The organism is Actinomycetota bacterium, from assembly GCA_030774015.1.
GTDB lineage: Bacteria > Actinomycetota > UBA4738 > UBA4738 > JACQTL01 > JALYLZ01.
This window is the reverse complement of the sequence record JALYLZ010000003.1, coordinates 1-57,671: the sequence shown is the minus strand read 5'-3', so window position 1 is coordinate 57,671 and position 57,671 is coordinate 1. Positions and strand designations below refer to the sequence as shown.

The 57,671-nt window shown below is 67.4% G+C and carries 49 protein-coding genes and 2 pseudogenes (1 of these 51 running past the window's edge); 32 read left to right on the top strand and 19 right to left on the bottom strand.

Going from position 1 to position 57,671, the window contains the following annotated elements:
* From M3Q23_00335 to M3Q23_00290, 10 genes are all read left to right on the top strand, one after another.
* Window positions 1-432: the 3' portion of an NAD(P)-binding domain-containing protein gene (locus tag M3Q23_00335; protein MDP9340564.1), read on the top strand. It extends 225 nt beyond the left edge of the window; only the last 432 of its 657 coding nucleotides appear in the window; its start codon lies off the left edge, out of view; it ends in the stop codon at window positions 430-432.
* Window positions 433-519: 87 nt separating this feature from the next.
* Window positions 520-1,653, top strand: a complete 1,134-nt coding sequence (locus M3Q23_00330) for an ABC transporter ATP-binding protein (GenBank protein ID MDP9340563.1) — start codon at window positions 520-522, stop codon at window positions 1,651-1,653.
* Window positions 1,650-2,897, top strand: coding sequence for a spermidine/putrescine ABC transporter substrate-binding protein (locus tag M3Q23_00325; protein MDP9340562.1), 1,248 nt, complete (start codon window positions 1,650-1,652; stop codon window positions 2,895-2,897). The genes M3Q23_00330 and M3Q23_00325 overlap by 4 nt, the downstream gene beginning before the upstream one ends.
* A complete protein-coding gene (locus tag M3Q23_00320) occupies window positions 2,861-3,763 on the top strand; it encodes an ABC transporter permease (GenBank protein MDP9340561.1) in 903 nt (300 codons plus the stop codon). Before M3Q23_00325 ends, M3Q23_00320 begins: the two co-directional genes overlap by 37 nt.
* Complete coding sequence (locus M3Q23_00315; protein ID MDP9340560.1) at window positions 3,760-4,614, top strand: ABC transporter permease; 855 nt, start codon at window positions 3,760-3,762, stop codon at window positions 4,612-4,614. Before M3Q23_00320 ends, M3Q23_00315 begins: the two co-directional genes overlap by 4 nt.
* 14 nt (window positions 4,615-4,628) lie before the next feature.
* Window positions 4,629-6,029 carry an aspartate aminotransferase family protein gene (locus M3Q23_00310; GenBank protein MDP9340559.1) on the top strand — a complete coding sequence of 467 codons (1,401 nt, stop codon included), beginning with the start codon at window positions 4,629-4,631 and terminating at the stop codon, window positions 6,027-6,029.
* Window positions 6,026-7,339 (top strand): FAD-binding oxidoreductase, encoded by a 1,314-nt coding sequence (locus M3Q23_00305; protein MDP9340558.1) that lies wholly within the window; start codon window positions 6,026-6,028, stop codon window positions 7,337-7,339. The genes M3Q23_00310 and M3Q23_00305 overlap by 4 nt, the downstream gene beginning before the upstream one ends.
* A 37-nt stretch (window positions 7,340-7,376) precedes the next feature.
* Window positions 7,377-8,723: a 4-aminobutyrate--2-oxoglutarate transaminase gene (gene gabT, locus M3Q23_00300; protein MDP9340557.1), complete on the top strand. Its 1,347-nt coding sequence runs from the start codon at window positions 7,377-7,379 to the stop codon at window positions 8,721-8,723.
* A 97-nt stretch (window positions 8,724-8,820) separates the two neighbouring features.
* Complete coding sequence (locus tag M3Q23_00295) at window positions 8,821-9,120, top strand: ribbon-helix-helix domain-containing protein (protein MDP9340556.1); 300 nt, start codon at window positions 8,821-8,823, stop codon at window positions 9,118-9,120.
* Window positions 9,117-9,494, top strand: a complete 378-nt coding sequence (locus tag M3Q23_00290; protein MDP9340555.1) for a type II toxin-antitoxin system VapC family toxin — start codon at window positions 9,117-9,119, stop codon at window positions 9,492-9,494. The genes M3Q23_00295 and M3Q23_00290 overlap by 4 nt, the downstream gene beginning before the upstream one ends.
* A gap of 120 nt (window positions 9,495-9,614) precedes the next feature.
* Here the strand turns inward: M3Q23_00290 and M3Q23_00285 are convergent, their stop codons facing one another.
* Window positions 9,615-10,313 carry a winged helix-turn-helix transcriptional regulator gene (locus tag M3Q23_00285; GenBank protein MDP9340554.1) on the bottom strand — a complete coding sequence of 233 codons (699 nt, stop codon included), beginning with the start codon at window positions 10,311-10,313 and terminating at the stop codon, window positions 9,615-9,617.
* Window positions 10,314-10,502: 189 nt separating this feature from the next.
* Here M3Q23_00285 and M3Q23_00280 point away from each other — a divergent pair, with 189 nt between their 5' ends.
* A complete protein-coding gene (locus M3Q23_00280) occupies window positions 10,503-10,898 on the top strand; it encodes a cupin domain-containing protein (protein MDP9340553.1) in 396 nt (131 codons plus the stop codon).
* 5 nt (window positions 10,899-10,903) lie between these two features.
* Window positions 10,904-11,701, top strand: a complete 798-nt coding sequence (locus M3Q23_00275) for a PhzF family phenazine biosynthesis protein (protein ID MDP9340552.1) — start codon at window positions 10,904-10,906, stop codon at window positions 11,699-11,701.
* 1,090 nt (window positions 11,702-12,791) lie between these two features.
* Here M3Q23_00275 and M3Q23_00270 read toward each other — a convergent pair.
* On the bottom strand, window positions 12,792-13,613 hold the full coding sequence (locus M3Q23_00270; protein MDP9340551.1) for an abortive infection family protein: 822 nt from the start codon (window positions 13,611-13,613) through the stop codon (window positions 12,792-12,794).
* Window positions 13,614-13,766: 153 nt separating this feature from the next.
* Between M3Q23_00270 and M3Q23_00265 the strand changes: the two genes are divergently transcribed.
* Window positions 13,767-14,276 (top strand): hypothetical protein, encoded by a 510-nt coding sequence (locus M3Q23_00265; GenBank protein ID MDP9340550.1) that lies wholly within the window; start codon window positions 13,767-13,769, stop codon window positions 14,274-14,276.
* A gap of 89 nt (window positions 14,277-14,365) precedes the next feature.
* Here the strand turns inward: M3Q23_00265 and M3Q23_00260 are convergent, their stop codons facing one another.
* The 3 genes from M3Q23_00260 to M3Q23_00250 all read right to left on the bottom strand — a co-directional run bounded on the left by M3Q23_00260 (window position 14,366) and on the right by M3Q23_00250 (window position 17,208).
* Complete coding sequence (locus M3Q23_00260) at window positions 14,366-16,012, bottom strand: AAA family ATPase (protein MDP9340549.1); 1,647 nt, start codon at window positions 16,010-16,012, stop codon at window positions 14,366-14,368.
* 264 nt (window positions 16,013-16,276) lie between these two features.
* A complete protein-coding gene (locus M3Q23_00255; GenBank protein MDP9340548.1) occupies window positions 16,277-16,849 on the bottom strand; it encodes an ImmA/IrrE family metallo-endopeptidase in 573 nt (190 codons plus the stop codon).
* 2 nt (window positions 16,850-16,851) lie between these two features.
* A complete protein-coding gene (locus tag M3Q23_00250; protein ID MDP9340547.1) occupies window positions 16,852-17,208 on the bottom strand; it encodes a helix-turn-helix domain-containing protein in 357 nt (118 codons plus the stop codon).
* A 130-nt stretch (window positions 17,209-17,338) separates the two neighbouring features.
* On the opposite strand from M3Q23_00250, the gene M3Q23_00245 reads away from it, so the two are divergent.
* Genes M3Q23_00245 through M3Q23_00235 form a run of 3 tightly spaced genes read left to right on the top strand, consistent with a single transcriptional unit; the run spans window position 17,339 to window position 19,207 of the window.
* Entirely contained in the window at window positions 17,339-17,614 is a 276-nt protein-coding gene (locus M3Q23_00245; GenBank protein MDP9340546.1) for a multiubiquitin domain-containing protein, read from the top strand.
* Complete coding sequence (locus M3Q23_00240) at window positions 17,589-18,773, top strand: ThiF family adenylyltransferase (protein ID MDP9340545.1); 1,185 nt, start codon at window positions 17,589-17,591, stop codon at window positions 18,771-18,773. Before M3Q23_00245 ends, M3Q23_00240 begins: the two co-directional genes overlap by 26 nt.
* Window positions 18,770-19,207: a DUF6527 family protein gene (locus M3Q23_00235; protein ID MDP9340544.1), complete on the top strand. Its 438-nt coding sequence runs from the start codon at window positions 18,770-18,772 to the stop codon at window positions 19,205-19,207. Before M3Q23_00240 ends, M3Q23_00235 begins: the two co-directional genes overlap by 4 nt.
* A gap of 81 nt (window positions 19,208-19,288) precedes the next feature.
* Here the strand turns inward: M3Q23_00235 and M3Q23_00230 are convergent, their stop codons facing one another.
* From M3Q23_00230 to M3Q23_00215, 4 genes and pseudogenes are all read right to left on the bottom strand, one after another.
* Window positions 19,289-20,014 (bottom strand): M48 family metallopeptidase, encoded by a 726-nt coding sequence (locus tag M3Q23_00230; GenBank protein ID MDP9340543.1) that lies wholly within the window; start codon window positions 20,012-20,014, stop codon window positions 19,289-19,291.
* Window positions 20,001-23,084, bottom strand: a complete 3,084-nt coding sequence (locus M3Q23_00225) for an HsdR family type I site-specific deoxyribonuclease (GenBank protein MDP9340542.1) — start codon at window positions 23,082-23,084, stop codon at window positions 20,001-20,003. The genes M3Q23_00230 and M3Q23_00225 overlap by 14 nt, the downstream gene beginning before the upstream one ends.
* A gap of 671 nt (window positions 23,085-23,755) precedes the next feature.
* Window positions 23,756-26,128: pseudogene (locus M3Q23_00220) on the bottom strand (type I restriction-modification system subunit M).
* 1,446 nt (window positions 26,129-27,574) lie between these two features.
* Window positions 27,575-28,762 carry a hypothetical protein gene (locus tag M3Q23_00215; protein ID MDP9340541.1) on the bottom strand — a complete coding sequence of 396 codons (1,188 nt, stop codon included), beginning with the start codon at window positions 28,760-28,762 and terminating at the stop codon, window positions 27,575-27,577.
* A gap of 326 nt (window positions 28,763-29,088) precedes the next feature.
* Here M3Q23_00215 and M3Q23_00210 point away from each other — a divergent pair, with 326 nt between their 5' ends.
* The 10 genes from M3Q23_00210 (at window position 29,089) to M3Q23_00165 (ending at window position 37,530) form a co-directional block, all read left to right on the top strand.
* Window positions 29,089-29,370 (top strand): hypothetical protein, encoded by a 282-nt coding sequence (locus M3Q23_00210; protein ID MDP9340540.1) that lies wholly within the window; start codon window positions 29,089-29,091, stop codon window positions 29,368-29,370.
* Window positions 29,371-29,583 carry a hypothetical protein gene (locus M3Q23_00205; GenBank protein MDP9340539.1) on the top strand — a complete coding sequence of 71 codons (213 nt, stop codon included), beginning with the start codon at window positions 29,371-29,373 and terminating at the stop codon, window positions 29,581-29,583.
* A gap of 329 nt (window positions 29,584-29,912) precedes the next feature.
* Window positions 29,913-30,071 (top strand): hypothetical protein, encoded by a 159-nt coding sequence (locus tag M3Q23_00200; GenBank protein MDP9340538.1) that lies wholly within the window; start codon window positions 29,913-29,915, stop codon window positions 30,069-30,071.
* Complete coding sequence (locus M3Q23_00195) at window positions 30,068-32,308, top strand: type IV secretory system conjugative DNA transfer family protein (protein MDP9340537.1); 2,241 nt, start codon at window positions 30,068-30,070, stop codon at window positions 32,306-32,308. The genes M3Q23_00200 and M3Q23_00195 overlap by 4 nt, the downstream gene beginning before the upstream one ends.
* Before the next feature lie 127 nt (window positions 32,309-32,435).
* Complete coding sequence (locus M3Q23_00190; GenBank protein MDP9340536.1) at window positions 32,436-33,236, top strand: replication-relaxation family protein; 801 nt, start codon at window positions 32,436-32,438, stop codon at window positions 33,234-33,236.
* Window positions 33,233-34,321, top strand: a complete 1,089-nt coding sequence (locus M3Q23_00185; GenBank protein MDP9340535.1) for a site-specific DNA-methyltransferase — start codon at window positions 33,233-33,235, stop codon at window positions 34,319-34,321. The genes M3Q23_00190 and M3Q23_00185 overlap by 4 nt, the downstream gene beginning before the upstream one ends.
* Before the next feature lie 108 nt (window positions 34,322-34,429).
* Window positions 34,430-34,726 carry a DNA-binding protein gene (locus tag M3Q23_00180; protein ID MDP9340534.1) on the top strand — a complete coding sequence of 99 codons (297 nt, stop codon included), beginning with the start codon at window positions 34,430-34,432 and terminating at the stop codon, window positions 34,724-34,726.
* 171 nt (window positions 34,727-34,897) lie between these two features.
* Complete coding sequence (locus M3Q23_00175) at window positions 34,898-35,290, top strand: helix-turn-helix domain-containing protein (protein MDP9340533.1); 393 nt, start codon at window positions 34,898-34,900, stop codon at window positions 35,288-35,290.
* 52 nt (window positions 35,291-35,342) lie between these two features.
* Window positions 35,343-35,828 (top strand): ImmA/IrrE family metallo-endopeptidase, encoded by a 486-nt coding sequence (locus tag M3Q23_00170; GenBank protein MDP9340532.1) that lies wholly within the window; start codon window positions 35,343-35,345, stop codon window positions 35,826-35,828.
* 10 nt (window positions 35,829-35,838) lie between these two features.
* Entirely contained in the window at window positions 35,839-37,530 is a 1,692-nt protein-coding gene (locus M3Q23_00165) for a recombinase family protein (protein ID MDP9340531.1), read from the top strand.
* Here M3Q23_00165 and M3Q23_00160 read toward each other — a convergent pair.
* The 5 genes and pseudogenes from M3Q23_00160 to M3Q23_00140 all read right to left on the bottom strand — a co-directional run bounded on the left by M3Q23_00160 (window position 37,502) and on the right by M3Q23_00140 (window position 43,554).
* Window positions 37,502-37,621: pseudogene (locus M3Q23_00160) on the bottom strand (aldehyde dehydrogenase family protein). The gene M3Q23_00165 and the pseudogene M3Q23_00160 sit on opposite strands and share 29 nt — an antisense overlap.
* A gap of 51 nt (window positions 37,622-37,672) precedes the next feature.
* On the bottom strand, window positions 37,673-38,803 hold the full coding sequence (locus M3Q23_00155; GenBank protein ID MDP9340530.1) for an NAD(P)/FAD-dependent oxidoreductase: 1,131 nt from the start codon (window positions 38,801-38,803) through the stop codon (window positions 37,673-37,675).
* Between the two features lie 136 nt (window positions 38,804-38,939).
* Complete coding sequence (locus M3Q23_00150) at window positions 38,940-40,529, bottom strand: LuxR C-terminal-related transcriptional regulator (protein MDP9340529.1); 1,590 nt, start codon at window positions 40,527-40,529, stop codon at window positions 38,940-38,942.
* 100 nt (window positions 40,530-40,629) lie between these two features.
* A complete protein-coding gene (locus M3Q23_00145) occupies window positions 40,630-42,057 on the bottom strand; it encodes an aldehyde dehydrogenase family protein (GenBank protein MDP9340528.1) in 1,428 nt (475 codons plus the stop codon).
* Window positions 42,058-42,099: 42 nt separating this feature from the next.
* Window positions 42,100-43,554, bottom strand: coding sequence for a gamma-aminobutyraldehyde dehydrogenase (locus M3Q23_00140; protein ID MDP9340527.1), 1,455 nt, complete (start codon window positions 43,552-43,554; stop codon window positions 42,100-42,102).
* A gap of 170 nt (window positions 43,555-43,724) precedes the next feature.
* Between M3Q23_00140 and M3Q23_00135 the strand changes: the two genes are divergently transcribed.
* Genes M3Q23_00135 through M3Q23_00125 form a run of 3 tightly spaced genes read left to right on the top strand, consistent with a single transcriptional unit; the run spans window position 43,725 to window position 48,163 of the window.
* Window positions 43,725-45,020: an MFS transporter gene (locus M3Q23_00135; GenBank protein MDP9340526.1), complete on the top strand. Its 1,296-nt coding sequence runs from the start codon at window positions 43,725-43,727 to the stop codon at window positions 45,018-45,020.
* A 7-nt stretch (window positions 45,021-45,027) separates the two neighbouring features.
* Window positions 45,028-46,590 (top strand): FGGY-family carbohydrate kinase, encoded by a 1,563-nt coding sequence (locus tag M3Q23_00130; protein ID MDP9340525.1) that lies wholly within the window; start codon window positions 45,028-45,030, stop codon window positions 46,588-46,590.
* 40 nt (window positions 46,591-46,630) lie between these two features.
* Window positions 46,631-48,163, top strand: a complete 1,533-nt coding sequence (locus M3Q23_00125; GenBank protein MDP9340524.1) for an aminotransferase class V-fold PLP-dependent enzyme — start codon at window positions 46,631-46,633, stop codon at window positions 48,161-48,163.
* Window positions 48,164-48,179: 16 nt separating this feature from the next.
* Here M3Q23_00125 and M3Q23_00120 read toward each other — a convergent pair whose 3' ends face one another.
* Both M3Q23_00120 and M3Q23_00115 read right to left on the bottom strand, forming a co-directional pair.
* Entirely contained in the window at window positions 48,180-51,599 is a 3,420-nt protein-coding gene (locus M3Q23_00120) for an AAA family ATPase (GenBank protein ID MDP9340523.1), read from the bottom strand.
* A gap of 11 nt (window positions 51,600-51,610) precedes the next feature.
* Window positions 51,611-52,564, bottom strand: coding sequence for a PHP domain-containing protein (locus tag M3Q23_00115; protein ID MDP9340522.1), 954 nt, complete (start codon window positions 52,562-52,564; stop codon window positions 51,611-51,613).
* A 185-nt stretch (window positions 52,565-52,749) separates the two neighbouring features.
* Here M3Q23_00115 and M3Q23_00110 point away from each other — a divergent pair, with 185 nt between their 5' ends.
* Together M3Q23_00110 and M3Q23_00105 are read left to right on the top strand one after the other, a co-directional pair.
* Window positions 52,750-53,796, top strand: a complete 1,047-nt coding sequence (locus tag M3Q23_00110; GenBank protein MDP9340521.1) for a DNA topoisomerase IB — start codon at window positions 52,750-52,752, stop codon at window positions 53,794-53,796.
* A gap of 44 nt (window positions 53,797-53,840) precedes the next feature.
* Window positions 53,841-54,692 (top strand): SDR family NAD(P)-dependent oxidoreductase, encoded by an 852-nt coding sequence (locus M3Q23_00105; protein ID MDP9340520.1) that lies wholly within the window; start codon window positions 53,841-53,843, stop codon window positions 54,690-54,692.
* 11 nt (window positions 54,693-54,703) lie between these two features.
* Here M3Q23_00105 and M3Q23_00100 read toward each other — a convergent pair whose 3' ends face one another.
* Entirely contained in the window at window positions 54,704-55,786 is a 1,083-nt protein-coding gene (locus M3Q23_00100) for an alpha/beta hydrolase (GenBank protein ID MDP9340519.1), read from the bottom strand.
* A 68-nt stretch (window positions 55,787-55,854) separates the two neighbouring features.
* Here M3Q23_00100 and M3Q23_00095 point away from each other — a divergent pair, with 68 nt between their 5' ends.
* Window positions 55,855-56,601: a hypothetical protein gene (locus M3Q23_00095; GenBank protein MDP9340518.1), complete on the top strand. Its 747-nt coding sequence runs from the start codon at window positions 55,855-55,857 to the stop codon at window positions 56,599-56,601.
* A gap of 60 nt (window positions 56,602-56,661) precedes the next feature.
* Here the strand turns inward: M3Q23_00095 and M3Q23_00090 are convergent, their stop codons facing one another.
* Window positions 56,662-57,117 (bottom strand): SRPBCC family protein, encoded by a 456-nt coding sequence (locus M3Q23_00090; protein ID MDP9340517.1) that lies wholly within the window; start codon window positions 57,115-57,117, stop codon window positions 56,662-56,664.
* Between the two features lie 242 nt (window positions 57,118-57,359).
* On the bottom strand, window positions 57,360-57,671 hold a 312-nt coding region (locus tag M3Q23_00085), incomplete at its 5' end, for a LuxR C-terminal-related transcriptional regulator (GenBank protein ID MDP9340516.1).

Here is a 57,671-nt window from a genome sequence, read left to right as displayed (position 1 = left end):
GCGCTCCGGCAGGCCGGCGCGGACAACCTCAGCGGGAAGCTCCTCGTCGACATCGCCAACGCCCTGGACTTCTCGAGGGGGATGCCGCCGTCGCTCGCGGTGGTGAACACCGACAGCGTGGGCGAGCGGATCCAGCGCGAGTTCCCGGAGGCCAGGGTGGTGAAGACCCTCAACACGGTGACCGCGGCGGTGATGGTCGACCCCGGCCGGCTGGCCGGCTCCCACAGCATGTTCATGGCCGGGAACGACGGCGAGGCCAAGGCGCAAGCCCGAACCCTCCTCCGGGAGCTCGGCTGGCCGGACGAGGCGGTCATCGACCTCGGAGGGATCGAGTCGGCCCGCGGCATGGAGATGTACCTGCCCCTGTGGCTGTCGCTGATGGGCGCCCTTGGCACCCCGAACTTCAACATCCTGGTCCAGCGGGAGGGCTGACCCGGCGACCCCCGCCACGTGGGCCGAACGGCTCGGGTCGCGGCCGGTGCCATAATCAGCGATCCAACTGCCCCCGGAGGTTCCTGGTTGAGCGAGGTCGACGTCCGCCTCCAGCGCGTCACCAAGCGCTTCGGCGACGTCACGGCCGTGGACGATCTGTCGCTCGAGATCGATCGCGGAGAGTTCTTCAGCCTCCTGGGCCCGTCGGGATGCGGGAAGACCACGACGCTTCGGATCCTGGGCGGGTTCGAGGACGCCACCGCCGGCACCGTGGAGCTCGGCGGGCGTGACGTGACGGACCTGCCGCCGAACCGCCGGGACGTCAACACGGTGTTCCAGTCCTACGCGCTGTTCCCGCACCTGAACGTGGTCGACAACGTCGCGTTCGGCCTCCGCCGCAAGAAGGTGGGGGGCCGCGACGTGGAGGTCCGGGTCCGGGAGGTGCTGCGCCTGGTCGACCTCCCCGGATTCGAGCAGCGCAGGCCGAACCAGCTCTCCGGCGGCCAGCAGCAGCGGGTGGCCCTGGCCCGGGCCCTGGTGAACCAGCCCCGCCTGCTCCTGCTGGACGAGCCCCTCGGCGCCCTCGACCTCAAGCTCCGCAAGCAGATGCAGCTGGAGCTGAAGCGGATCCAGGAGGAGGTGCAGATCACGTTCCTGTACGTGACCCACGACCAGGAAGAGGCCATGACCATGTCCGACCGGCTGGCCGTGATGCGCCACGGCCGCATCGAGCAGATCGGCCGGCCGGAGGACGTCTACGAGCTCCCCGCCACGGAGTTCGTGGCCGGGTTCCTGGGAGCCTCGAACCTCCTGGATGGCACGCTCGGCGACCGGACCGACGGCCTCGGCACCGTGGTGGTGGAGGGCGGCCACGTGCTGCGGGTCCCGGCCCGGCGCCTGGAGGGGATCGGTCCGGCCCTCAAGGTGGGGGTGCGGCCCGAGAAGATCCACATCGAGGCCGTCCCGGAGGGAGCCGACGAGGAGCTCCCCGGATGGAACCACGTGACCGGGCTGCTGCGGATGGCCTCCTTCCTGGGGGTCAGCCACCAGTTCACGGTGGAGGGGCCCGGCGGCAGTGTCCTCACCGTCTACGTACAGAACGCCGGCGCCGAGTCCCTGCCTCGGGCCGGAGACCGGGTTCGCCTGGCGTGGCGGCCCGAGCAGACATTCGTGGTGCCCGCAACCGCCCACTCCACGCTGGAGAAGGAGGAGGAAGGATGAGCGAGCAACGGCAGCACCCCATCTTCGACCCGGCGCTGCTGCGCGGCGCGACGCAGTACCGGCTGTCCCGCCGGGGCTTCCTTCGACTGGCCGGCGCGGGCGCCGGAGCCGCCGGCCTGTCGGCGGTCCTCGCCGCGTGCGGCGTCTCCGGTTCCAGCAGCGCGAGCACGGGGACCGCCGAGGGCACTCCCGCGTGGTGGGCCAAGCAGAAGAAGGCAGGCGTCCTCAACTTCGCCAACTGGCCCTACTACATCGACCCGCCCTGGAAGCCCCACCCCACGCTGGAGACGTTCGCGCAGCAGACCGGCATCAAGGTCAACTACCGGCCGGTGATCAACGAGAACGCGACATTCCTGGCCACCATCCGACCCCAGCTCCAGGCGGGCCAGGACACGGGGTGGGACCTCATGGTCATCACGAACGGGATCTTCTTCGACCAGCTGAAGCGGAACGGCTGGATCATCCCCCTCGACCAGAGCCGCCTGACGAACTTCGACAAGTACGCGAGCCCCATCGTGAAGGACCCCACCTACGATCCGGGCAACAAGTACAGCGTGGCCTGGCAGTCCGGCTACACCGGCATCGGCTACGACCCGGACAAGACCGGCCACGACCTCACGAGCTTCATGGACATGTTCGACCCGGCCTTCGCGGGCAAGGTGGGCTACTTCGGCGACACCCTGGACATGCCCAACTTCACCATGGTGGGCCTGGGGATCGAGCCGGAGACCTCCACCGAGACCGACTGGAAGAAGGCCGCCGACTTCCTGACCAAGCAGAAGGACGATGGGCTCTTCCGCAAGTTCTACACGCAGGACTACATCGACGCCCTGGGCAACGGCGACATCTGGGTGAGCACGGCCTGGAACGGCGACATCGTGCAGAAGAACGCCGAGGAGGGAACCAACCTCAAGTTCGTGATCCCCGACCAGGGCGGGGTGGTGTGGACGGACAACCAGCTGATCCCGGCCCACGCCCAGCACCCCGTGGACGCCATGGTGTACATGGACTCCGTGTACGACCCCGAGGTCCAGGCCCGGATCACCGACTGGAACCAGTACCTCTCACCGGTGCCCGCCTGCAAAGACATCATCGCGAGCGAGCTGGGCGACCCCGCCGCGGCCCACGACATCCTGATCTTCCCGACCTCCGAGTTCCTGTCGAAGCTCACGCGGTACCGGGAGCTGACCCCGACGGAGCTGACCACGTGGAACGAGATCTTCCAGCCCGTCTACCAGGGCTAGGGAGGCGCCGGCGGCGGATCGGGCGGGCCCTCGCCCCCTACGGCCTGCTCGCGCCGGGGGGCGGCTGGCTCCTGCTGTTCTTCCTCGTCCCCACGCTGATCATGCTGTCGCTCTCCCTCCAGACCGGGAGCGTGGACACCGGCTACCGCCTGACGTGGCACTTCGGCGAGTACGCCACGGCCTGGTCGCTCTACCACCGCCACTTCTTCCGGTCCATCGAGTACGCCGGGCTGGCCACGGCCATCACGCTGGTGGTGGGGTATCCGCTGGCGTACTGGATCGCGTTCCGGGGCGGCCGCTACAAGACGACCTTCCTGTTCCTGCTGCTGCTGCCGTTCTTCGTCTCGTTCGTGATCCGGACCCTGGCCTGGCAGTTCATCCTGTCCGACGACGGCGTCGTCCTGGGCACGATGAAGAGCTGGCACCTGCTGCCGTCGGACTTCCACGTGCTGGCCTCCACCACCGCCGTCGTGGCCGGGATCGCCTACAACTACCTCCCGTTCATGGCGCTCCCGCTGTACGTGTCGCTGGAGCGGATCGACCGGAGGGTGGTCGAGGCCGCCCAGGACCTCTACGCGAACCGGCGGGACGTGTTCCTCCGGGTCATCCTGCCGCTGTCCGTCCCGGGGATCTTCGGCGGTGTCCTGCTCACGTTCGTGCCCGCGGTGGGCGACTACGTGAACGCGTCGATCCTGGGCGGGGTGAACAACACCATGATCGGCAACGTGATCCAGACGCAGTTCCTGGAGAACTTCGACTACCCGATGGCCGCGACGCTGTCGTCCATCCTCATGGGGGCCATGATCATCGGCATCTTCGCCTACGCCCGGGCGCTGGGCACGAGGGAAATCCAGGAGTACGTGTGAGTGTCGCCGTCCAGGACTCGCCGCAGGCCGTGGGCGCGGCTCCTCCGGCACGGTCCGGCCGGCGCCGGTGGACCCGGTTCCTCCTCCCCTCGTACGTGGCCCTGGTGATCCTGTACCTGATGACCCCGATCTTCATGATCGTGCTGTACGGGTTCAACCAGACCGGGAGCGCGAAGCGGATCACCGTCAGCTACGTCTGGCACGGGTTCACGCTGGACTGGTACCGCCGCCTGTTCCAGATCCCCGACCTGACCCAGGCCCTGCGGACATCGCTGGTGCTGGCGGCGTCCAGCACCGTGATCGCCACGGTCCTGGGCACGCTGGTGGCGCTGGCGCTGGTGCGCTACCGGTTCCGGGGCCGGGGCGCCGCCGACGTGGTGCTGTTCGCCAACATCGCCGCCCCCGAGATCGTGCTCGGCGCGTCGCTGCTGTCGCTGTTCGTCCTGGTGAGCATCAGCCGGGGGTTCATGACGCTGCTGATCGCGCACGTGATGTTCAGCATCGCCTACGTCACGGTGACGGTGCGGGCCCGCCTGGCCGGGTTCGACCGGTCGCTGGAGGAGGCCGCCCAGGACCTCGGTGCGGGCCCGTTCCAGACGTTCCGCCTGGTCACGCTCCCGCTCATCTTTCCGGGCATCCTGGCCGGCGCGCTGCTGGCGTTCGCGCTGTCGATCGACGACTTCGTGATCACCCAGTTCAACGCGGGCCAGCAGGTCACGTTCCCCTTGTGGGTGTTCGGCGCATCGCGCGTGGGGATCCCGCCGCAGGTGTTCGTGATGGGGACGCTGATCTTCGGGCTGGGGGTCGCGGCGGCCCTGGCCAACGTGGTGCTCCAACGACGGAGGGTCTGAGGGGAGGGCTGTTCATGGGTGACGTGGACCGGATCCTGGCGCGGGCCAGGGAGATCCAGAAGCAGGAGATGGAACGGCTGCTGGAGCGGACGCCGGGGTCGGCGGCGCTGCACCAACGGGCGTTGCGGAGCCTCCCGGACGGCGTGGCGTCGAACTTCCAGGCCGGCGACCCGTACCCGATCTACCTGGCGCGGGGTCAGGGCTCGTCGGTGTGGGACGTGGACGGCACGAAGTACGGGGACTTCCACGGCGGGTTCGGCGTCAACGTCGTCGGGCACGCCCATCCGAAGATCGTGGAAGCCATCTCGCGGGCGGCTCGATCCGGCACGCACTTCGCCGTGAGCACCGAGGCCACGGTGGCGCTGGCCGAGGAGATCTGCGCGCGGTTCGGGCTCGAGCAGGTCCGGCTGGTGAACTCGGGGACCGAGGCCACCATGGACGCCGTCCGCGTGGCGCGGGCCGCCACCGGGCGGGACCGCATCGTGAAGATCGAGGGGTCCTATCACGGCCACCACGACGCGGTGCTGTTCTCGGTGGTCCCGGAGGCCGCCACGCTCGGCATGCGCGAGCACGTGGGGGGCGAGGCGGCCGACGCGTCGGGCGCCGCCTACACCACCGAGCCGACGTCGCGCGGCGTCCCCCGGTCGATGTGGAAGGACACCATCATCGTGCCGTTCAACGACGCGGCGGCGTTCGAGGCGGTGCTGGCGGAGCGGGGCCAGGAGATCGCCGCGCTGATCCTGGAGCCCGTGATGATGAACATCGGGATCGTCCTGCCCGAGGACGGGTACCTGGACCGGCTGCGGGACGCATGCTCGCGCCACGGCGTGGTCCTGATCTTCGACGAGGTCAAGTCCGGCGCGACCATCGCGTACGGCGGCGCCATCGAACGCTACGGCGTCCAGCCCGACCTGGCCTGTTTCGCCAAGGCCATCGGCGGCGGCACCACCATCGGTGCCTTCGGCGGCCGCGCGGCGGTCATGGACGTAGTGTCGCACGGCGCGGCGCAGCAGGGGACCTTCAACGGGAACCCGCTGTCCTGCGCGGCCGGGCTGGCCGCGCTGACCTCGGTGCTGACTCCGGACGCGTACGAGCACTTCGGGAAGCTGGGGGCGCAGCTGGCTTCGGGGTGCCGGGCTGGGATCGAAGAGCACGGCGTGCCGGCGCATGCGGTCGACCTCGGCGCGAAGGGATGCGTGTCGTACCGGCCCTCGCCGCTTCGGAACTACCGCGACTTCCTGGAGGCGCACGCCGAGCTGTTCGAGGCGTCGTTCCCATGGATGCTGAACCGGGGCATCTTCATGACCCCGGGCGACGAGGAGCAGTGGACGCTGTCGGTCCAGCACACCGAGGGAGACGTCGCCCGGTACGTGGACGCCTTCGGGGAGTTCTGCGCCGAGCTGGCCCGTTCGTGACCTCGGGCGCGGCGCTCCTGGCGCCGTCGTACCGCGAGGCCTGCTACTGGCTGGAGGGCGTCCAGGTTCCAGGCCCGTTCGAGGACCGGCCCCTGCCGCCGTCCGCCGACGTCGTCGTGGTGGGCGGGGGATACACGGGAATCGCTGCGGCGCACGAGGTGGCGCGACGGGGAACCCACGCCGTGGTCCTGGAGCGGCACCGGCTGGGATGGGGTGCCAGCACCCGCAACGGCGGGATGGTGCTGCCGGACGTGAAGCACCACGGCGTGGCGGAGCTGCGGGCGCGCTTCGGGGAGGCCGGCCCCGCCCTGTACCGGGCCACCGTCGACGCCGTGCTGGAGGTGGAACGGTTCGCATCCGAGCCCGGGGTGGACTGCGGCTACGAGCGAACGGGCCACCTGTACCTGGCCCACTGTCCGTCGCGGCTGGGCGAGCTCCGGGCCAAGGAGCGGGTGTACCGGGAAGACCTGGGACTGGAGGCCCGGCTGCTGGGGCGCGACCAGCTCCGCGACGAGATCGGCTCGACGGTGCACGCCGGGGGGCTGCTGGTCGAGCTGTCGGGCGGGCTCCATCCCGCGAAGCACTTCGCGGCCCTGGCCGGCCGGGCGGTCGACGCCGGCGTCCAGGTGCACGAGCGCACGCCCGCCGTGCGGATCGAGCGGCGGCCCGGCGGGGGCGCCCTGGTGGTCACGCCGCGCGGCGACGTGGAGGCCCGCGACGTGCTGGTGGCGACCGACGGGTACACCGACGGGGTGGCGCCGCGGCTGCGACGGCGGCTGATTCCCGTGGGGAGCTTCATCATCGCCACCGAGCCGCTCGACCCCTCGCTCGCCCGCGAGCTGTCGCCCCGGGGGCGGATGTTCTTCGACACCAAGAACTTCCTGTTCTACTGGCGGCTGTCCCCGGACGGGACGAGGATGCTCTTCGGAGGCCGGGCCAGCTTCGCCCCGACCACCGTGGCCCGGGCCCGCGACTTCCTGTACCGGGGCATGCTCCGCGTGCATCCCCAGCTCGAAGGGGTGGGCGTCGAGTACGCCTGGGGAGGACTGGTCGGGCTGACCAGGGACCGGACACCGCGACTCGGCCGGATCGACGGCATCACGTACGCGCTCGGCTACTCCGGCACGGGCGTCGCCGCTTCGGCGTACCTGGGTCGGCGCGCGGCGGCGTGGCTGTGCGGCGACGATCCGCCGCCGTTCGCCGACCTCCCGTTCCCCCCGATTCCGCTGGCTCGGCTTCAGCCGGCCTGGCTGCCGGTGGCGGGCCTGTGGTTCAAGTGGCAGGATCGGTGCCCGGGTGCCCGCAACTGACGCGAACCCGCGGCCCGCACGTGACCAGGAGGCATGCATGGAGATCCCACAGGAACGAACGCTCGTCACCGAGATCCCGGGTCCGCGGTCGCGCAAGCTCCTGGCGCGCCGAGAGGCGGCCATTCCCGCCGCCGTGTTCAACACGGTGCCCGTGTTCGCCCGCGCGGCCTCCGGCGCCATCGTGGAGGACGTCGACGGGAACCGGCTGATCGACCTCGGCGCCGGGCTGGCCGTGCTGAACGCAGGGAACACGCCCGCGTCCGTGGTGGAGGCGGTTCGCGCCCAGGCCGAGCTGTTCACCCACACCTGCTTCCACGTGGTCATGCACGAGCCGTACGTGGAGCTGGCCGAGCGGCTCAATTCGCTGACCCCCGGATCGCACCCCAAGAAGACGATGCTGGCGAACTCCGGGGCCGAGGCCGTCGAGAACGCGGTCAAGATCGCCCGGTACGCGACCAGGCGGCCGGCGGTGGTGGTGTTCGACCATGCGTTCCACGGCCGCACCCTGATGGCCATGACGCTGACCGGGAAGGTCATGCCGTACAAGCAGGGGTTCGGGCCGTTCGCGCCGGAGGTCTACCGGCTGCCCTACTCGTACCCCTACCGGTGCCCGGCCGGCGCGCCGCCGGAGTCCTGCGGGGAGGCCTGCGCCGCGCACGCCATCGACGAGATGGACAAGGCCATCGGGGCGGCCAACATCGCGTGCATCGTGGTCGAGCCGGTGCTCGGCGAGGGCGGGTTCGTGGTCCCCGGTTCTGGGTTCCTCCCCGCGCTCCGCGAGTTCTGCACACGCGAGGGCGTGATGTTCGTGGCCGACGAGGTGCAGACGGGAATCGGCCGCACCGGGAAGTGGTTCGCCATCGAGCACGAGGACGTGGTGCCGGACATCGTGGTGACCGCCAAGGCGCTGGGCGGCGGGCTTCCCCTGTCCGGCGTGACCGCGGCGGCCGAGGTGATGGACCAGGTCCACGTGGGTGGCCTGGGCGGCACGTTCGGCGGGAACCCCATCGCGTGCGCGGCCGCGCTGGCCGTTCTGGACGAGATCGAGCGCGAGGGGTTGGTCCAGCGCGCAGCGACGCTCGGCGAGAGCGCGCTCGACCGGCTCCGCGAGCTCGCCGACCGCCACGAGCTGATCGGCGACGTGCGAGGCCGTGGCCTGATGGTCGCGATCGAACTCGTCGAAGATCGATCGACCAAGGCACCGGCAAAAGCCGCCGCGACCCGAGTGATCCAGGAGTGCTACCGCGAAGGCGTGATCGTCCTCAAGGCCGGCACGTACGACAACGTGATCCGCCTCCTGCCCCCGCTGCCCATCGACGAAGGCCTCCTCATGGAAGGCCTCGACGTCCTGGACAAGGCCCTGGGAGCGGCGGCAGCAGGCTGAGGCGAGCTCACCGCGCCACATCGGTCCCGTCGCACCGGAGGCAGCCCGTTTTCGCGGAAGAGCCCGAGCGAACCCGAACGGGGTCCCACATCATGCGATGTATGCTTCATACATCATCAAGAGGACGCAGATCTACCTCGACGAGTCCCAGCACGAGCGCCTGTCGAGGCGAGCCCGCACCGCCGGAACGACGAAGTCCGACCTCATTCGAGAGGCGGTGGACGCCTATCTGGCTGGATCGGAGGACGGCGAAACCAGGCTGCTGGCCTTCCGAACAGCGGTTCGGGCTGCCGCGGGGACGGCTCGGCGCCTGCCGAGAGGGCGCGACTACGTCGAGGAGTTTCGCCGCGCGGATGCCGAACGAGTGCGAGACCTCGACGATCAACGCCGGACATGAGCGCGGTCCTCGACACCACCGTTCTCATCGACGTCCTGCGAGGGCATCAAGCAGCAGTGGAGTACGTGGTGGCGCTCGAGGAGGTGCCGGCGTGCTCCGAAGTGACCCGCGTAGAGGTGCTCCGCGGGCTTCACAGCGGGGAACGAGCGTCCGCGGAGCCTCTCTTCCAGCGACTTCGATGGGTCCCCGTGGATGAAGCGATCGCCCGGGCAGCCGGCGAGCTCGGGCGGCGGCTTCGTCGGAGCCACAGCGGCGTCGGTGTCGCCGATCTCGTCATCGCTGCCACCGCAGACCAGATCGGCCTCCCACTTGCGACGACGAACGTTCGGCACTTCCCCATGGTCAAGGGCCTCCGGCCGCCCTATCCAGATTGAATCCAGACTGGTCCGGAAACCGAGCCGACGTCGGATAGCCGTGGTCCTGACCGGAGTGTTTTCGAACCGACTATTCGCACAGACGGTTCGACATCTACAGCGGTGGAAGGGAATGGGCGGTTAGGGCATCGCCATGACCCGGTCACGAGCAGGCGCCGGAGCGACGTGCGCGAAGGGGCTCGGTCGCATCCAGGACGGAAACGCCTTGACCAACCCGGACGGGCCTTCCAGGCGATACCGCCCCGTCCGGACCGCATCCTGGAAGGTCACCCGCCTCAGATTCCACTGCACGAGGGTCTCGGAATCCGTCGTGACGATCAGGTCCTCGACCTGTCCCGGGTACCCGGTGCACAGCTCCGCTCGGGGACGTTTCAGCAGCATCCAGAACCGCCGTTCGGGCTGGTCCCGGAGATCGAAGCGAACGACCACCCCCCTGGGCGGCACCTTGTCGAGATCGACCAGCCTGCACGTCGCCCAGAGCACGTACGCCGGGTCGAGATGTCGCGGCTCGATCTCGAGCCAACGAGAGCCCCACTCTCCCATCGCATCGCACACGCGCTTGAGCTCGCGACCACTCTCGGTCAACTCGTAGACGGACCCGCGGCCACTGGACTGGGGCACGCTGACCACGACGCCGTATCGCTCGAGCAGGGCAAGCCGCTCCGCAAGAAGGGCCTTCGGAATCCCGGGAGCGCCTTCCCGGAGTTGCGTGAACGTGTGGCACCCGGCGGCGAGATTGCGGACGATGATGGGGGTCCATCGCTCCGCAAACAACTCTGAGGTGCGGGCGATGGGGCAGTACTGCCCGTAGTTCTTCATTCGTCGAGTCTCTCCTGCCGGCATCGACCGAGGCAAGTTCATTTTTTGGGATTGACCGGGTGGGGGCCAGCCGCGGATGCTCACGAAGAGCCCACACAGGGCTCGCGCGAACAGAGAGGCAGGCCGCCGATGGATGGGTACTTCCTGGATCGGGCCCAAGGCGAGATGGCTGACCTCGGGGCCGTCAGCATGCGACTCATCGTCTCGAAGGCCCAGACGAACGGCGCCCTGGCCGTGGCAGAGTTCCGCGGGTCGGAAGGGCCCTGGACCGTTCTCCACGTGCACCGGCTGATGGAGGAGTCCTTCTACGTGCTCGGTGGCACCTTCACCTTCACCTGCGGGGACCGCAAGATGGAAGCGACGAAGGGCTCCTTCCTCATGGTGCCTCGAGGGACTCCGCATTTGATGCGCGCCGGACCCGGGGGTGGCGCGCTGCTCACCCTGTTTTCTCCCGGCGGGCTCGAGGAGATGTTCCTGGAGCTCGGCCGGCTCCCTGCGGACAGCATCACGGATCCCGGAGTACGTGCCGAAATCGCCCAGCACCACGATTCCATTCCGGTCCGGGGGCGCGGGGAGGGGGAGTGATCGACATGGGGTCTCCGCTGCGCTACCGCGTCGTCGACGTGTTCACCGAGCGGCCGTTGGAGGGCAACTCGCTGTGCGTGGTCCTTGATCCGTGCCCGCCCGAGCTGATGCCAAAGATCGCTCGAGAGGCCAATCTGAGCGAGACGACGTTCCCCGTGCAGACAGGCCCGAGCGCGTACGAGATGCGGATCTTCACGCCAATCGCCGAGTTGCCGTTCGCCGGTCATCCGTCACTTGGCACCGCCTGGCTCTTGGGGATGGGGCGGTGGACCCAGACGACAACAGGGGGAACCGTGATCGTCGAAGCCGACGAGCGAGGGGCGACGATGACGCAGCCTCGACCGGAGTTCGAACGAGTCGAGGAAGCATCTGATGAGGTGTTGTCAGCGCTGGGGCTGTCCTCGGCTGACGCGATCTGTCGCTCGACCGCAGGAGGGACAACGCACGTGCTCGTGGCAACATCAGAGCGGATCGACCAGCTCGATCCAGATCCTGGGCGCGTGGCCGAAGCGAGCCGCTCGTGCGGAGCGCTCTCGCTCGTGCCCTTTCGCGCGACCAACAAGTCGACCCTGCATGCTCGAGTATTCGCTCCCGCCGTTGGCGTGGTCGAGGACCCAGGATCAGGCTCGGCCGCGGGTCCGGTCGGACTCCTGGCACGCGAACTCTGGGGCACGCATCCCGACGTGACGATCACCATGGGAGCCGAGATCGGTCGTCCCTGCCGGCTGGAAGTCCAGACAGCAGGAGATCTCCGCGTCGGCGGCCGCGTCGTGCTCAGCGCTGAAGGCCACTTTCGCATCTAGGAGAAGGGCCAGCGCGAACCCAGTTCAATACGCCTGAGACCCCCACAGGACCCGAGTTCGTGGACCTGAGGAGAGTGTTTTCGAACCGACAATTCGGACAAATCATCCGAGAGTTGCACCGAGTGGTCAGACGGCCCAGGATCGCGAGGGTACGCGGATCACTCGATCCGTAACGAAGGCCTTTGCCGGTGCCAATCAAACTGGACAACGAAGATCCGAAAGAAGTCCTGTAGCCCGAGGACGACCTCATCCTCATCCTCCCTCGGGAAGACCAGGAAATCCCGGCACACTTCGCGACCTGCAAAGCGCACGACTCCTCCCAGACACCGGTAGGTGGGAGTTTCGCCATGCATTCCGTACGTCAGTTCAGGAGTAACTGGTAGCAATAACCGATCGAGTTGGGGATGGTCCTTGATTGCCCTCCACGGCACCATGGTGTGGTCCGTACCAGAGTCCACCAGCGCCGGGCCCGTCCGCCGCACACCCTCGATCTCTATTTCGACTCGAACCATCGGCAAACAGAAACCCGACGCGTCACATTCCGCTCGATATTGGGTCATCGGTCACTTTCGCTTTCGCTTCCACTTGCGTTTGGTGGCAGGTTTGGGCGACGGCCGCGCTTGACGGGGTGTGTGCAAGCGCAGGCTCTCGGCAGTCGTGACAAGGAAATGGGGGGCCTCATCAGTCCAGAGGAACCGGACGACATGGCGGCGGAAGAAATCTTCTCGGCCGAGGAGTACGATCTCGGGCTGAGGCTTCTCGGGCGGGCGAACCAGGAAGCGGGTACACACCTCTCGCCCATCCCATTCGATAGTACCCTCGCACCATCGAGCATCTGCTATTACCTTGGTGCTCGAACCACCATCCGAGTCCAGGGGTTCCAGGGTGTCGAAGGACTGCCGCGACGCTTCGAAGATCACCCAGGGAACGACCGAGTAGTCGGCTCCCGAATCGAGCAAGGCGGGGGCCTGAGCTTGGATGTCTTCAATTCGGACCACGATGTCAAGAACGGGACGGAAAAGCCCATCTCCTAAGTCGCGCCCTTCAATTCTTGTCCAGTCCATGATCGATCCTGGCCCCCCTAGGCTGCTTACAGACGATCAAGGAGGAGCTGAGCGATAACGCCCATCGCTTGGATAGCGGCGCGCGCCTGCTGGTCCGAGACCGACGGGAGGAACGGGCGGCCGTGCCCAATGCCCTCTTTGTTCCTGAGTCGATTCACGGCACACCCAAGATCGAACAGACGCCTCTCGACTTCATGCCAAGGGGGCTCGCCAGGATCGGGAGCCACCTGGGCGGTGGCCAGCCCGAGGGCGACAAACGCCTGGCCGAGCAGGAGGGGGAAGTTGGTGTAGGTGTAGCTGCCGAATCGAACTAGAAGGACATGTGCGGCCGTGGCCTCCAGCAAGTCCTTGCTGGTTCCGACTACCAGCGCTGCATCGTCGGCGCCCCGATTCGCGCGGCGGATGTACGACCTGAGCACGCGGGGCGTCTCAGGGTCATCGAGCCCCTCCAGCAACCTCCTATGTAGCTCTCCGTCTCCCGTCAAGACCAGACCCTCAGAGGTGAAGGCATCGCGCGCGTTCTCGATGGCGTCGCGCCCGACGTAGTTGGGCGAGTCGGGCCGAAAACCTCCAAATCCCCTAATCATCGCCACCAGACGGGCAACGAGCTGCTCACCTCGACCCATGTCGTGTTCCATAGCCCAGGTCAAGACGTGGCGAATGCGCTTCTCCTTTCCGGCGGGCGTCGAAAGGTCCGCCTCCTTGAGCCCAGCCTGCTCAAGCAAGAACGTGAGGTCCGAGTGCGCTGGGACACGCCTCTCTTGTTGGGCGTCATCCACCATTCTCGCGACCGCCGTGATGATTGCGTCCGAGAGAGCGCCCGCCGTCGGAGCTTGGCTGTCTGCCATCAACCCGCCTCCCTTCCTACCGATGCGTCTCAACCTAGGGGAAGGGTGTGACACGAACCATATCCGAACGTATGTTCTGGAGCGACAGGCGGGATCGGTAGCCCGGTCATCCTGACGTTGCTCGCTTGGGGCAGGATCGGCAACACTCACGCCATGGTCGCTGCCACTCCAAGTCAGCATGGCATCTCGCTTGCCGAGATCCTTGGCATCGCTGGCTTCGCGCTAGCTGTTGTGCTTGGCCTCGTCCAGATCTGGGAGAGCTTCCTTCGGAGGTCTCGGTTTGACGTCGTCATGGAGTGGGGCAAGCATACCGAGCAGCCAGTGCTTGAACTGTTCGTGGCGAACATCGGATGGAAGAAGGACACGGTGCGATCCATCTACTTCCGCGCACCACACGACGACCCCAACCTCAAGGCATATGAGTGGGAAATGACCAGTTCCCAGTGGCCCGACCTTCCTGCTGTACTCGACGTCGATACGGTGACCTCACGAATCGAAGTGCCGTTGGTGGATCTCGACCAGGTCGGGCTTCATCGGCTTGCCCAGGAGCTTCGCGAGGGCACGGCAGAGGTCGTGGTCGTCAACGCCCGGCGTCGGGAGAGTCTATTCAAAGTCCCTCCGTACGGCACGGGGCCGCCGGCTCCCAATCCCGATCCCCTTTAGACCCAGATGCCCGTGGACCTGAGGAGAGTCTTTTCGAACGGGCAATTCGGCCAAATCATCCGAGAACTGCGGCGCCGCCGTCTGGGGGCTCAGGAAGGTTGAGTGTCAGCTCCATCGCTGCTTGGCTCCTGCCTGCGCTCAGTGACAGTCCTGGGGGGCAGTCCAATCTTGGTCAGCTCAGCCTCAAGATCGCTCCCGAGCTTGTAAAGAGGATCATCTGGATTGACGGTAGCGGCCAAGCCTCCAATTACGATTTCGAAGAGAGTACTGACCTTTACCCCCAAGGTGCGGGCCACCGCGTTGGCTATTGGCTTCGAAGGAAAGATCTCCAGGATTTTCGCTATGTCGCCGGACTTACGCGTCGCCTCCGCTCGGCTAAGCTCCTCCTTGAAGATGGCCACGGCATCGACAGATCTCCCCAGTGAAGACTTCATCTCGTCATAGTGGGCTTGCATACCCTTTTCATCCCAAGCACCTGGCTTCCCAGTCACCAAATCCTCAACTGAGTTCAGTAATCCTAGTTTGGTGCGCTCATAGGCAACTCGCCGAACATCTTCATCTCTCACCGTGCCCTGCACAATGCCTGCCACTCCACCCTCCAGCGTCTTGCCGAGGTGGGTGGCCAGCCGATCGCCAATCGCTGGCAAGCAGACGAGACCCTCGATTTCGTGCACCGGTAGTACCACTGCGGTCGCAGCCAAAGACTTCAACTCGTCATCGGATCGGAAATCGCGGTCCACAACTCCTAAAGCTTCTAAGTTGTCAACGAGGTTGGCCGACTTGAATACGTCTACGCACTGCCGAACCACATCCCCGGATCCAACCGCCAACACCACCGTATCTCTTCCCGGACACCACGCAGAAAGGAAGGCCTTATCGAACGAATGATCCTCCCCTTCGCAAAAGATGACTCTACTGGCGTAGTAACTGAATGATGCGGCACCCAATATGGCGCGCCGGATGTTAGCCGGGATGCGGGCGTAAATGTTGATTCGTGTCAAACCCGAGATGGGGTCGGCAAGCAAATAGGCAGCTGGTTCTCGCGACAAAGCAAATGGAATGTCATGCGTGACATAGACAAAGCGCAAGTCTGGTCGCGCTTTCTCTAGGGCGTCCCACAACCGTACTGCGAGCTCTTCGTGAAAGTGGGTTTCTGGCTCATCAATTACTAGGATGGTGCCTAGCTGGGATAGCAGCACCTTGGAAAGAAGATATAGAGCTGCCCGCTCCCCATCGCTCATCTCGTTGGCGCCGTAGGCATCAACCTCCGCCCGATCATTCCTCACGACCGGGGCCCAGTCCTTCCACTCAAGCATGCGCCCAGGAAATATGGACCTCCACAGACTCTCGACCAGCTGGAGTGCACTTGGTTCGATGCCATCTACAGGCTGGCCGCTCTCGTACGCACGTCGAAAAGTCCGAGCCGCATCTCCATCATCCACGAGCAGCTGGGCTAAGACAAAATCGAAGTCGGATATCAATTCCCAAGGCTGAGTACGAGCGTTGTCCTTTTGGCTGTTATGCTGCTGGACTGCCTGAACCCTTGACATCGCCGGCAGTTGAGCGCTGATCCGAGTGCTGCGAAGGGCATTGATGAATTCGATGGGGGCGCCGGCTTGCGGACTGAGCTTATGAGCTAGTCTCGTCTTGCCCGACCCGTTTGGCCCGACAATTACAATAGGCACCCCACCAGCAAGCTGCGTGCCGTCTGGTAAAGTGATTCCTAGGTCGGCCATCCTCACTGTCTCCTTCTTCGTGTATTGTAGTCGTGCGAAGAGCCGCAAGGCAACCAATGATCAAGGCCCCGGGGCTTCCGCCAGGAGACCTTTCCCGCCACCCCGGGAGTGCAGCTCTTGCTCTCAGGTGCACCAGCTCGCCAAGCTCGGCGGCATACCGCGGATGCGCATTCTGGCCACTGAAGAACGCCTCAGACTCCGGTGCATTCACCAGAGTGTTCCGCATGATCACTATTCGATCGATCGGAATCGGATGGTCCTCGGTTATGCGCTCGCTCTGGCAGCTCGAGCGGCCCGAGCGACTCTGCGGACGGCCCCCGTTGCGTTCAACCGGTACCGAATCATAGCGACGCTCACCCCAAAGTTGCGGGCCGCTGCGGGCAGTGTCCAGCGACCCTTGGCGATCGCCATGGCGGCCGCCTCGGGAACCAGTAAGCATCCTGCGAGCCAGCTCGCCTCATCTTCAATGTCCTGGTTCCAGTGGCGGCACCCGTTGTTGTCGAGGGCCGGCGTCGGGGGGTGCAGCAACAGAGCGTGCGCCAGCTCGTGGGCTAGGTTGCTGACCTGGCGAGTGTGTGAGTGACCGTCGTTATGCACGATGGTTCGCTCCGTGCTCGCGAAGACTGTCACTGCTGAGAAGACTTCAAGCTCGTCTGTCAGCAAGTGCGTCACCGCCGGAGCCTCTGGCACGAGGGCCGAAAGCCCGATGACGGGGATTTCGAGCCAACCAGCGAGGATTCTCGGATCGAGTTGGTCGTACGGCGACAAGTCCAGCTCGGCTCGCGTCTCGGCTGCGATCTCGTTCGCTTCCTTCTTGAATCCCCGCCGAAAGGCCATGCCTAGTTCCGTTTCCGTAACCGTTCGTACGTTGCCTTGACCAGTTCGTCTATCGCCGTGGCCGCCTCCGGCGAAAGGTTCCTGTCGCTACGGAGATAGGTCGAGATTTTCGCCAGCGGCTCAGGAGCTGGCTTGGCGGCCACCGAGCGGACATAGTCATCTGCATCGAGGCCAGACCAGGCAACGAGCGCGGCTAGTCCGTCCACGTCCGGCCGCTTCCCCTGGGCCATGCGAGTTAGGGTCGACGCACTGACCCCCGACTCTCCGGCGACCTGCTTCCACGTGATCTTCCTAGCTTGTCGGACGCCGTCGAGCGCCTCGTAGAGCGCTCCGGCGTCGAACCACCCCTTTCTGTCCATGCTCCTCCTTTGGCGCGGTTGCGACGTTGCAAGCGCGGTTTACTTCTGCAATACTAGGGTAGCAACCAAGCGCCTATAGTGCAAGACCGCCGGGGGCACCGGCGCCGGACGCAGAAAGGAGAGATCCAGCATGGCAGAGACGGCTTCAGCCGCCGAGAACCACGAGAAGGACAAGGGCTTCACGATCATCGTCAACGCCCAAGAGAAGGTGGTCCCGGACGAGGGCGTGTCGTTCGACGAGGTCACGAAGCTCGCCTACCCGACGCCCCCGTTCGCGCAGACGATGTACACCGTGACATTCCGAAACGCGAAGAAGCCCAAGGAAGGAACCCTCGTCGAGGGTCAGTCCGTCGAGGTCAAGAAGCACGGCACGATCTTCAATGTCAAAGCAACTGATAAGTCGTAGCGCCGACCTCAAGCGTCTGCGCGACGACGGGTACGACATCGAGATCCGCTCGAGCTACCTCGTGGTGAAGGGGGTGCCGTACGTGACCGCTCAGCGAACGGTCGCGTACGGTCTCCTGGTTTCAGAACTATCGACCAGCGGGGACACCACCACGACGCCGGCCACCCACGAGATCTTCTTCGTCGGCTCGATCCCCTGTGACCACCATGGGAACGAGCTCACGCAGATCATCAACCAACGTGGCGAGTTCTCGCTGGCAGGCGACCTCAAGGCGTGTTGCTCGTTTTCGCGTAAGTCCGACCCGGCAGGATACCCGGACTACTACGAGAAAGTTGTCACCTCCGTGGCGCTGCTTGAAGGCTACGCGCGAGCGATCGACGATACGGCGACGGCACGCAGGTTCGTACCTGTTGAGACCGACGAAGACGAATCGGTCTTCCGCTATCTCGACTCCGCGTCGAGCCGAGCTCGCATTGGAGCGGTCACCGAGAAGCTCCAGCTGGCGAAGGTGGTGATCGTCGGTCTGGGCGGAACCGGATCATACATCCTCGACCTCGTCGCCAAGACTCCAGTGAATGAGATCCATCTTTACGACGGAGATAGGCTCTTCACGCACAACGCTTTTCGGGCGCCGGGAGCGGCGTCACTGGGCCAGCTTCGCGTCGCCCCGAAGAAGGTCCACTACTTCCGCAGGAAGTACGACCCGATGCGACGAGCGATCATCGCCCACGCCGTGCACGTCGATGATACCAACATCGAAGAACTTCGCGATGCCAGCTTCGTCTTCTTGGCGATGGACGGAGGCCCGGCAAAGCGCTACGTCATCGAGCACTTGGAGCAGTTCGGCGTCCCGTTTATCGATACAGGGATGGGCATCTACCAGGCCGTCGACGCGCTGGGTGGCATCGTGCGCACGACCACGAGCGACAACGAGCACCGCAGCCATATCTGGGAGAAGTCGCGAATCTCATTCGCCGACGCAGAGGCCGACGAGTACGAGCAGAACATCCAGATCGCCGACCTCAACATGCTGAACGCAGCCTTGGCCGTCATCAAATGGAAGAAGCTCTTTGGCTTCTACACAGACTTCGAACATGAGTACTCGTCGATGTACACCATCGACGGGAACCATCTGTTGAACGAGGACCAGGGGGCATGAAGCAAAGGGTGATCGCGCATGAGTTCGTTGAGCTCGTCCCTGAAGAGCTAGAGGAAGGCAAGCTCTACATCTCAATCCCGTACGAGACCGCTGTACACCTCTGTGCGTGCGGCTGTGGCATCAAGGTCGTGACCCCGATCAGCCCGCCCGAGTGGCTACTCATCTGGGATGGAGACACTGTCTCGCTCACGCCGTCGATCGGCAACTGGCAGTTTCCATGTCGTTCTCACTACTGGATAACCCGCAGCCGCGTTGTCTGGGCTGGCGCGCTCAGCGACGCGAGGATCGCGGAGGGCCGGCGCCGTGAGGCCGTACAGCGTGACGCTTACCACGCCGAGCGCCAACTGCAAGAGCGGGCGGATCCTCATACTCCACACCCTCGGGCGCACACATCGGCCTGGCAGCGACTGCGTCGCGCCCTCCGTCGGCACTGAGCGCGCCGCGGAAGGCCTTGGCCAGCACGGCTTGCTAGTCACGACGCCGCAACAGAGTTCAACCCCCCGGTCGGAGCTAGCCTAGTAGAGCCACTCTTCGTGGGCTAGCGGCGCCCGATTCAAGTCGGCGCGGTGGTGGCGCCAAGTGGGCATGAAGGTGTCCATGAGCTGCACGAACGCCTGGCCATGCTGTCGTTCCCTGAGATGAGCCAGTTCATGAACGACTACGTACTCCAGGCAAAGGGGATGCTTCTTCGCAAGTTCAAGATTCACGGATATGCGACCGGTCTTGGGGCTACATGAACCCCACTTGGTCTTCATCCGCCGGACAATCCACCGCGTAGGGCTGAGGCCAGTGCGCTCTTCGGCTCGTCCAGCTACCTCAGCTAGTGCCCTCCGCAGTTCGGCTCGATACCACTCGCTCAGCGCACGCTCCCGCTCGGCTGCAGTCGCGTCGGGGCGTACCTGCATCTCGAGCCGATTGCCGGCGAGACGCACCGCCGTTCTCCCCCGGGTCTCGATCACCGTCAACCTATGACGGAGTCCCCAGACATAATGTGACTCTCCGGTGCTCATCTCACGCTTCGATTGACGCACAGCCTGCCGCAACCCCTCCCGCTGGCGTTTGATCCAAGGAAGTCGCTGGATGACCGCCAGCCTCACCTGATCATCCCCGAGGCGAAGCGGAGCTGCAACGCGAACCCGTCCTAGAGGTGGATAGACCCCGATATGAAGGTTCCGGATGTCCTTGTAGATGACGTCCACTGGAATGCCACGAATAGTCAGCTGGTTGCTACCGGTACTCATGGCGCGCCTTCACGAGGTCGAATAGCTCGTCCAGCCGATCGTAATCGTCAGGTAGGACCTTCCGAAGCGCGAACTTGACCCTCTTCTCCTTGATTGGGTTTCCCACCCATCGGTCGGGCTTTGTCCCCATTACAGCCTTGTCCACGGCGACCGCGGTTTCCTCGTCTGGCAAACCGAAATCAACGATGGCGCGCTTAGCCCCGGTATCGGCCCAAGCGGGGTACGCGCTATCGGATTCCTTCTTGCCAAGCATCTGGGCCTGCTTGATCAGGCCGTCGAGATAGGCCTTGTATTCGAGCGCACCCCTGCGGCGTTCCTCAATGAGGGCGTCGAGCAGCTCGGACATCTTCTCGTAGTACTTCGGGTTCATGGCGCGTTCGTCGATGATCACTTTGCGCATGTTGTTGACGATAGTCTCGGCGACGGCCTCCGGATCCTTCTTGATGCCCGCCGGCAGCTTCGCGATCGCCCCAGCGCCCATCTGAACAATGAGCTGGATGAGTCCGTCCTTGAACTCGCCGACCACCTCAGAGGCATCGGCCTGGATGTAGGTATCGAGCAGGAAGCGCATTCCCGCTTCATACTGCTTGAAATCGACGTCTTCGCCGGCGCCGAGCTTGACCTCGTCCCGCACAGCACTGTAGTGCGTGATCTCGTCATTGATCGCCGCGGCCTCGGCCTCGCTGTAGCCGGCCGCATCCATCTCGTTGGCCAGGTTGGCGTAAGCCCGAGTAACGGCGGCGATGGCTTTATACAGCTCCACGCGCTTAGGCTCGTTGGCCTTGAGCTGCTCGGCGTTGCCTGGTTCGGTTGCGCAGAAGTACCGCTGGTACTGCAACGTGTTCTTCGGTGGGGCGACTGGCTCACAGATAGCGCGAATCTTTTCCAAGGCTTCATCGAGATCCTCGCGGGCCCGCTTGATGCGATCGGTGAGCAGTCCCTCGATGTCCTTCTTCTCGTAGCCATCGAGGGCTCCATCTGTGTAGTCGGTGATCGCGCTCTCAAGAGAGTTGAAGAGATCCCGGTAATCGACAATGTAGCCGTAGTCCTTGTCCTCTCCGTCTAGCCGGTTCACGCGACAGATAGCCTGGAACAGACCGTGGTCTTGCATCTTCTTGTCGATATAGAGGTACGTCGCGGGCGGCGCGTCGAACCCGGTAAGCAGCTTGTCCACCACGATCAGCAACCGCATCTGGCCCGGGTTCTTGACGAACTGTTCCTTGACCTCCTTTTCGAACTGCTCGATCCGGTTCATCGCCTGGTCTGGTGATTCGTGAAAGTGGTCGGCTAGCATCTGCCGGTAGATTTCATACTGGCGGAGCCGCTCGGTCGCGCCCTCACCCGAGTCTTCCTTGGCGATGTCACCGGCCTGCGGCTCGTAGCTAGTGATGATGGCGCACTTGCCCTTGAAGCCGGCGTTACAAAACAGTTCATAGAACTTACAAGCCTGATAGATGCTGGCGCACACGAGGATCGCATTGCCGTGCCGGTTCATTAGGCGCGGCTTGGTCTCCATGTCGAGTAGGATGTCGTTGACGATCTGCTTGGCGCGTGGCTCGGAGCTCACGACCTTCTGCATGGTGCCCCAGCGTTTCTTCAGCTCGGCGCGCGATAGGTCAGTCATGCCTTTTGTCTTGACGTCGAACCACTTGTCGACCTGGGCCGGCGACGTCAGATGCTGATCGATGCTGCGAGCCTCATAGCGGAGGTCTACGACGACCCCGTCGGCGACTGCCTCGTCGAACTTGTAGGTATGGACGAAGCTCCCGAAAGTCTCGATGCTGGTCGCCTTGTCAGCCCGCAGGAGCGGAGTGCCTGTGAAGCCGATGAACATCGCCCCGGGCAGGAGCGCCTTCATTGCGGCATGCATCTTGCCAGACTGCGTCCGGTGAGCCTCATCGATGAAGACGAAGATGTTGCCCTTGGCCGCGAAGCCCTTCGGTACCTTCGCCTGCAACTCTTGGATGAATTCGTCGTCCGCCGCATCTCGGTCGGCATCGTTCTCAGAACCGCGGAACTTGTGGACGAGTGAGCAGATCAGCCACTCGGTCGACTTGTTCAGGGTCTCGAGCAGATCGGCGCCGCTACTGGTGCGGTAGATCTTCTCGTTGACACCGTTGAAGACGTTCTCAATCTGCTCGTCGAGTTCGGTGCGGTCGGTGATCAGCAGCACGCGAGCGTCAGGCTGGTGCTCGCGGAGCCACTTGGCCAACCACACCATCGTCAGCGACTTCCCCGACCCCTGGGTGTGCCAGATGATGCCGCCTTCGCGCTTGGCGGCTCTTGCCTGGGCGGCCTTGACGCCGAAGTACTGATTGTGACGACAGATCTTCTTTACTCCGGCGTCGAAGACCATGAAGTCATGGATCAGCTCCAAGAGCCTCTGCTTGGAACAGAGCTGGGTGAGCGCCCGGTCCAGCGGATCATCGATGTCGGCGGGCTCGCGCCACGCCAGCCAGTACTTTTCAGGCGTGTCGATGACGGCGTACCGAAGCCCTTCGACGTCGTTGCCGGCCATAAGGAGCTGGACAGTAGTGAAGAAGGGCCTGATGAACTCGGGTCGCTGATTACCGATTGTCTGCCTGATACCCTCCGAGACAGCTACTTTGGATCGCTTCAGCTCCAGCGTCGCCAGCGCGATGCCGTTGACATACATGACGATATCCGGCCGTTTGTTGTGCTGCCCAAACACAGTTACTTCCTCAGCGATGGCGAAGTCGTTCTTCGCTGGATTCGCCCAGTCGATCAGCCAGACAGTCTCGTACTGCTCGCCGGCGCCTGGCTTCACCTTCAGCCCGTATCGCAGCAAGTTGTAGGTGTCGCGGTTGGGCTCGTACAAGTCACGCCCGCCGCCCAGTGATGCATCGGACTTTAGCTTGTCGATTGCCTTGTTGATCAGATTGTCTTCATAGCCGCGGTCCCGCAAGTTTTCCACCAGCAGGTCGACCTCAATGTTTGAGTTGCCCTCGCGGTACTCCCAGTTGCCGAGATAGTCGTAGTCCAGCTTCTTCTGGAAGAGTTCGACGACGCGATCCTGCGCGATACGCTCGATCTGCCCGACGTCACTCATGAAGCTGTCTCCGCGGCGGAAAGTCGCGTTCGGCCCACAAGGAGCTCCTGGCGCATTCCGATTTCCATTGCCTGACTCTTTGCCAGTCGGGATCTGGTCAGGTCGATTTCATGATCCATGCGCCGGAGGACAGCAACGATAGCTAGTTGTTCGTCCACCTCTGGCAGACGCAGAGTGATGCTAGAGATATACCGCCGCGTCGTAGCCAGCACCTTTGTTCCGGCCGCAAGACGCAGGAGCGCATTACGGAACCCAGGGATGAACTGAAGATAAGCCTTGAATCCGTCGGCCAACACACCCTTGCCGAATCTGGCAGCGATCGTGTGCAATCCCGCTACCACGCCATCCGCGGGAACCGCGACGATCTCGACCGACTTGCCGACCCCGTCAGCGTCCTCAGATGCGTCAGCGAAGATCAAGTCGCCCACTCTCAGACGTCCAGCGTTCCTTAGGAGTTCCGCCTTGGCCCGTGGCATTGCCTCTCGGGCTGCGTCGAGGAATATCGAGGTGCGCGTGTGAATGTCCCCGTAGTGCAGATACTTGGTTGGCGACTCAGCATCGAGTTGCGCGCGGGACAGTCCAACGGTCTTGACGTATGTCACATGGTTGCCCAACGCCACTTCACGCCATGGCTGGGTGAACCCGGGTAGACGCTGCTCGCCAGTGAGGAGTTGGTCTGCTCCCATCGCAGAAAGGGACGAGGCGATCTGCAAGCGGAGGGTCGCAAGTTCGGCGTCGATCTCCGCGAGACTCGACTCGTACCGCCTGCCCAACTCCCCAATCCTACCCGACAGGCCCCGCAGCATGCCCAACACCAACCTTGCGACTCGGCTGGAAATGCTCCTTGCCCACTTGCTGTCAAGAACAAGACTTCTGATGTCATAGGCCGTGAGATCGCCGTATTTCTTGAGTATCGCGAGGTCAAGGGCCGCCTGAGCATCTTTGACCGCCTTCCTCGCTGCTGCCTCGTCGTTGTAAAGCCTGAGCAGGTGCGCCAGCGCCTTGATCTCGCCAGGGTCAGAGTCGTTCTCAAGCCTGGCAAGCTTGAGGCGCGCGCTTGTGAGTGCTTTGCTGATCTTGTCCTCTTCCATGGCCGCTGCTAGGAGCCCGTCCTCCACGGCGTGTTCCACGACGTACTCCTCGACGACCCGGGCGGCCTCCCCGGCTGCCACGGTCAGTTCGTCTATCTTCGCCTGTTCGTTGGGGAAGTAGCGCGCCACGATGAGGGCAGGCGGGATGAGGTCCATCTTGTATTTCGTGGCTCCGCGTCCCGATCCAATGACCAAGTCAGGCGACTCGGACAGCTTGCGGTCCTTGTCCGCGATCGTCTTGCGCGGTTTGGCAGCCTCGTCCCAACCCTCGTGCATGATCACGAAGACATCGTCGTGCATTACCTCGTGCCAGTAGGTCATGAGCTGCTCGTAGACGTCGTACTCGTCCAGTAGCGCCACTGCCTTGAACCGCGCAAGCAGGTCGTCGCCAATAGCGACGATGAGCTCGGTCGGCTCCGTATCCGTGTCGATCTCAGCCAGTCGGCCGCGGTGGCCATCGAACCACTCGGCGGTCAGGTCACGAGCCTCCGTGGCGAGCTTCTGTACCTCGGGGGAATCTAGGATAGCCTGCTCGACCTGGCTGACGTCAATGGTCAGGTCGCTGTAGCCGGGACGGTTCGAACTGAACAGCAGGCCGCGCAACTGGGGGAATGCGTCCCAGTATCCTCCTAGGGCGTCAAGGTCCCGGTCGGGGATGCCGCCATGCAAGTGGGCGTCAAGGTCTTGGATGTCCTCCGGATCGGAGGTGTCGATGTAGCGAGAGATGTTGAGGTTGTAGTCGTTCCCGAGGTCGGCGATCTCCGCTAGCGGGACCATGCGCGAGTAGCGGTCGATCTCTGTCTGCTTGGTAAAGACGTCGACGATCTTGTGGATGTCTTGGCTGCGGAGACGATTCTTGGGTCCATCCTTCATGAACCCCTTAGCGGCATCGATCATGAACACGCCAGTGCGAGCTTGGGCATTCTCCTTGTCGATGACGACAATGCAAGCTGGGATGCCGGTTCCGTAGAACAGATTGGCCGGCAGGCCGATTATGCCCTGGATGTAGCCGCGCTTGAGCAGCTCTTTGCGGATGATCGCCTCGGCGTTGCCGCGGTACAACACACCATGGGGGAGGATGACGGCTGCCTTACCAGTGCTCTTGAGTGACTTGATGACGTGCAAGAGGAACGCATAGTCGCCATTCTTCGCCGGTGGCCTGCCGAAGCCATCGAATCGACCGAACTCGTTCTCCAACCCATTGCTCCAGGACTTGGTGGAGAACGGCGGATTCATGACCACGAAATCGAACGCGCGGAGTTGACCGCCCTTGGTAAAATGTGGACTAGTAAGAGTGTCGCCTCTTGCGATGTCGGCGTCCTCGTTGCTGTGCAGGATCATGTTCATCTTGCACAGTGCCCAGGTAGCGACATCCTTCTCTTGGCCGTAGATCGTGATGCCTCGGGGTGCCTCGGAAGCAGCCTTGAGGAGCAGCGACCCAGAGCCGCACGTGGGGTCGTAGACGGTCTGGTCCTGACGGGTATGCGGGCCAATGCCGATTACCTTGGCCAGTACGCGGGAAACCTCAGCGGGTGTATAGAACTGCCCCTTCGACTTGCCGGATTCGGTGGCAAAGTGTCGCATCAGGTATTCGTAGGCGTCGCCGAGCAGGTCGTCTCCCTCGGCCCGACTGCCGCGGAAGTCAAGGTCGTTGAAGATCGTCACCAACTTGGACAGTCGGTCCTGCATCTCCTTCCCGCTGCCGAGCTTCTCTTCGTCGTTGAAGTCGGCTACGTCGATGACCTTCTGGAGATTGTTCGCTTCAGCCAGTTTGCCGATGATCTTGTTGACCTTGTCGCCAATTTCTTTATCACCCTTAAGGGCGACCATGTCATCGAAGGCGCCGCCCCTTGGAACTTCGATCAGGCTGTTCGGGTCCGACTTCGCCTTGTCAGTGACATACTTCACGAACAGCAGAGTTAGGATGTAATCCTTGTACTGCGTGGCATCCATGCCACCACGAAGCTCGTCACAACTTGCCCACAATGAGCGGTAAAGATCTGATTTCTTAATCGCCATCAGCCCGGGTTCCCCTTCTGCTTCTGTTTCACTATAAGCGAACAGCTGTTCGAGAACAAGGCTCGGCGATCCAGGCGCCGTGCGGGCGAACCACCCGTGTCGGCTAGACCGACCACCGGTAGAGCCGATCTAGCACCGCGGCGCGAGCGAAGTCGTTGACCTCCAGCTCGATAAGCAGGTCAGCCACGTCGCGCCCCTCAGGCCGTTGGGAGAGCTGACGGATTGCATCGGCCCGTACGTGTGAGGGGGAAGCAAGTACCAGATCAAGCTCAGCTCGACCTTTTGGGCCAAGCTCCTCCAGGAACGCGTCCAAGGACTCCTCGGTAGCCACACAGACGCCCTACGCTCAGCCGGCCGAGGAAGACTGGGCAGTCCGTCGCCGGCGACCGTTGCCACTCACTGCCCTGTTCTTGCTTCCCGGCGGACGGCCCCGCCGCTTCGCAGACGAGGCGTCCACCAAGGCCGCTGCAGCTCTCCGTCCGCGCCGGGGAGCATGCGCCCCGGCTGTGACGTCCTCGAGATGCACATGGCACAGGTCCAAGTTCAGGTTCCGTCCCTTCACCCGAAGCGTGATGGTTTCGACGGCGGGCTGACCGCACTTATCGCACACGAGAATCAGTCGCTCTGACATACCCACCTCCCTAACGAATCAGTAGAAGCCTAGATGGTGAAGGGAACCGGGGCAACGGTAAGCCCCCGCCGAAAGAAGGCGGGGGCTCAAGACATGCGCCTCAGTAGATAAGCACCCGCAGCGCAGCGAGAACAGCATGGACGGGGCAGCTGTGCTCGGGCTGATCCAGCCGACACTCGCAGTTCTCCAGCCAGCCGGACCAGTTCTGGACGAGGTCTGGCCGCCCGTGGCCATTCGCAACCAAGCTCGCGAAGTCGCCTGGATGCAACTTGGCGTCGAACGCTCCCCGAAGCGTACCCATGTCACTCGGGCTGAGAGGCAGTTGCTGAGCGATCCCCTCCGCTACGGATGAGAGATCACCCGTGTCATAGGTCTGAGGCCACGGCCGGCCATAGGTCTCCTCAAGGGACTTGACCGCAGCGACGAGTCGCGCCAACCACCACAGGCTCGTGGACAAGCCTTCCCGTGCGATAGCCGCATCCCTGTGTCGGCGAACACGACGCCGAACCAGCGTGGTGTTTATCCAGCTGTTCAACTCCACGGCAGCAGTCCCGATCTCAGCCCGATAGTGTAGGGGACCAGGGACCCGCGGCATCTTGGGATTCACCATAGGAACCTCCCGGCTGGCAGCTTGGAGGTTCCAAGCTCGCCTCCCCGAGACGCCGAACGCTCCGGGGAGGCGAGCCATGGAGATTCCCACTAATTATGGCAATGAATTGCCGGGCGCGTCAAGGGGAACACTTCCCTCCCTAGCCATCACCAGGCTCTCCCTCCTCCAATTCACCTAGATCCAAGTCCTTGAGCTCATAAGGATATTGCTCATACAAGGCGGCTAGGTCGATCGTGTCAACGTGCGGCCGCGCGGGAGCTCTCGAATACCAAGAAGCAATGGATCGCCATTCTCGGTCGATCGTTTCCGCGTAAAAGCGACAGAACCGAATGACTCGATGAACTTCACACTTGGGGGAGGGCTTCCTAAGGTCGCATTTACACTTGTTGAGCCAGATTGCCCAGCGACGAAGAATCTGACGACCTCGCTTCACCGTCCGCAGGGCTTGGCGAAACCGGAACGCGTTGGGTACATCCGCGTTACGAGCTGCTAGTGCCAGCCAACTGGCGTCGACCGTCGAGGCGGGGGCGTGCCAACTCACGTGGTAGAGGGCATCGGCAACCTGCTGCTCGACTTCGATATCGCTAAAGAGCCAAATGCCGCCCCGCTCTTCAACGAACCGATCCACGTCGAGTTGCTCCAGCGCGTAGAACCACAGCGACGATTCGTAATAGCTTGGCAGGGCGGGATCGTCTGGATCCTTCCCGCGTCGGATCAGGAACGCCTCGAAGTCGTGCTTGAGGCTGACCAGATCCGTCCAGACACGGTAGTAATACTGGAACCGGTCAAGCCAGTCGACCGCCACCGCTCGATCGGCGGGGGCCCCGAGTTCCATCTGATTTCTCGTTTGCTTGAGCCGGTATTCGCGATCGTACTCCAATAGCCAGTCGGCAAGTTGCTCGCAGAACTTGGACTGTTGCCGCTTGAGGAAGGAGTCGCTGGTGAGGGAGCGGCCCCGTCGTCCCAGCAGGCCCCACGTGCGTGCGGCCATCTCGCGTCTGTCGACCGGGGATACATTGGCCAAGGCGTCGGTGGCGCCGAGCAGCTGCTGGAAACCCAATCGGACATCGGGATCGTCCCGCCGCGAAATGACTTCCTTCAATACCCGGCAAAACGCTCCCGCTCGGTCGTGGTCTCCTGCATCCGAGCCTTCCGGGGGCTGAACACAGGCCAATGCGAGAAGACCCGGGATCGCCGTGCGGATGCGGTGGAGGGCACTCGGACGCGAGGCCTCGTGAATGACGTAGGCCAGCTCGGTGGCAAGCTGACCAGGTTCAGGCGCTCGTTCGGCTGTGGCTTCCACTTGTCCGGAAGTTGTCCGCTCCATGACCGCGGACTGTCTGCGCCTCCTCCCTAGCCTCGATCCAAGCATAGAGAGGCACGGGGAGGTGATGCGACAGAAGGCTAACACTCTTCGGGCTGGTGTAGACACTTGGCGCGTTCTGGCCGGCTACCTGCGATCGGCTTGGGAAGAGCTCTTCCGATCGAGCTACGCGTCGTCAGGGCTCTGGAACCCCGTGGTTCCTGCCGGCCACCAGCCCTAGGCCCCAGAGACCCGGGGGCGCTCCTACTGCCCCCGGGTTTCTGATCCATCTCGACCCTACCTAGTACACGGGATGGTAGGGCAGACACCGAAGCGAGCAGGAGGTGAATGTGGGTTACGACATCGAACGCCGTGCCGGAATGTCAATCGCACGGGGAGGCTCCCGACAGGTCGGCCGAGAGATTGCCGCCGTCGAGGACTTCGCCATCTACAGGGCCAGCGTGGTGCGTGCCAAGGCCTTCGTGGCCAAGGCGGCCATGCTCGAGGCCGCGAACCTCAGCATGCTCCAGGAGTTGTTGGCGCGGCAGTCTCCACAGGCCGAGCTACGGCTCACAGCGCTGGGGGATGCCGCCGCGATGGCCATGACGGCCGAAATCCTGAGGCTGGCCTGAGTGTTCGCCGTCCTCATGATCTTGGTGGCGGTCGCGTTCACGGCTGGCGTCCTCATGGCAGCCGCGTGGAGCGAGGGGCAGTCGGGTGGTTGGCTGGCGCGGAGAGAACACCTCCGTGCCCTTAGGTCCGCCAAGCGCCTGCATGACATCGCCCAACAGGCTCGTCAGGCGATGTACGACGAGGCCACGCGGTTCACGGGGACGAAGAACTGAAGAAAGTACGTGACGGGCTGGGCGCCCTTCTCGCACTCTGCATCGTGGTGCGGGTGGGCGCCTGGCTCGTCCGGCCGGTCCTCCCGCTCCTGGCCTCCATGTTCTTCATGGTGGTGCTGGCCCTCTTCATGCTGGGAGGGCGCCACCGCTCGTGAGGTCTGCCAACAAGTCGTGCCCGGTCGGCTAGCAAATTCGGCAAGACGCCCAATGAACGTGGACGCCCGTCCACGTACAACGACCCTAGGGCACTGGACAGCGCAGGCGACTCCAACCTCCGCCTTATCATCACGTAGCCGCTCGTCCACGTGCCCACTAAGTGGGGTCAAGGCATGAAGCGGCGCATTCGCATCATTGGCGTCCAGAGGACGGACGACAACACCCAGGACCTGATCATCGCGGTTCTGGCGTTGGCCCGTCAGCTGCAGCGCGAGCGGGCCCGGGCGCGGGGCGACCAGCCGCCCGAGAAGAAGGATGGAGGGCGGCCATGATCGAGCCCGTCGTCATCCTTCCCATCACCGGCATCGCCGTCTCCGCCTCGGTCCTGGCGGCCCTCCGCCACGACGCCCGAGTCTGGCAACGGAGCCTGGTCTGCTACCGCCTGCGGTTCCAGCAGGGCCTCGAAGCGGACGCCGTGGTCGAACTCTTCACCGGCCTCTCCGGATTGGTTGCGCCCCGGGGTCGGGATCGGATCGGCCCCCGGGCGGTGGTCTTCGAGGTCGTCGGGCAGGCCAACGGTATCGAGCACCATCTGCTTATCCCCAAGGGACTTGAAGGCATCGCTCTGAGCCAACTCCGAGCCGCCCTCCCAAACGTGGCCGTGCTCCCAGTGGTTACCCCGGGCCATCAGATGGGCGTGGCCGGGGAGCTCGCCATCTCGCACCGGGGCCGGCCTCTCCGGACCGATGACGTCGGCGCCGTGGCCGCCTCCCTCCTAACCGCCCTCCAGCCGCTCCGCGACGGCGAGCAAATGGCCTTGCAGTGGACTCTGGCTCCGACCCGCCCGGAACGAGGCCGAGGATGGCTAGCGGCGCTGATCGACGGGACGGCTAACACCTCGGAGGAGATCGACCCTGAAGCGAGGAGAGCGGCCAAGGCCAAGCACGCCAGCCCCCTCTACCAGGCAGCCGGGCGCTTGGGAGTGGTGGCGGAGTCGCCCGCGCGGGCTGCCGAACTGCTCCACCGGCTGACGGCTGCCCTGCACGCGGCTAACCAGCCGGGGGTGAACCTCTATCGGCGCCGGATCCCGAGCTCGTGGGCGGCCCGCCGACTGCGAGCCCGAACCCTTCCGTCCGGGCCCTACCCCTGCCTCCTCAATGCCAGGGAGCTGGCCGGCCTGGTGGCCTTCCCCATCGGGTCGCGGGCGCTGCCGGGGCTCGAGCTCGGCGGGAGCAAGCAGCTGCCGCCACCCGCCGATCTGCCCACCACCGGCCGGGTCATCGCGATCTCGAACTTCCCCGGCATCGAGCGGACGCTCGCCATCACAATCGCCGACTCGCTCGTCCACCTGCACGTGATGGCCCCGACCGGCGCCGGGAAGTCGGCCCTGCTGCTCAACCTCATCCGTCAAGACATTGCCGCCGGCTACTGCGTAATCGTGGTCGACCCGAAGGGCGACCTCATTGCCGACATCCTCCGGCGCCTGCCGGCCCACCGGGTCGGCGACGTCGTAGTGCTCGACCCGCTCGACGAAGAGCGACCTGTCGGCCTCAACGTCTTGGCAGGAGCCGAGGACGGCCCCGAACTTGTGGTGGAGCGGCTCGTTGCGACCTTCCACCAGCTGTGGCGGGACTCGTGGGGCCCGAGGACTGATGACATCCTCCGGGCCGGCCTGACGACGCTTCTTCACGAGCCCAGCATGACCCTGGCCGAGCTGCCGCTACTCTTGACCGATCCCCATTTCCGGGCCCGGCTGGTAGGAAGGCTGGACGACCCCGTCGCCCTGGAGCCCTTCTGGGGCTGGTACGAGGGGCTATCCGATGCCGAGCGGGCCGCGGCGATCGGGCCCGTGATGAACAAGCTGCGGGCCTTCCTGCTGAGGCGCCGGGTCCGGAACGTCATTGGCCAGCCCGAGGGCCTTGACCTCGATCAGGTCTTGGCCGACCGCCTGATTCTCTTGGTGCCCCTCCCGAAGGGGCTCCTCGGGGAGGACGCGGCGGCGCTCCTCGGCTCCTTGGTGGTGGCCAGGTTGTGGCAGGCCGTCCAGCGCCGAGCCGGACTGCCCGCCGAGCGGCGGCATCCGGTCTTCGCTCACATCGACGAGGTCCAGGACTTTCTCCACCTGCCGACCAGCCTGGACGACGTCCTGGCTCAGTCCCGGGGACTGGGGCTCGGTCTGACGCTCAGCCACCAGCACCTCGGCCAGCTAACGACCGACGTCCGTTTGGCTGTCCTGAACAACGCCCGCAACCGCGTGCTGTTTGCGCTGCGGTCGGCCGACGCCCGGGTGATGGCCCGGGAGCTGGCTCCCCACATCGAGGCACGGGACCTGGAAGGCCTGGGGCGGTTCGAGGTCGTGGTCAGCCTGATGGCGGACGGGCGGGTGGTGGCGCCCGCCACCGGCGTCACCCTGCCTCCGCCTCCCGAGACCGGGATGGCGGAGCAGGCCCTGGCTCAGTCCCGGGCCCGGTTCGGGCGCGACCGCGCTGAGATCGAGCGGGCCATGCGGGCACGCTACGGCGACCGGCCCGGCGCGGGACCGGTTGGACGGGCCCGGAGGCAGCCATGACCCGGTTTGCTCCATGTCCGATCGCTCGTCCGGTCGCGTCGAGTGGGCTGCGGCGTTTGGGCAGGCAGAGACCAACGTCGGGGACCAGATTGACCGGGACTGTGTGTCCCAACTCGGAGACACATTCATGACTCGGAGCTACCTCAGTCTTGCCCGCCTGGAGCGCCTGGCCACCGAGCTGGCCGAGCGCGATCGGTCGATCCTTCGAATCCTTCAGACCGTCCGGCTTGCCAGCAGCGCCCAGCTTCAACGCTTGCACTTCGCCAACGAAGAAGCCCGGAACCGCCGGCGCGTCGTCGCCTCCCTCGTGGAGAAGGGCTTCCTAGAGCGCCTGCCTCGGTCGATTGGCGGAGTCCGCTCCGGCTCGGCTGGCTACCTCTACACCCTCGGCGCCGCCGGTCTGCGCCTGCTGGAGATCGAAGCGGGAGGAGCTGGGGTCAGAGCTCGCCGTCCGTGGGTGCCCGGCTGGGCCTTCATCGCCCACGCGCTGCAGGTCACCGAGATCTACGTGGAACTGGTCGAAGCCCGGCGGACCGGCCGGATTGAACTGTTCCACTTCCAGGGGGAGCCGGGATGCTGGCGGACCTTCTTCAAGGCGGGCGGCGTTCGGACGACGCTCAAGCCGGACGCCCGGGTCTGCGTCGTCCGGGGCGAGTACGAGCACCACTACTTCGTGGAGGTCGACCGCGGGACGGAGTGGGCGACCGCCATCCGGCGCAAGCTCGACACCTACCGCGCCTACTGGGCGTCCGGCCGCGAGCAGTCAGCGCTGGGCCTCTTCCCGTGGGTGCTGTTCGTGGTGCCTGGGTCGGCGCGGGCGGAGACGATCCGAGACCTGATCGGCCGCCAGCCCAAGGAGAGCCATCGGCTGTTCCGGGTTGCGCTGGTGGACGAGACGGTCGAGACCATGACGGGGGGCCTGCCATGACCACGCTCCCCCGACGGACCATCGTGATCGGCGACGCCGCGGCGACCCTTCGCCAGTGGCCACCGGCTTCCGTGGACTGCGTTATCACCAGCCCGCCCTACTACGCCCTCAGGGACTACGGGGTCCCGGGACAGATGGGACTCGAGCCGAGCGTCCATGACTGGGCGGCATCCCTCCGCCGGGTCATGTCCGAGCTCGCTCGGGTCCTCAAGCCCACCGGGAGCCTCTGGCTGAACCTCGGCGACAGCTACTCGAACCACGCTCGCCGCGGTGCGCCACCCAAGAGCCTGCTGCTGGCGCCGGAACGGCTTCTGCTGGCTCTGGTGGCGGATGGCTGGATCGTGCGCAACAAGGTCATCTGGGCCAAGCCCAACCCCATGCCACACTCCGTCCCGGACCGCCTCAACACGACCTACGAGGTCCTGTACTTCCTGGTCCGGCGTCCTGGGCGCGGCTACTTCTTCGATCTGGACGCCATTCGCGAGCCCCACCGGTCCAAGGCTGCGAGGACGGAGCGGCCCGTACCGATGAGACCCGAGCCATGGGTCGGGCCACTGGCGGCTGGGACCCAAGCGGGGCTGCGCCGGGCCCGCCCGGCCAACCAGCCCGGCCATCCGCTGGGGAAGAACCCGGGCGACGTCTGGGTGCTGCCCACCCGCGGCTACCGGGGCGCCCACTTCGCCACCTTCCCGCCGGAGCTGGTGGTCCGCCCGCTCCTGGCCACCTGCCCGGAGCGGATCTGCATCGGGTGCGGACAGCCCTGGCGCCGCAAGGTGACGATCAGCATCGTCGGGGCCAAGGCTCCGGCGGATAGAGATAGATACGTACGCCGCTATCCCAGGCGGTGGGAGACGATTCGCCAGCGGGGGCCGCTCCACCCGGCCTGTTCCTGCAGGGCGGGGTGGAAGCCCGGCATCGTCGCCGATCCCTTCATGGGGGCGGGGACTGTCGGGCTGGTAGCCGAGCGCTTCAAGCGCGATTGGGTCGGCATCGAGCTGAACCCCGCGTACGTGAGGCTCGCCATGAAGCGGATCGAGGACGCTCAGGCGAACGCCTCCGCGAGGTCAGCGAGGCTGGCGGCATGACCGGCGCTCCTCGGCGCCGTGCGGCTTTCCTGAGCGATCTCACCCGGAGATCGCCGGCCGCACCAGCACCGAGGAGGTGGTCGCCGTGGACACCACGGCAACACGGCCATGAAGACCATGGCCATCCGCCTGGAGGACGACCTGCACGCGCAGCTCGCGCTCCTGGCACAGCTGGACGGGCTGCCGGTGGCGGACGAAGTCCGTCAGGCCATCGAGAGCCACATTGCGCGCAAGCGCTCGGAGGAGGACTTCGAGCAGCGGGCCACCGAGTTCCTGGCTCAGATCGAGCGGGAATCGGTCGCCCGGCGCGATGCCATCCAGTCGCTCTTCGGCGACAAGGGCGAGGCTCCGACCCCGACCGAGCGGCCGTCACGCCGCCGGAACGGGCCGGGCAAGGAGGCCTGAGCCTCCGGTCGCCACACGGGGCGGAGGGGTCGCACCATGCGATCTCTCCGCCCCCACCCTTCGTTGGGCATTCGGCCAGAAACTCCGGCCGGAATTGGCGGGGTTTTCGGCAATTCGCCGTGGATCCCCGTCCACGCCGGATGGTACGATTTGGACCAAAGGAACTTACCAATGAAACCACCAATTATCCCCACAGTTGACCCCCACCAACTCGGCGACTACGTCAAGCGTATGCGCGAGCGGCGAGGCTTCTCTGTGCGCGGGCTGGCTGCGGCTGCGAGAGTCGACGCCACTTGGCTGTCGCGTTTGGAGCACGGCGAGTACACATCCCCCGACCCTCGCCACCTGCGGCTTCTGGCCCAGGTACTTGAGATAGAGACGGCGGACCTCTACGTGATGGCTGGCTACCGCGGCGGTGAAGGGCTGCCGGGATTCGTCCCGTACCTTCGGGCTAAGTACGATCTACCAGCAGAGGCCATTGAGCAGCTGCAATCCCACTTTGAGCTTATCAATGAGAAGTACAAGGACGAGGAGGGAAGCAGCGATGCGCGGCGTGGTCGCTAGCCTCAGAGACTTCGTGCCCATCCGGCCCCTGACTCTGACGGAGGCGTTCCGGGTGGCTGAGCTTCAGGCCGCCAAGTTCCTGGAGCTGTCTGGCGTGACCGAGCCGCCCGTGCCGGAGAAGGCCATCACGGGCCTGCCGAGGGTCCAGGTGGAGCGGGTCAAGCTAACTCCGACGTCGGCCGCGACTGAATGGTCCCACGGCCGGTGGCTGATCCTGTTGAACGCAGCGGAGGCGGCCAACCGTCAGCGCTTCTCCCTGGCCCATGAGCTCAAACACATCGTCGACAACCCCTTCATCCACTTGCTCTATCCGGCCGTGCGAGGGGCGTCGCATTCTGACCGGGCCGAGCAGATCTGCGACTACTTCGCTGGCTGTCTGCTCATGCCCCGGCCCTGGCTGAAGCGACAGTGGGGCCGAGGCGTTCAGGACCCGCGGGTGCTGGCCCGGCGGTTCGAGGTGTCGCAGGCGGCCATGAATGTGCGCCTGCGCCAGATCGGCCTGAGCGAACCGGTCCCTCGCTGTGGAGTAGCGGTGTAGGAGGAGCGACATGGCACAAGCCCTGAAACGGAAATCGCCACCAGCCGAGCTGGCGCCAGCGGAGCAGCCCAAGCGGGCGGTTGTCTACCTGCGGGTGTCTACCACCAAGCAGGCCGAGAAGGCCGAAACCGAGGAAGGCTACTCGCTCCCAGCCCAGCGCGGCGCCTGCTACCGCAAGGCCGCCCAGCTGGGGGCCATCGTGGTCGATGAGTACGTCGACTTGGGCGAGTCCGCCAAGACGGCCGATCGCCCGGGACTTCAGGCCATGCTCCAGCGCATCCGAGAGGTCGGCGACGTCGACCTCTTGATCGTTCACAAGGTCGACCGGCTGGCTCGCAACCGCGAGGACGACGTCATCATCAACGCCGGCCTGCGGGCAGCTGGCGTCCGGCTGGTCTCGGTGACGGAGAACATCGACGAGACGCCCTCGGGGAAGCTGCTGCACGGCATCATGAGCTCAATCGCCGAGTTCTACAGCTCCAACCTCGCGACCGAGATCCTGAAGGGGACCGTCCAGAAGGCGGCAGAGGGCGGAACCCCCTTCCTCGCCCCGATTGGCTACCTCAACGTCCGGAAGTTCGTAGACGGCAAGGAGTTCCGGACCGTGGAGAAGGACCCCGAGCGGGCCCCCCTCGTGCAGCACGCATTCGAGCTCTACGCCACCGGCGAGTACTCGCTGAAGACGCTACTGGTGATAATCACGAAGGCGGGCCTACGCCAGCGGGCCACCCGCACTCGTCCCGAGCGACCCCTTCGCCTCGGCCAGCTGTCGAAGATCCTGCACAACCCCTACTACATCGGTATCACCCAATACCGCGGCGTGGAGAACGAAGGGAAGCACCCGCCGCTCGTCGGTCGAGAGCTGTTCGACCGGGTACAGGCCGTGCTCCGGGCCCACAACAAGGCCGGGGAGAAGCAGCGAACCCACAACCACTACCTCAAGGGGATTCTGTGCAACCGCTGCCTTGCCCGTTTGTGCCTCACCAATGCCAAGGGCCGCTATCTCTACTTCTTCTGCGCCACCCGGCACAAGCACTCCGCTTGCGACCTCCCGTACCAGCTCGCCCACGAGGTGGAGGACGCGATCATCGACTACTACGGCACCGTCCAGGTGTCCCCGAAAAGGCTACGAACCGTCCGGGCTGGCCTGCAGGCGGAGATCGCCAGGCAACGCCGGCGCACGGACCGGGCTGCCAAGCGGGCCCAGATCCGGCTGTCGCAACTCCGGGCCGAACGGGAGCGGCTGCTCCAGGCCTTCTACGCGTCCGCCATACCCCTCGATCTCCTTAAGGCAGAGCAGGAGCGGATTGGCCGGGAGATGCTTGAGGCGGAGCGAGCCGTAACCGCTGCCGAGACCGATTGGGCGTACGTGGAGGAGACCATCGAGATCGCGCTCGAGTTGCTCGCCAACTGCGCGCAGGAGTATGAGGCGGCCAGTCCCGCCACAAGGCGGCTCTACAACCAGGCGCTCTTCGAGCAGCTGAAAGTGGATGAAGACAAGGTCGAAGGAGAGTTCGTTGACCAGTTCGAGTTCCTCCTGACCGGCAGGGTGAAGCGCCGACAGGAGGCTGAGGCGGACCGCCAACCTGTTCTTGCGGGTATCGGTTCGAATAAGGAACCTTTGGTGGACCTGACCGGATTCGAACCCCCGGCGGATTCGCGATCCGACCTCGCTACAGCGGGAGGTTGGACAGGACCATGATCCTGGGCTCGGTCATCTCGTCCATGGCGTCGCGGAGGCCTTCGCGGCCGAAGCCGGATTCCTTGGCGCCTCCGTAGGGGATCTGGTCGGCCCAACCCTGGCCGTAGGCGGGCCGATGGCTTGTCAGGCGGTGGGGCGGCTCTCAGCTCGTGACGGTGGTTCCGGTCATGGCGGGTGCGCCGTGCTCGCTCCCAGACACGCGAGATGCGATGTGCTTCGCCACGTGCTGGGCGTCCCGGCTCACGCCGGGCAGGACGTCCGAGGTGGCCGCGTACTGGAAGGGGAGCCCCATGAAATAGAGGCCCGGCTGGCCCTGCACCACACCACGATCATGGAGGGGCTCCCCGCCGTCCCCGAACACCGGGAGGTCGATCCACGGGAAGGACGGCCGGAACCCCGTGCACCAGATCACGTTCGCCACGTCCAGGACCCGGTGGTCCTCCAACTCGGGCAGCCCGTCCCGGACCCCCACCACCCTGGGGCCCCGCTCGACCCCGGCGGCAGCCAGCTCCTTTGGCCGGATCCGGATGAGCGGCGTGCCCTTGGACAGGAACTTCGGGCGGACCTTCCGGCCGATCGGCGTCCCGGTGGTGAGCACGTGATGGCCGAGGAACCGGACTCCCCGGACCAGGAACCGGAAGGGGATGCCCCCGTGCCGAGCGGGGATGTGCCCGGGCTCCTTGCCGGCCAGGAACGTCCGGTGGGTGCGCGACACCTCGAAGGCGAGCTCGGCACCGGAATTGCCAGCACCGACCAGCAGGACGTCGCCGTCACGGAGCTGGGACGGGTTGCGGTACCCGCTCGAATGGAGCTGCACGATGGACGGACCCAGCTCGGTGGCGAACGCAGGGACCCTGGGGGTCTGGCAGGCCCCCGTCGCGACCACCACCTGGTCGGCTTCGAACCGGGTGTTTCCGGCGGCGACCACGTACCGGTCCCCTTCCACCGAAAGCCCATCCACCTTGACGCCGGTTCGCACAGAAAGGTCGAATCGCCCCGCGTAGCTCTCCAGGTAGTCGCCCAGCTCGTCCTTGGTGGGGAACGACCAGGGATGGGCCGGGAACAACATGCCAGGAAGGCCGTCATAGCGGGCCGGCGTGAACACCCGGAGCGAGTCCCACCGCTTCCGCCAGGAGTCGCCGATCCGCTCGTTCGCGTCCAGGATGACGAACGGCCGGCCTCGCCTCGACAGGTGGTACCCCACCGACAGGCCGGCCTGACCGCCGCCGATGATCACGGTCTCGAACCGCTCTGTGCCGACCGTCCCTTCCATCGCTCTCCTCCTTCGATCCGGCTGTGGCAGGACGGTATGGCGCCGGGCCGCGTCGACTCATCGCCGGAACCAACCAATTCGAGGTCGAGGCCGTGGTCAGAAATGACCACGGCGAGGGGCGAGCGGAGGGGCCCGGTCAGGCCAGGCGGTGCTCGAAGGCGAACGCCGTCGCGGCGGAGCGTGACGAGACGTCGAGCTTGGCGAAGATGTTCTGGAGGTGCCGGGCCACCGTGTGCTCGCTGATCACCAGCTCGGCGGCGATGTCACGGTTGGACTTGCCGGCGGCCACCAGGCGGAGCACCTCGATCTCCCGCCCGGTGAGCCCTCGAGGAAGGCCCGGCTGCTCCGCCAGCAGCTCGGCGGCCCGTTCCGCGTCGGCGGCGGCGCCCAGCCGCTCGAACGCCGCCAGCGCCGCGCGCAGCTCCAGCACCGCGTCCTCCCGGTCGCCCGCCTCGCGCAGGGCGAGCCCGTACAGCATCCGGGTTCGAGCCGCCTCGTAGGGCAGCCGGAGCTCCTGCCACACCCCGCAGGCGCGGCGCAGGCTGTCCAGGGCGCCGGGCACGTCGCCCTCGGCGAGCCGCACCGCCCCTCGAGCCGCCGCCCCGGCCGCGTCCAGCGCCGGCGTCGCGAACTCGCCTGCGATTCGCTCCAGCTCGTCGGCGGCCGGAGCCGCGGTGTCGAGGTCCCCCGCCGCGAGGGCCACGTCGATCTGGGCCGCCAGGAGCCGGGCCCGGCGGAGCCGGTTGCCGCGCTCGCCGGCGACGGCCACGCGGAGGGTGGTCACCGCGGCCTCCACCTTCCCCTGGGCCAACCGGAGGAGGGCCAGCCCCGGCTGCGGCTCGAACCCCAACGCGTGGGCGCGTCCGAAGGCCTCCTCGGCCCCGGCCAGGTCGCCGAAGCGCCGGCGGATCTCGCCGACCCCGTAGATCGCGGCGGCGGCTGCGATCGGGTTGAAGCTCATCAGCTCCTCCGAAGCCCGGGCGGACTCGGCCTCCGCCTCAGACCAGGCGCCTCGGAGCGTCGCCACCTCGGCGCGGTTGACCCGGCACAGCCCGGGATACGGGGAATCCGGCGGCAGGGACTCGCACCACGCCCGCGAGGCATCGGCCCACTCGCCGGCCCGACGGACGTCCGCCAGCGCCAGGCAGGCCTCGAGGACGTTGCAGTAGACCGCTCCCGTGTAGAACTGGCTGAGCTCCCCGGTCACGACGGAGGTCATGGCCTCGTCCAGCAGCGCCAGGCCCTCGGTGACCCTTCCCCCGGCGATGAGCACCAGCCCCTCCATGTGGATCCCCATCGCGATGAGGTCCCGGTGGCCGAGGCGTTGCCCGATCCCCGTGGCCCGCCTCACCAGGACCATCGCCCCGTCGAGGTCACCCTGGAACCGCGCCATGGTGGACTCGAGGATGCCCAGGAACCCGTGCTCGACGCCTTCCTCCTGCTCCTGGAGATGTCGCTGCGCCCGCATGTGCCATCCCGCGGCGACGGCGGGTTCGAACCGCAGGAAGTGGTCGATGCTCAGCCGCACCGCCACCGAGCCCGCGGCCCGATCCTGGCCGGCCGCCGCGTGGCCGGAGTAGGCGCGTTGCCGGAACGCGATGGACTCCTCGATCCTGGAGCGCCACCAGGCGGCGTCGGCGAACCCCTCCCAGTCCTCAGGGGCCAGCAGGGACGGATCGAGGCTCCCGAACTCCTCGTGGGCCTCCGCCCACGCCTCCCGCCTCACCGCGTCGCGGGCCCGTTCGATGCCGACCGGCCGTTGAACCAGCGCGCTCCCCTTCCTTCTTCGCGACCCGAGCTCCCCCCCGAAGCTCGACGGGCTGTGGCTACAGCGGGAGGTTGGACAGGACCATGATCCTGGGTTCGGTCATCTCGTCCATGGCGTAGCGGAGGCCCTCGCGGCCGAAGCCGGATTCCTTGGCGCCGCCGTAGGGCATCTGGTCGGCCCGGAACGCGCTGACGTCGTTCACGATCACGCCGCCCACCTCCAGCTCGCGGTGGGCCAGGAAGGCTCGCTCGATGTCTCGGGTGAACACGCCGGCCTGGAGCCCGTACGGCGAGTTGTTCACCTCGGCCAGGGCCTCCTCGAACGTCTGGTACGAGCCGACCGTCACCACCGGGCCGAACACCTCCTCGCACCGGACCTTCATCTCGGGCGTCGTCTTGGCCAGCACCGTCGGCGGGTAGAAGGGGTCCTGCCGCTTGCCGCCGGTCAGGACCTCGGCGCCCGCCCCGACGGCCTCGTCGACCCACTCGGCGACGCGCTCCAGGGCGCCGGCGTCGATGAGCGGTCCCACGTCCACCGTCGGGTCCATGGGGTCGCCCACCTTCAGGCCCTCGACGTGCTTGACCAGCCGCTCCAGGAACGGCGCCTCCACCTCGGCCTGGACCAGCACCCGCTGCACCGCGATGCAGCTCTGGCCGGCCTGGTAGTAGCCCCCCACCGCCACCCGTTCGGCGGCGTGGTCCAGGTCGGCGTCGGAGTGCACGATCACGCCGGCGTTCCCGCCCAGCTCGAGCGTGACGTGCTTGCGTGGGTCCAGGCCCTTCAGCTTCCAGCCGACCGGGCTGGAGCCGGTGAAGGTGATCTTGGCGAACCGCCGGTCCTTGACCAGGGCCTCGGCCTTCTCCGAGGCCAGCGGCAGGACCGAGAACATGCCGGGCGGGAGGTCGGTCTCGGACACGAGCTCGGCCAGCACCAGCGCCGACAGCGGCGTGGCCCGGGCCGGCTTCAGCACGATCGGCGCGCCCACAGCCAGCGCCGGCGCCACCTTGTGCGCCACCAGGTTCAGCGGGAAGTTGAACGGGCTGATCCCCAGCACCGGCCCCAGGGGGAACCGGCGGATCAGGCCGGCCCGGCTTCCCAGCGACGCCTCGGTGTCCAGGCGCATGAGCTCGCCGCCCATGCGCCGGACCTCCTCCGACGCCCACCGGAAGGTCGACACGGCCCGGGCGGCCTCCACCCGGGACCACTTCAGCGGCTTCCCGCCCTCGCGAGTGATGACCTCGGCCAGCTCGTCCCCGCGCTCCTGAAGACGTCGCGACACGTGGGCGAGTGCCTCCGCCCGGGCGTGAATAGGAAGCCGCCGGCTGTCCTCGAACGTAGACGCGGCCCTGGCCACCGCTACCTCGGTGTCGGCCTCGGTGGGGACGGCCACCTCCGCCACCACGCTTCCGTCGTACGGACTCTTCACCGAGAACGACTCGGAGCCGGTTCGCCACTCGCCGGCCACGTAATAGGGACGGACGGCCATCTCGATCACCTCGCGTCGCTCGACGGGAACCCGACGACCGCGTCAGTCGATCGCGGCCATGACGTGCTTGAGGTTCGTGTACTCCTCCACGGAGTAGATCGACATGTCCTTACCGTACCCGCTCTTGGTGTAGCCCCCGTGGGGCATCTCCGGCGTCAGCGGGATGTGCGTGTTGATCCACACCGTCCCGAACCGGAGCTTCCGCGAGGCGTTCAGCGCCCGCCCCACGTCGCGCGTCCACACCGACGCGGCCAGCCCGTAGTCGACGTCGTTGGCCCACGCGATGGCCTGGTCGTCGTCCTCGAACCGCTGCACCGTGACCACCGGGCCGAACACCTCCCGCTGGACGATCTCGGCCCTCTGGTCCACGCCGGTGATCACGGTGGGCTGGATGAAGAACCCGGCCCGGTCCAGTCGGTCGCCTCCGGTCAGCACCGACGCGCCTCCCTCCCGGGCCCTGGACAGGAACCCCATGACCCGCTCGAAGTGCTCCTTCGACACGACGGGACCCATCTCGGTGGCCTCGTCCTGCGGGTCGCCCACGACGATCGACTGCACCGACGACACCAGGTTCTCCAGGAGCGAGTCGTACACGCGCGGACCGGCCAGCACCCGCGTGGCTGCCGTGCAGTCCTGGCCGGAGTTGAAGTAGCCGGCGATCTTGATCCACTCCACCGTGGACTCCAGGTTGGCGTCGTCGAACACCACCACCGGGGCCTTCCCGCCGAGCTCCAGATGCACCTTCTTCAGGGTGTCGGCGGCCGCGCGGGCGACCTCCTTCCCCGTGGTGACCTCACCGGTCAGCGACACCATCCCGACCCCCGGGTGCTTGACCATCGCCGCCCCCGTCGGCACGCCGTCCCCGGTGATCACGTTGAACACGCCCGGCGGGAAGATGTCGGCGGCCAGCTCCGCGACCCGCAGCATCGACAGCGGCGTCCATTCCGACGGCTTGATGACCACGGTGTTCCCGGCGGCGAGCGCCGGCCCGAACTTCCAGATGGCCATCCACAACGGGTAGTTCCAAGGGGCGATCAGGCCGACCACGCCGATGGGCTCGCGGCGGAGCATGCTGGTGAACAGGGTCCCCTCGGCCTTGAAGTACTCGCCGACGGCTCGGCCCTCGAGCATCCGGGCGGCGCCGGCGAAGAACCGCAAGTGGTCGGTCATGACGGGCATCTCGTCCCGCATCACGGAGGCCACCGGCTTCCCGACGTTCTGGGACTCCAGGTGCCCGATCTCCTCATCGTGCTCGTCGATGGCGCGAGCCAGGGCCAGCATCATGGCCTGGCGCTCGCCGGGCGTCGTGTCGAACCAGGTCTCGTCGAAGGCCCTGCGGGCCGCGCCGACCGCGCGGTCCACGTCCTCCTCGGACGCCCGGGGCGTCTCGGCGATGGTCTCGCCGGTGGCGGGATTGACCACCGGGAGGGTCTCGCCCGCCGATCCCTCGACCCATTCCCCGCCCACGAACATCCGCTTGGTGGCGACGGCGACCATGGTTTCCCCCTTGGTGTGCGCTGGCTGCAACGTGCTCCGAAGGCCCGAGTATGCCTCCAGACCGCCGGCCCCGCGACTCGGCCCGCCGCTCCGGGCCGTCGCCCGGGACGCTCCCGGGAGCACCGAAGGGGTAGCATCGGGCACCGCCGTTCGGAAAGGGGCAGGTGGGGATGGAAGTCGGCGCGGGGGGCGCCGCCAGGCCGGAGGCGACGCAGACCGTGGAGCCGGACGCGCCGGTCCGTCGGCCGGGGTCGTGGACCGTCCTCGCCTCCTACGTTGCGCTGGTCGCGGCCAGCCACATGCTGTGGATCTCCTTCGCCTCGGTTACCGGGAAGGCGGCGCACGCGTTCCACACCAGCGAGGTCTCCATCGGGCTGCTGGTGTCGGTGGGACCGCTGTGCTCTGCGGCGCTGTCCATCCCCGCCGGGCTGGTGGCCGACCGCCTGGGCTACCGGACCCCTCTGCTGTGGGCCGGGCTGGCCACCTCGCTCTTCGCATTCCTCCGGCCGGTGGCCGGGGACTTCCCCCTGCTGCTCGTGCTGACGGTCGGGCTGCTGCTGCCGCAGCCGTTCCTCATCAACGCGGTGGCCGACGTGGTCAACCGGCACTTCCCGGAGGAGGAGGCCGCCACGGCCACCGGCCTGGGGACCATGGCCATCTTCCTCGGGATCACGCTGGGGCTGATCGTCACGCCCGGGCTGGTGCCGGCCGTGGGCGTGCGGGGAACGCAGCTGGTCTACGCCGGGGTGTCGCTGGTGGCGCTGGCCGTGTTCTGGCGCATCGCGCCGTCGCCGGTCCCGGAGCGCCTGGTGGCACCGGAGGAGCTCTCCGTCCGCCAGGCCCTCCGGCGGGTCCTGCGGTCACGGACCCAGTGGAAGCTCTCCGCGGCGCTGTTCCTGGGGTTCGGCTTCTACCTGGGAATCACCACCTGGCTCGAGGAGATCCTGAAGCCGCGCGGCATCGGCGAGACCGGCGCGGGGCTGGTCGCCGGCATGATCACCATCGCCGGCATCGTGGGCTCCGTGGTGCTGGGGGCGACCAGCGACCGGATCCGGCGGCGGAAGCCGTTCCTGGTCCTGGCGGGAGTGGTCGCCGTGCCGACGCTGTGGCTGCTGGGGCACCTCGGCTCGCTCGGTGCGCTGGTTCCGGTGGCCTTCGTGATGGGGTTCTTCCTGCTGGCGGCGCTGCCCATCTCCATCGCGGTGGCCTCCGAGGACCCCACGCTCGGTCCCCAGGTCGGGAGCACGGCGGTGGGGGTCATGCTGCTGGCGGGGAACCTGGGCGGCGCCGTGATCGTGGGTCTCATGGGCGCGCTGAAGAGCCTGGAGGGGAACTTCCATGCAGCGGTGGCACTGACCAGCGCGCTGGCTGTGGCGGTCGTGCTGATCGCGCTGACCGTCCCCGAGCCGCTCCGCCAAGCGGCCGCGCCGCTCAGCCCCGCCGGCGCCGGCACTGACGTCCGCTGAGCCGCTTGTGGAGCACGTGCTCGGGCTGGACCTGGGGACCTCCGGGTTGAAGCTTGCGCTGGTCACCGTGCGCGGCCAGATCGTGGCCTCGGCGCTCGAGCGGTACCCGCTGCACCTCCTGCCGCACGGCGGCGCCGAGCAGGACCCCGAGGACTGGTGGGGGGCCGTGGTCCGGGGGACGCGCCGGGTCATGGGCGCGAGCGGCGCCGACCCGGCAAGCGTGATCGGCGTGGGGTGCAGTTCGCAGTGGTCGGGAACGGTGCCGGTGGATGCGGACGGCCGGCCCCTGACCCGGGCCATCATCTGGATGGACTCCCGCGGCGCCGAGCAGATCCGCCGGATCGTCCGCGGGTTCCCCATGGTCCAGGGCTACGGGCTGGGCAAGCTGGTGGCGTGGATCCGCCGGACCGGCGGCGCGCCGGGGCACCAGGGGAAGGACTCCATCGCGCACGTCCTGTTCGTCCGGGAGCACCTGCCGGCGATCCACCAGCGGACCCATCTGTTCCTGGAACCGCGGGACTGGATCAACTTCCGGCTGAGCGGGCGCATGGTCACGTCGTCCGACGCGGTGACCCTGCACTGGGTGGCGGACGCCCGGGACGTCAACGACGTCCGCTACGACCGGAAGCTGCTGCGCATGGCCGGCCTGGACCGCTCCAAGCTGCCCGACATCGTCCCGGCCGCCAGCGTCCTGGGGCCGCTGCGAGCCGAGGCCGCCGCAGAGCTGGGACTGCCCGGCACCGCGCAGGTGGTGACGGGCGCGCCGGACAACATGGCCGCGGCCATCGGGGCCGGCGCGGTCCGTGACTTCGACGCGCACCTGTGCCTGGGCACGTCGTCGTGGCTGAGCTGTCACGTGCCGTACAAGAAGACGGACCTGTTCCACAACATGGCCTCGCTGCCTTCGGCCATCCCCGGGCGGTACTTCCTGGCCAACGAGCAGGAGTCGGCCGGCGTTTGCCTGGTCGAGCTGAAGGAGAACGTCCTGTTCCCCCCGGATGCCGGCCCCCACCCCGAGGACCCCTACGGCACGATGCTGGCCCTGGCGGAAGCCGCACCAGCCGGAAGCGACGGCCTGATCTTCGCGCCGTGGGTGAACGGGGAGCGCACGCCGGTGGACGACCGCACCGCCCGGGGCGGGTTCTTCAACCAGTCGCTCGGGGTGACCCGCGGCCACCTGGTCCGGGCCGTGCTGGAGGGCGTGGCGTACAACTCGCGCTGGCTGCTGACGTACGTGGAGAAGTTCATCAAGCGGCGCCTGGACGCGATCACGGTGGTGGGCGGCGGCGCCCGGTCGGAGCTGTGGTGCCAGGTCGTGGCCGACGTGCTGGACCGGACCATCCTCCAGTCCGAGGACCCGGTGTTGGCGAACGCGCGAGGCGCAGCGCTCCAGGCCTCGGTGGCCCTGGGCCGCCTGACCTGGGACGAGGTCGCCGGCAGCGTGCCCGTCGCCCGGACCTTCCAGCCCGATCCCCACAACCGCGCCGTGTACGACGCGCAGTTCCGGGAGTTCCTGAACCTGTACAAAGCGACCAGGAAGATCCACGCGCGGCTGAACGCGAACCGGTAGGCCGCGGCTGCGGGGACGAACGCCGAGAGGACGTGGGCACATGGACATCGCCGACATCGCAACCAGGCTGGAGCGCCTCGACCCGCGCGTGGCCCGCGCGGCCGAGCGAGTGATCGCCGCGGTCCCGGCGCTCCGGAACCGCCTGGACCGCGAGTACGACCGCATCCTGGCCGGGATGCAGGACGCCGTGAAGCCCTACCGGGGCCGGGCGGCCGCGTTCCCACGCCTGCCGGTCAACGGGTTGCCCCGCGTGGAGGTGTTGCGCGAGGTCGCTGAGCTGGCCGGCATCGAGCGGCCCCGGTGGCAGGAGGGGTTCGCGTCGGGAGCCGTCTATCAGGGTGACGACGACCACATCGGGTTCCTGAACGAGGTCTACGCGCTGACCTCGCAGCTGAACCCGCTGCACGCCGACCTGTGGCCGAGCGGGGCGAAGTACGAGGCGGAGATCGTGTCCATGACCGCGGCGATGCTCGGGGGGGACCTCATGGCCGACGCCGCGAACGGCGGGGATCCCGCCAGGCAGGTCGTCGGCACGGTCACGTCCGGCGGGACCGAGAGCATCCTGCTGGCCATGAAGACCTACCGGGACTGGGCCCGGCACCGGCGCCGGATCACCCGGCCCCGGGTGATCGCACCCTCCTCGGCGCACGTCGCGTTCGACAAGGCGGCGCAGTACTTCGGCATCGAGCTGGTCCGCGTGCCCGTGGGGCCGGACTACCGCGCCGACGTCGCGGCCACCCGGCGCGCCATCACCCGGAACACCATCGCGCTGGTCGGCTCGGCGCCCGGGTTCCCCCACGGCGTGATCGACCCCATCGAGGAGCTGGCGGCAATGGCCGCGGAGCGACGGATCGGCTTCCATACCGACGCGTGCCTGGGCGGGTTCGTCCTGCCGTGGGCCCGCCGGCTGGGGTACGACGTTCCCGGGTTCGACTTCGGCGTCCCGGGGGTCATCTCGATGTCCGCGGACACCCACAAGTTCGGCTACGCGGCGAAGGGGACATCGGTGGTGCTGTACCGGGGGACCGAGCTGCGCTCGTACCAGTACTTCGTGGCCACGGAATGGCCGGGCGGTCTGTACTTCTCGCCCACCCTGGCGGGCTCGCGGCCCGGCGCGCTGTCCGCCGCGTGCTGGGCGGCCATGGTGGCGACGGGCGAGGAGGGGTACCTCGACGCGACCGGGCGGATCCTGGAGACGGCGGCCACCATCCGGCGGGGGATCTCGGAGATCCCCGGGCTGCATGTCCTGGGCGACCCGCTGTGGGTCATCGCATTCGGGTCCGACTCGCTCGACATCTACCGCGTGCTGGAGCACATGGGGCGGCGGGGATGGAGCCTGAACGGGCTGCACCGGCCGACCGCGGTGCACATCTGCGTCACGCTCCGCCACACCCAGCCCGGCGTGGCCGAGCGCTTCCTGTCGGACCTCCGGGAATCGGCACAGGAGGTCCGGTCGGAACCGGCGGAGAAGGAGGGCATGGCCCCCGTCTACGGCCTGGCCGCGACGATGCCCTTCCGGGGCATGGTGAGAGACCTGCTCAAGAAGTACATCGACCTCCTGTACCGGCCGTAGGCGCAGGTCCCAGACCCTACGAGCTCAGCGCGGCGGTCCGGGCCAGGATCGCGTCGGCTTCGGCCATGGAGGGCCGGGCTCCCAGGCGCTGGAACAGCTCCCGAGCTTGGCGAAGCGGCGGCTCGGCCTCGCCGGCCCGGCCCAGCGCGACGAGGCACCGGCCCCGGCCCAGCAGGGCGTGCGCGCGTTCCGGGACCACGCCGAACGCCTCCCACCGTTCCGCGGCTTCCGCGTACCGATCGGCAGCAATGCCGAGCTCTCCGCGCGCCTCCGCCACGACGGCGTCGGCGGCGCGCAGCGCGTGCTCGCCGTACGGGTTCATCGTGCCCACCCCCTCCGCCAGCCCCGCGGCAAGGTCCAGGTCGCCGATCCCGGCCGCCAGGCGAACCAAGTCCGGGAGGTAGGCCGGATACACCGGACTCTCCCGGACGTTCGGCGTTCCGGCCAGCGCGACCAGCACCTCCATGGCCCGGTCGTGCAGCCCGGCGCCGCCATACGCCAGCGCCGCAGCGGTGAATCCGGCCGTGACGTCCTCCGTGGCCCCGGACGCCCGAGCCGCCTCCACCAGCCATTCGGCCATGTCCAGCGCGGCGGAGAACTCCCCCCGCTTGGCCAGGATCCGGCACCGGACCCACCGGACCTGGATCAGGTCCGCGGCGTCGCCGATGGCCTCGGCCCGCTCACCCAGCGTCGCCGCCAGGTCCAATGCCCGATCCCATTCCCCCAGGTCGATCAGCACGTCGAGCGACCCGGTGCGCATGGCGTCGGCCATCTCGGCGATGCCGCGGCGCTCCGAGAACTCCTCGCCCTCCCGGAGCGTGGCCGCCGCGCTGGCCGGCCCCTCAATCGGCGTCACCGCCACGGCCAGGTTGTTGTACAGAACCGCGGCGTCGCGACCGTCGCCTCGCTCGATCGCAGCCTCGAGCGCCGCCCGCATGCCCGCCAGCCCGTCCGCCTCCCCCAGCGACGCGCGCCCGTAGCCGCGGAAGCCCAGGGTTCGCGGGGGGACCTCCAGCCCCAGCTCCGCGGCCAGCGCCACCGCCCGGTCGGCCCACTCGATGGCGGGGCGAAAGAGCCCCAGCACCACGTTCACCCCGGACATCCGCGCGTACGCGGCCACCAGGTCCGGACCGGGCGGCTCCCGCTCCAGCAGCGCCACGGCCTCGGCGGCCGGCTCCTGTTGCCCCGCCCCGCCCAGGCTGACCCGGATGCTCGACAGGACCCCCAACGCGCGGGCGGCGGCCAGGCGGTCTCCCCGTTCCCGGAATGCGGCGATGGCTTCCTCGAGCGCGGCGGCGGCCTCCGGGAACCGGCCGGCCTGGCGAGCGGCGTCGGCCCACCGGACCAGCACAGCGGGGCGCTCGGGGTGCCCGGGCGGCGCGAGGTCGAGCGCCCGCTGGAAGCTGACCTGGGCGGCTCCCACGTCCAGGCCCAGGGCGCGATCCCCCGCCGCCATCAGGAACCTCAGGGCCGGCCCGGACAGCTCCGACGCCAGCCGGTCCTCGCCGCACGCCTCCGCCAGCCGCAGGGCCCGGGTGTAGTGGTGGGCCAGGACCTCGGCGTGGTCCTCGACCCGACCCCCGCCCGATCCCTCGATCCAGGCGGCGACGGCCCGATGCTTGACCGCCCGGTCGGCTCGCGGGATCTGCCCGTAGGCGACGTCGCGGACCAGCACGTGCCAGAACCCGAACTCCCGCTGTCCTTCCATCGACGAGACCCGGGACGGGCGGATGAGCTCCTTGCGAGAGAGCTCGTTGAGCGCCTCGGCCACGTCGCGGGGCTCGCGTCCGCCCATCGCGAGCAACGCCCCCGACCAGAAGACCTTCCCCACCACCGCGGCGTCCTGGAGCAGGGCCTTTCGGTCGGGCTTCACCGTGTCCAGGCGCGCCGCGATGAGCGCCTGGATGGAGTCCGGGAACGGCACCTCGGCGCCCTCGGCCAGGCGGAGCGTCCCACCCCGCTCGACCAGCAGCTCGCGGTCGCGGAGCATCCGCACGAACTCCTCCGCGTACAGCGGGTTCCCGCCGGCGCGTTCCAGCACGACGGCGTGGACCTCCGCGGGAAGGACCGCGTGGTCGAGCAGCGCGGCCACCAGGCGCGAGGTCTCCTCCATCGACAGCGGAGCCAGGTTCACCGTCGTCGCGTTCCGCATCCCCCCGGCCCAGGTGGGATGGCGCTCGTACAGGTCGGGCCGGGCCGTGCACAGCAGGACCAGCGGCACGCCGTGGGCCCATTCCGTCACGTGGTCCAGGAACGCCAGCAGGGCGGGGTCGGCCCAGTGGAGATCCTCGAACACCAGCACCGTGGGATCGGCCGCCGCGACGCTCTCCAGGAACCGGCGCCACGCCGTGAACGACTCCTCCCGGTCCGCCGGCGACTCGGCCTCCAGGCCGACCAGCGGCGCCAGGCGCTGGCGCAACCACTCCCGGTCCCCCTCGGCCTGGGGGATGACGGCGTCGAGCTTGGCGGCGACGTCCCCGGCCCCGTCCGACTCCAGGATCCCGGCGTGGGCCTTCACGATCTCGCCGAGGGCCCAGAACGTGATGCCCTCCCCGTAAGGCAGGCACCGGCCCTGCCGCCACACCACCCCCTCGGGCTGCCCGTCGACATGGCGTCCGAGCTCGGCCACCAGGCGGCTCTTCCCCGCGCCGGGTTCGCCCACCACCGAGACCAGATGCACCATGCGGTCGCGGACCGCCCGGTCGAACGCGCCACGAAGGGCCAGCAGCTCCTGCTCCCGCCCCACGTACGGCGTGGCGTGGGACAGAGCCACGTCCACACCGAGCCGAGCCCGGGCCTCGCGGACCACCCAGACGGGAAGCGGCTCCGCCTTTCCCTTCACCGTGACCGGCTCCAGGGCCTCGTACACGAACCGGCGTTCCGTGGCCCGGAACGTCTGCTCCCCGACCAGGATGCCATTCACCGGCGCCACCGACTGAAGGCGCGAGGCCGTGTTCACCACGTCGCCGGTCACCGCCTCGCCGATCTGGGGGCCGGACCCGTACGCCACGACCGCCTCCCCCGTGTTGATGCCGACTCGAACCGCCAGGTTCAGCTCGGGGTGCGCTTGGTTGAGCTCCGCGATGGCGTCGAGGATGGCCAGGCCGGCCCGGACGGCTCGTTCCGGGTCGTCCTCGTGAGAGACAGGAGAGCCGAACACCCCGAGCGCAGCGTCCCCGATGAACTTGTCCAGGCTGCCGCCGTACAGCTCGATCTCCCGCTTCAGGCGGGTATGGAACGGGCGGAGCATGGCCTTGACGTCCTCGGGGTCGGCCCGGTCGGAGCGGGCGGTGAAGCCGACCAGGTCGCAGAACAGCACCGTGACGATCTTGCGTTCCTCGCGCGGGCGGCGGACCTCCCCCAGCGCGGCCCCGCAGTTCAGGCAGAACTTCGCGCGGTCGGGGTTGTCCTCGGCGCAGCTCGGGCAGGTCGCCACGGAAGAGGAGTCTAGGCCGAGGCGCCTCGCCTCCGGCGCTCCCGGGCCCAGGCCAGGACGTCCTCGACGGGCTGGAAGTTGAGGATGCGCTCCTTCGGGATGCCCGCCAGGATCGCGGAGGCCAGGCCGAAGTCCATGTACCGGAGCTCCCGCACGCTGTGGGCGTCGGTCCCGATGGAGATCCGCACCCCGGCCTCGCGGGCCACTGCCAGCAGCTCGACGTCGAGGTCCTGGCGGTACGGGCTCGCGTCGATCTCCACCGCCGTGCCCTGTTCGGCGGCGGCCGCGAACACACGATCCCAGTCCGCCCACAGCCCGGCCCGGCGGTCGAACATCCGGCACCGGGGGTGGGCCAGCACGTGGACGGTGGGGTTGCGGACCGCCGCGAGGTAGCGGTCGGTCTGGTCCTCGGTCAGGCGGAGCTTCGAATGGAACGCCCCCAGCACGAGGTCGAGGCGGCTCAGCGCCTCGGGCTCCATGTCGCCCTCGCCCTCCGGCGACAGGTTCATCTCGATGGAGTGCAGCACCCGTGGCCCCGAACCGGCCGCTTCCAGGGCCCGGTTCAGCGCGGCGATCTCCTCGGCCTGTCGCGCCAGCCGTTCCTCGTCCATGCCGTTGGCGATGGGCAGCCCCTTGGAGTGGTCGGTGATGCCGATGTACTCGTAGCCGAGGGCGGCGGCGGCCTCGGCCATCCCCGGCAGCGGAACGCTCCCGTCGCTGTAGGTCGTGTGCATCTGGAGGTCGGCCCGAAGCTCGGCTCGCCAGTGGTCGTGTCCCTCCAGAGCAGCGTCGACGTCGGCCCGGGTCAGGAAGCCGCGACGCAGGGCAGGGGGCTCGGGGACCTCCGGTGGGTCCGCCAGCCACTCCGAGAGCATCCCTGCCACCCACGGCCCCACCCGCCACAGGTCGGTGAGCGCGCCGCCCCGCTCGAGCACGGCGGCGGCCGGTTCGGTCCATCCGAACATGGCGGCGCGGGAGGCCCCGTGCAGAGCCCGGCGGCGATGGGCGGTCTCCGCCTCGGCCGCTCGGGCCAGCAGCTCGGCCAGCTGGGCGTTGGACAGCGTGGGTTCGATGGCGACCAGGCTATGCCAGCGCGGCGGCCACTCGCCCCGGTTCCGGGGAGCCGTTTCGCGGGAAGGCTACAGTCGTCATGGCGAGGCTCCGACGATCCGATCCCGCCGCCCCCGGACTCCTCCGCCGGCGGAACGGGCGGGGGTTCGTGTACCTGGATCCGTCCGGCACCCGCATCACCGACCCGGAGGTCGTGGAACGGATCCGGGGCCTGGCCATCCCCCCGGCCTGGAAGGACGTGTGGATCTGCCCCCATCACATGGGCCACCTCCAGGCCGTGGGCACTGACGCGGCCGGCAGGCGGCAGTACCTGTACCACCCACGGTGGCGGGAGCGCCGGGACCAGGAGAAGTACGACCGGGTGATCCGCTTCGCCCGGGCCCTCCCCCGCCTGCGCAAGGCGGTGTCCCGCGACATCGCCGGACCCGACATGACCCGGGAACGGGTGCTCGCGTGCGCGGTCCGGCTGATCGACCGGGGGTACTTCCGGATCGGATCGGAGGTCTACGCGGAGGAGCACGGCACGGTGGGAGTGGCCACGCTGAAGAGGGACCATGCGCGGATCGAGGGCGGCGCCGCGGTGTTCGACTACCCGGCCAAGGGGGGCAAGCGGGTCACGCAGGCGGTTTCGGATCCCGAGGTGGTGGAGGTGGTCCGGACGCTGAAGCGGCGTCGGGGTGGAGGCGAGGAGCTCCTGGCCTACCGCCGGGGCCGGACCTGGGTCGACGTCCGCTCCGACGACGTCAACGAGTACATCAAGGAAGCCGCGGGCGACGACCACTCGGCGAAGGACTTCCGGACCTGGCACGGCACCGTGCTCACCGCCGTGGCCCTGGCGGTGTCGGCACCGGCGTCGCGGTCCAGGACCGCCCGCAAGCGCGCGGTGCGCTGGGCGGTGACGGAGACCGCTCGCTCGCTGGGCAACACGCCGGCGGTGTGCCGAGCTTCCTACATCGACCCGCGCGTGTTCGACCGCTACCGGGCCGGCGTCACGATCGCCGGCGTCATCGAGGCCGTGGGGGCCGAGCCGTTCACCGAACCGCAGCTCCAGGCCCAGGTGGAGGCCGCCGTCCTGGACCTCATCGCCGGGGAATCCGATTCCGAGGCGCTGGAGCGCGTGGCCTGAGACGCTGGAGCGCGTGGCCCGAGCGACCCGCCTACAATCCGGGCATGGCCACCGGCCGGGGCGTCGCCGTCATCACCGGGAGCTCCAGCGGGTTCGGGATGCTCTCGGCGGTCGAGCTGGCGGGAAAGGGATTCCGGGTCTACGCGACCATGCGGAACCCCGGGAAGCGCGACAATCTCGACCGGGCCGCCGCCGAGGCCGGCGTGTCCGTGGAGGTCCTCCCGCTCGACGTCACCAGCGACGAGTCCGTGGCCGCCGCCTTCGAGAAGGTCCTGGCCGAGGCCGGCCTGGTCGACGTGCTGGTCAGCAACGCCGGCTACGGGGTCGGCGGCTTCGTGGAGGACACCTCGATCGAGCAGTTCCGGGAGCAGTTCGAGACCAACTTCTTCGGCGGGGTGCGGGTCGTGAAGGCAGTGCTGCCCGGGATGCGGGAGCGCCGCTCGGGCCGGATCATCCTGATGTCGAGCATCGGCGTCTTCAACTCCGTGCCCGGCCTGTCCGCGTACAACGCCAGCAAGGCGGCCCTGGAGGCCTTCGGCGAGGCCCTCCGCTACGAGGCGGCCCACGACGGGATCTTCGTCACGCTGATCGAGCCGGGGACGTACGCCACCGACATCTTCTTCGACAACGCGAAGTACGCCGAGGGCATGCAGGACCCCAGCTCGCCGCACTACGAGCGGAGCCGGCGCCTGGAGCGCTTCGCCATGAAGCAGGTGGAGCGCCGCCGGAAGGCCGACCCGCGGGAGGTGGCCCGCAAGGTCGCGCAGGCGGCGACGGTCCGCCGGCCGAAGCTCCGCTACCTGGTCGGGACGGACGCCCGGCTGATCAAGCCGGTCCGGGCGGTGATGCCGGTTCGGGTGACCGAGGCCGCGGTCCGCAAGATCCTCGAGGGGTAGCCCCGGCCCGGTCAGGGCGTGGCGGGCAAACCAGCCGTCCGCGGCGAGATGGTCGCGATGGCGTCCAGGGTCACCCGAGCGAACTCGCCGGCCTGGAGCGCGACGGCGGCGTGATCGCCGGCGAACTCGAACACCTGGGCCCGAACGGCACGGGCCAGCGCCCGCTGCTTGTCCGGCGCCACCAGGCTGTCCTTCGTGGTGACCACCACCGCCGTGGGCACGTCGATGGAGCCCGCGAACGGCCGGGCGTCGAACCGCCCGAGCGCGCGTCCCGCCTCCGCGACCTCCGTGGGATCGTTCCGGCGGAACTCGCCGTCGGCCCACGCGCGGAACCGGAGCAGGGACGTCGGGACCTCCTCGATTCCCCCCGTCAACCGGAGCAGGACGATCCGCCCCGTGGGCCACCGGAGAAGGAGGCCGAGCGGCCCCGTGAGGTGCCACACCAGGCGCTCACGCGGTGATCCGCTGAACTCGAGCGCCGTCGCTTCCAGCACCAGCCCTGCCACCAGCTCCGGGTGGCGTTGCCACACCAGCATGGCCACCGGCCCCCCCATCGAGTACCCGACCACCAGGGCCCGCTCCACGCCGAGGTGCCGCAGCAGCGCCGCCGCGTCGTCGGCGCAGTCCTCCAGCGAGAACGGACGGTGGCTGCGGATGCCCCGGCCGTGGCCGCGGAGGTCGGGGGCGATCACCGGGTGGTGCCGCGAGAGCTCATGGAACAGCAGGAACCAGTTGAGGTCGGCGCTGGCCATCCAGCCGTGGAGCAGCAGCACGGGCACGCCCTCGCCGCCTTCGGAGGCGCCCGATGTGCCCGACGTACCCGACGTGCGACGGACGAACATCTCCCCTCGCCCCGGAACGGTCACGATCTCCGCGGGGGGAAGCACCGGCAGCACGAGCCCCTGGTCCTCCAGCGTGGGGTAGGGATCGAGCTTCCTCCCCACCCACGAGATGCGCCGGGGCCGCTCGCCGGGCTGGCCCTCCCCCTGCTCCCGCCGCTCCCGGAGGACCGCGCGCACGCCCAGGCCCGCCAGGACGGCCGCCGTCCCGACCACCCAGCGCCTCGATCCCGATCGCTCTGGTGACGCGCCCACGGAACGGTTCCTCCTCCAGGGATGAGGTCCGATCGTACGCCGAGCGCGACGCTGAACGACGCCGCCGGATGTACGCTCGCGAGACCATCCAGGCGCGGCGGGGACGGCGCGAGGACCGGGAGCAGGCATCGTTGGAGTGGGTCCTTCATCGATCGAACACGACCGAACGCATCCGCGAGGGCATCGCCGCCGGGTTCGACCGGCTGGAGATGGACGTGTGGTGCAAGCGGGGCGAGCTTCGCCTGTCGCACGATCCCAGCGTGGGACGGTTCGTCCTCGGCCCGAACGGTGTCGCGCTCGGCGCGTCCACCCCGCCCCGGCGATGGCTCACCGTGGTTCGCCGCGTGGAGACACACCTGACGCTGCCGGAGGTCATGCAGGAGGCTCGCGGGCTCCCGCCGCTCCTCCTGGACCTCAAGGGCAGGTGGCCGGATAGCGGTCTGGAGCGGCTGGCCTCGCTCCGCGACGGTGAACCGGACGCGGTGTGCTCTCCGGACGCCGGGGTCGTGGAGCGCTTCGCGCGTCTTCGCCCCGAGGTCCTGCCCATGTACGGCGAGCCGCAGGCTCGGGGCGGCGTGCTGGAGCGGCTCCGCGGCCAGGCCCGACGGGGGGGGATCCCGGTGGCCGTCTCGGCCAGGGCGGCCACGCTCACCGGCGACGACGGCGCGCGCCTGTACGCCCGGTGGCGGGACGCCGGGCTGCGGGTCTACGTGTGGGACGTCCCCGATGCCGGCGTCCTTCGCCTGGTCATCGCCATGGGCCTGGATGGAGCCATCGTCCGGGAGCCCGGCTGGATCCACGAGGTCGCGGCGTGAGGGACGCCTACGGCTTCGGGGTCAGCCCCAACTGCATGAAGACGCCCAGATACGACGGACCTAGCTCGCCGCGCTGTCCGCCACGCGCCGGAGCGTCTTGGTCATGTACGACTTCAAGATGGACGGGCCGGCCACCTTCATGATCATGACGGCGACGCGGCCCTTCGCGTTGCTGGGAGTCCGGTTCCACTCCAGGTCCACGTGGCTCCCGCCGCCCTGCTTCGGCTCCACCCGGACCTCCACGTAGCTCCCCGGTCGGCAGAAGTTGCTCTCCAGGACCTCCCAACGCACCACGCCTGGGGTCGACCACTCGTAGCGCTCCCGAGCCCACACTTTCACGGGCTTGGAGCTTCCCTCCCGGATCTCGGCCGATGTCTCGCCCACCGAATACACCTCGTAGAACTCCCGGGCCAGGCCCGGCCAGATCTCCGGCCGGCCGTCCGAGAAGTCGATCAGCGCGTCGACGACCTGCTGCGGCTCGGCCGCCGTCTCGATCCCCACGTTGAACTTCGCCATCGTCGTCTCCCTTCGTTGGAGGCGGTGCCGCCCGGAATCACGAACGGAACTGCACCGCCGAGTCTCACGTCACGCCTTGGCCGGCGCCATCTCGGGGACGACCCCGAGCTGCTGGCAGCCCCAGCAAGTCCGTCTGCGTCCTCCCTTCCTCGTGCTCACCCGTTGACGCGGCCATCGTGCGGGAAGGGAGGCCGCGGGCCATCGGGAGATCTCCCGATCTTCGCCGGTGGCGGTCTGCCGCTTCAGCTCGCGAGGGGGCCGACCAGGTCGTGTTCCATGGCGAACAGCGTCGCCGCCGCCCGGGTGGAGACTCCGACCTTCGTGTAGATGTGCTGAATGTGGGCGTCCGCCGTCTTGGGCGCGATGGTCAGGGCCCGGGCGATCTCCCGGATGGACAGGCCGCGGGCCACCAGGCGAAGCACCTCGACCTCCCGCGCGGTCAGGGAGGCCACGTGCTCGCGGCGCCGGCGCGCCGGGTGCCCGGCCGCCTCCAGCACCGCCTCGATCGCGTCGGCATCCAGACGGCCGGCGCGGACGTCCGCGCGCAGCTCCTC

Excerpts from the sequence above, each read along its gene's own strand:
- M3Q23_00155 (MDP9340530.1), bottom strand. The coding sequence starts at position 38,803 with ATGGAAGGGACGGTCGGCACAGAGCGGTTCGAGACCGTGATCATCGGC.
- M3Q23_00325 (MDP9340562.1), top strand. The coding sequence starts at position 1,650 with ATGAGCGAGCAACGGCAGCACCCCATCTTCGACCCGGCGCTGCTGCGC.
- M3Q23_00285 (MDP9340554.1), bottom strand. The coding sequence starts at position 10,313 with ATGAAGAACTACGGGCAGTACTGCCCCATCGCCCGCACCTCAGAGTTG.
- gabT (MDP9340557.1), top strand. The coding sequence starts at position 7,377 with ATGGAGATCCCACAGGAACGAACGCTCGTCACCGAGATCCCGGGTCCG.
- M3Q23_00190 (MDP9340536.1), top strand. The coding sequence starts at position 32,436 with ATGACTCGGAGCTACCTCAGTCTTGCCCGCCTGGAGCGCCTGGCCACC.
- M3Q23_00310 (MDP9340559.1), top strand. The coding sequence starts at position 4,629 with ATGGGTGACGTGGACCGGATCCTGGCGCGGGCCAGGGAGATCCAGAAG.
- M3Q23_00135 (MDP9340526.1), top strand. The coding sequence starts at position 43,725 with ATGGAAGTCGGCGCGGGGGGCGCCGCCAGGCCGGAGGCGACGCAGACC.
- M3Q23_00115 (MDP9340522.1), bottom strand. The coding sequence starts at position 52,564 with ATGTTCGGATGGACCGAACCGGCCGCCGCCGTGCTCGAGCGGGGCGGC.
- M3Q23_00265 (MDP9340550.1), top strand. The coding sequence starts at position 13,767 with ATGGTCGCTGCCACTCCAAGTCAGCATGGCATCTCGCTTGCCGAGATC.
- M3Q23_00165 (MDP9340531.1), top strand. The coding sequence starts at position 35,839 with ATGGCACAAGCCCTGAAACGGAAATCGCCACCAGCCGAGCTGGCGCCA.
- M3Q23_00270 (MDP9340551.1), bottom strand. The coding sequence starts at position 13,613 with ATGGCAGACAGCCAAGCTCCGACGGCGGGCGCTCTCTCGGACGCAATC.
- M3Q23_00245 (MDP9340546.1), top strand. The coding sequence starts at position 17,339 with ATGGCAGAGACGGCTTCAGCCGCCGAGAACCACGAGAAGGACAAGGGC.
- M3Q23_00105 (MDP9340520.1), top strand. The coding sequence starts at position 53,841 with ATGGCCACCGGCCGGGGCGTCGCCGTCATCACCGGGAGCTCCAGCGGG.
- M3Q23_00175 (MDP9340533.1), top strand. The coding sequence starts at position 34,898 with ATGAAACCACCAATTATCCCCACAGTTGACCCCCACCAACTCGGCGAC.
- M3Q23_00280 (MDP9340553.1), top strand. The coding sequence starts at position 10,503 with ATGCGACTCATCGTCTCGAAGGCCCAGACGAACGGCGCCCTGGCCGTG.
- M3Q23_00225 (MDP9340542.1), bottom strand. The coding sequence starts at position 23,084 with ATGAGTGACGTCGGGCAGATCGAGCGTATCGCGCAGGATCGCGTCGTC.
- M3Q23_00140 (MDP9340527.1), bottom strand. The coding sequence starts at position 43,554 with ATGGTCGCCGTCGCCACCAAGCGGATGTTCGTGGGCGGGGAATGGGTC.
- M3Q23_00145 (MDP9340528.1), bottom strand. The coding sequence starts at position 42,057 with ATGGCCGTCCGTCCCTATTACGTGGCCGGCGAGTGGCGAACCGGCTCC.
- M3Q23_00185 (MDP9340535.1), top strand. The coding sequence starts at position 33,233 with ATGACCACGCTCCCCCGACGGACCATCGTGATCGGCGACGCCGCGGCG.
- M3Q23_00235 (MDP9340544.1), top strand. The coding sequence starts at position 18,770 with ATGAAGCAAAGGGTGATCGCGCATGAGTTCGTTGAGCTCGTCCCTGAA.
- M3Q23_00125 (MDP9340524.1), top strand. The coding sequence starts at position 46,631 with ATGGACATCGCCGACATCGCAACCAGGCTGGAGCGCCTCGACCCGCGC.
- M3Q23_00180 (MDP9340534.1), top strand. The coding sequence starts at position 34,430 with ATGAAGACCATGGCCATCCGCCTGGAGGACGACCTGCACGCGCAGCTC.
- M3Q23_00295 (MDP9340556.1), top strand. The coding sequence starts at position 8,821 with ATGTATGCTTCATACATCATCAAGAGGACGCAGATCTACCTCGACGAG.
- M3Q23_00090 (MDP9340517.1), bottom strand. The coding sequence starts at position 57,117 with ATGGCGAAGTTCAACGTGGGGATCGAGACGGCGGCCGAGCCGCAGCAG.
- M3Q23_00110 (MDP9340521.1), top strand. The coding sequence starts at position 52,750 with ATGGCGAGGCTCCGACGATCCGATCCCGCCGCCCCCGGACTCCTCCGC.
- M3Q23_00230 (MDP9340543.1), bottom strand. The coding sequence starts at position 20,014 with ATGAGTACCGGTAGCAACCAGCTGACTATTCGTGGCATTCCAGTGGAC.
- M3Q23_00260 (MDP9340549.1), bottom strand. The coding sequence starts at position 16,012 with ATGGCCGACCTAGGAATCACTTTACCAGACGGCACGCAGCTTGCTGGT.
- M3Q23_00215 (MDP9340541.1), bottom strand. The coding sequence starts at position 28,762 with ATGGAGCGGACAACTTCCGGACAAGTGGAAGCCACAGCCGAACGAGCG.
- M3Q23_00200 (MDP9340538.1), top strand. The coding sequence starts at position 29,913 with ATGAAGCGGCGCATTCGCATCATTGGCGTCCAGAGGACGGACGACAAC.
- M3Q23_00255 (MDP9340548.1), bottom strand. The coding sequence starts at position 16,849 with ATGGCCTTTCGGCGGGGATTCAAGAAGGAAGCGAACGAGATCGCAGCC.
- M3Q23_00240 (MDP9340545.1), top strand. The coding sequence starts at position 17,589 with ATGTCAAAGCAACTGATAAGTCGTAGCGCCGACCTCAAGCGTCTGCGC.
- M3Q23_00250 (MDP9340547.1), bottom strand. The coding sequence starts at position 17,208 with ATGGACAGAAAGGGGTGGTTCGACGCCGGAGCGCTCTACGAGGCGCTC.
- M3Q23_00095 (MDP9340518.1), top strand. The coding sequence starts at position 55,855 with ATGTACGCTCGCGAGACCATCCAGGCGCGGCGGGGACGGCGCGAGGAC.
- M3Q23_00195 (MDP9340537.1), top strand. The coding sequence starts at position 30,068 with ATGATCGAGCCCGTCGTCATCCTTCCCATCACCGGCATCGCCGTCTCC.
- M3Q23_00290 (MDP9340555.1), top strand. The coding sequence starts at position 9,117 with ATGAGCGCGGTCCTCGACACCACCGTTCTCATCGACGTCCTGCGAGGG.
- M3Q23_00275 (MDP9340552.1), top strand. The coding sequence starts at position 10,904 with ATGGGGTCTCCGCTGCGCTACCGCGTCGTCGACGTGTTCACCGAGCGG.